This is a genomic window from Pseudomonas sp. NCIMB 10586 (genome assembly GCF_023127895.1).
GTDB classification, from domain to species: domain Bacteria; phylum Pseudomonadota; class Gammaproteobacteria; order Pseudomonadales; family Pseudomonadaceae; genus Aquipseudomonas; species Aquipseudomonas synxantha_A.
The window spans coordinates 1-57671 of record NZ_SPKQ01000037.1 but is presented as its reverse complement, the minus strand read 5'-3'; the positions used below and the strand labels follow the sequence as shown (position 1 = coordinate 57671).

The window sequence follows — 57671 nt, the reverse complement described above, 5'->3', positions numbered from 1 at the left end:
GCCAACGCATCCCTTAAGGGCACGCCGATGCATACCGCGGCCAGGGCCGTGGGCAGTATCCGCGAAGTGACGGTCACACGGGACTCATGGGGCTATGAACGGGTGCATACCCGTTCGTTGGGTACCGGCTCGCTGATCAACGATGGCAACAGCGTACTGACCAACCAACATGTGCGCGACGCGCTGGCCAAAGGCAGCAAGCTCGAACTGTGGCTGGGGTATGAACAAGACAGCACCGGCCGAATGAAGGTAGAGCGCAAAGTGCCGCTGGACCCCACGCCACTCAGTGGCGACGCCCGGTTGGACTATGCCGAGCTGCGTGTCGACTTGCCCGTCGGCGAGAAAAAAGCCTTGGCCGAGCAGTTCCGGCCGCTCAAGTTGGCCTCCGGCCCCCAGGTATCGCCTGGGCAGAAAGTCTTTATGCCCAACCATGGGCAAGAGGCCCTCGGCATTTCATTTCTAAATACCAAGGGCCAACCCACCACACTCAAAGGATACGACCAGCACAGCCCTTATCAGGGCACGGTCTACCATGATGCCTTCAAGAAGCCCGGCACTTCCGGTTCACCGCTGATCAGCGTCGACACCGGCGAGATCGTTGCCTTACACAACGGTTCCATCGGCGCCAGCGTAAACGGGCAGCGCGACTCCATGGGCACGGCCACCCGCATCGACTTGATCCAACAGCACCGTCGTCAAAGGTGACGCGGTTCAGTCCGTGCCGTACTTGGGATTACGCGGCCCGTACAGAAGCCCGGTGCGTTGCCCCGCCGACAGCAGGCGCGCACTGGTGATACCGGCAATCGGATGCGCCGCATCGGTAGAGCTGTTGATCACCTGCTTGACCGCGGCCGTGATCAACATGCCCACCAGGCCGCCACCGTTGTTATTGCCCTCCTCGCTCGACGCCCGCGCCGAACCGGTCCACAAGGTGGTGCCGGTGCGCAGGTCCACCAGTTTGGCCGAGGCCGTCACCGAGGTGTCGCTGGAGATCAGCATGTACTGGGTGCCGTACTCGCTGATGGTGATGTACAGCGCCGCGTCCGCACCAAAGATGTCATGCAGCTTGGCCGGTTGTACGGCCTGGATATCGTTGGCGGTGGTCAGGCCGTTCTGGCGGAAGGTTTCGTCCACCAGGGCAATCGGCAACACGTAGTAGCCGGCTTCGGCCAGTGGGTAGGTGACTTGCGACACCAGGCTGTAAGACGCCTGCACTTCCGGCGATTCATTGATTGGCGGCAGTACCAGGATCGACTTGGGCCGCGCCTGTTTGTACGCCGAATAATCAACTGTCTTGGGCGCGGCGCAACCGCCGAGCAACGCCAGGGCCAGCAAGGCGCCGGTGAGTTTTAACAGGCTCATTTGGTGGCGACTCCGGCTTTGGCGTTTTTCAACAGAAAGTCCATGTACGCAGCGGACTCAGGGAACAGCGCCTTCTCGGTGCGAAACTCCTGCACCATCTGGTCATCCTTGCCCATGTTCATGTACAGCATGCCCAGGTGCGCGTGGTAACCCGGCGGGGCCTTGCGGCCACTGGCATTGATCTTCTGCAGATCGCGCTCCAGTGCTTCCACCTGCGCTTCCTTGGGCTCACCCTTGAAGTACTCGTAAACCTGCGGCTGGTAGCTCTCCCATTGATACAGGGGCTGGGGCGCCGTCTGGCACCCGGCTACCGTTGCGATTGCTGCCAGCGTCAGCGCCAACTTCACTGCCTTGCTCATCCGTGTACTGCTCCTTGTGGTGTGGCTGATCAGTTACGCGGGTTCCAGGCGCCGGCGTTGATGCCGTCGACCAGGCGGTTGATCGCTTCGCGCATGGCCAGGTCCAGCACCTTGCCATTGAGGGTGGAGTCATAGCTGGCGGTGCCGCCGAAGCCGATCACTTCACGGTTGGACAGCGCGTACTCACCGGCGCCCTGGGTGGAATACACCACTTCGGAGGTGTTGATGTTGACGATATTCAACGCGACTTTGGCGTAGGCCACTTGGGTCTTGCCACGGCCGAGGATGCCGAACAGCTGGCGGTCGCCGGTTTCCTTGCGGCCGAATTCGGTCACATCGCCAGTCACCACATAGTCAGCGCCCTTGAGCTTCTGCACGGTGCCTTTGATTTTGGCTTCCTGGGAGATTTCGCCCATGTTGTCGCGGTCCAGCACGCTGAAGCGGTTGGTCTGCTGCAAGTGGGTGATGAGGATGGTCTTGGCCTGGCCGCCGAGACGGTCGACGCCATCGGAGAAGATGCCGCGCATGTAGCTGGAGCGGTTGTCGAACTTGCCCACGGCAATCGGCACACGCACGCCGGAATAGGCGACGTGGGCGCTGGCGACTTGCTCCACCGGCATCGCGCGGTTGCTCTCGGTGGCGCAACCGGCCACGGTCAACAGCGCCGCGGCGGTGAGGCCCGACAGCAGGATTTTGGACAGTGTCTTCACAGGGTGCTCCTTGGGTGAGGAAATCAGCGTTGCCGGGTTTTCCAAGGAGTTAGGCAGCCTGAAAACGCGCTGGCCTGAATTCTTCCCTGAAAGACGGTGATGCAACGGCTGCGGCATTTTACGGGGTTGAGAGCGGTTCTCAAGTTGTTTCGGCCGTATGACTGCCGACCGCAATACTCAAAGCAACGAAGATCCAATGTGGGAGCTGGCTTGCCTGCGAAAGCGATAGTGCAGCAACAGATGCAGCGACTGACACACAGCCTTCGCGGGCAAGCCCGCTCCCACAGGGGAACTGCGCTTAACCCTGACTGGCATTAGCCCAAGCCCGCCCACCAACAGCCGCCAGCCTTCGCACAGCCCTACTTGAGCTCCTTCACCAGGTACTGCGCAGAAATCTGCGTAATCCCGGTCAACGCCCGGCGCAAAGCTTCAGGGTCCGTGCGGTAGGTTAACGGCGTATAGCCATAAACGTTCTGACCATTAAACGGCGTAACCGCTTCAAAGGTGCGCCAGATCATCTCATCGCCGCGATCCATCTGCGCTAACACGTTAAGGGTCGGATAAATCACACTGCTGAAACCCTGGGTCAGGCGAAAGCCCCACTCGGACACGGTCAGCTGAATCTGCGCATCGGCGGGCTCATCGTCGCCGACCACCTTGAGCGTCGAAGTCTTACCCAACTCATCGACAAAGCCCTGCTTGAGCAACACGCCTACATCGAGTTTTTCCGCCTCCATCACCGTCAGAATAGCCACCGGCGTCGGCATCTCGGCCAACTGCCCGAGCTTCATGCCCGCGGCAAACCCGGCGCCACTCAACGCCGCAGTACCCAGCTTGGACGCCCCGCTGGCCATGCCAACACCGGCGCCAACCCCGGCACCCAGGGCCGCGCCCCAGGCTTGTTCACGGCCGAAGTACACCATGTTCTTTTCCCACTTCACGGGCAGGACTTTGACGGTGTTGATCTGCGCGCGGTTTTCGGGGGTGAGGGGGTGGCTGACGCAACCGGCGAGGATGAGGGTGGCGAAGAGAATGAGGAGGAGGTTTTTCACATTGGTCCTTTAATGTTTGGGGTGAGGCTTTCGGATTTGCGTGGTCGTAGTGCGTTTGTTCGTGGGCAGTATGTAGGCAATAGGTGGCAAGACGTTAGCGGCTGCGGGCACGCTCCGAAGCAGCGGCATTTTGATGCCTTGCGCGGGCTTGGTGGTGCGGCTTATAGTCCGGCCGTCGCTCAAAAAGCGACCGGGTTTGGCGACCCGAAGAACGAGCCCTCAATAATCAATAGAGAGCTTAATGATGAATCGATACATCCCCCTCACCGGCCACGACTGCACCGTCCCAGCCCTGATCATCGACACCCAGGCACCTCTCGACGTCCTTCACGACGCCGCCGTGCACCGCATTCGGGCCGTCACCCAACTGCTGGAAAACCTGGCCTTTCGCGAACAACTCAGCAGCGATGCCGTAGTACTTTCAGACTTCGCCCATTTGCTGGCCATTCCGCTGCGCGATGGGTGTGACTTGCTGGATGTCATCAGTCGCAGGCTGAATGCCGATCCGTCCTGAGTGAAAATCGGGCGGCCTTTGTGTCGCCCGCTTTGTGCGTGAGCAATCCACCAAATAAACCGGTCCCCTTATCTGCTTCCTCCTAATTTAAATAAACCTGTCCCCTTTTCTGCTAAAAATCATTCACGGCCTTCTGACAAGAACGGTCGGCATTCATGGCCTGGGCCAGAAACATCGACAGCGTTTCAGTCGGCGGGAACAAGCGTTGACGATGCTTGGGAATCACTGACTCGACACGCTGTAGCAGCGCCGGATCGGCTAGCAGCTTAAAGAATGCATGGGCGTTGCTGTTTTTGGCGTGCTGCTGAATGCGCTGCTGTTGATACCTGACGATTTGACGTCTACGATTCACGCGGGCTGTCCTTGTTCGAGTGGTGTGTGTTCGCAACTATCACCGTAGACCAAGGACGGCCTTTTTTCATTTTTCTTTATTCATATCAGCTGGTTAGCTGTTAAGGAAGTGCCATTCAGGGCGAACTTATTAAATTTGCTTTTTTCTACTATCTTTACAAATTCAAATAAACCCACCCCTTTTATATAACCCTCCTTGACACAAATCAAATGGACAATCAATCACACTCAAAAATTAATTTCACACTTTTACTCACGGATAAACGAAATTCGTCTTTACTTGCCCACCAACATCGTAACTCATCACAAAAGAACTCCAGTTCTCACCCCGCGATGCTGCGCTAGCCTTCAACTCCTTAATTAATCGATACAAAACAGCACCATTGAAATCAGTTTGCGGCTGCTCATTTACCACGCCATTTTTCTCAATGGAGATTTCTTCAACCATGTATCCATCGCACACCTCAGTCTCATACCTGAAGGCATCATAATCTTCAACAATTCCTGACTGAAGCAATTCAAATATACTTTTAACAATTTCTATATCTTTGGTAATCATTCTTTATGCTCCGGTATTCTGCGAGCTTCATTTTCAAATCGAACAGTTTGACGCTTTCCATCGATTATATAAGTAACATCCAACGTATCTGGGCGCAACGATCGAGGATCTTCGCGATTAAATTTTATAGTTGTCGGTCCTACTACTTTATTTGGATCGTTCAAAGCGCTCTTGATTTTGTGTTCGTAAAATACCTTATACGCTGAGCTATTGAAATTCTGATCTTGGGCGAACAAGTTGTAACCATCGCATGTCCCACCCTGACTACACGCTTGTGCGTGTCCGCCTACATCAGTTTCTCTACCGGTCTTCCCAGCAGCAGTTTGCCTCGCGTCCCGTGGAACCTTGATATCAACCGGGGTGAACGTGAGCTCTTCGACTAGACCTCTACTGTCGGTTACAAAAGTAGTGCCGTTGTCCAGCTCATAACGCTGGTTGGGCATACGTGCTTCTGGATTGTTGAGCATTTCGTACTCAGGCGATCCTTTGACTGGCTTACTGCTGTCGACTTTGATTGTTTCAGCCGTTGGTGTGTCTTGACGATTCTAACAAAAGGGGACAGATTTATTTAATAGCTCCCAGCGCAAATTTAAATAAATCAGCACCCCCTTTTCTCGCGTCATTTAACACAGCACACCTGATCATCAGAAAGATAATAAAGTCCCTCCAGCTTTCCGCAAATGGAAGGAAGACCGAAAACCGGTTCTGAGGCATAAGAAATAGGCAACTCGGATCTAATCAAACCGGCGAACTCCGAACTTTCCCACGCGGGAGTTACTATACCGCTCCAAAAATTTACTGTGCCCCCCTTATCAGACAATATAAAAGGCTTTACGTATTCAATTACGGCATTGGAGTCCCAATATAAATAACCGCGATACACAGCGCCACTTTCACCAAGAAAATCATTTCGAACGATAATCTGAAAATCTGAGCACGTTTCCTGTTCGGCGAGGGGGCGTACAGTTGATTCATCCTCCACGGTGTCGTCCATCGGAAAAAACCAAACGCTATAGCTATCAAGATCATCAATCGTTAGCTCATATACTTGTTTGTCCGACACAAATCGCCCCTATGTAATTAAATACAACAAAAGGGGGGCAGATTTAATCAATGGTCTTTGCACTACCACCACGAATTAAACAAATTCGCCGCCTTCCCCAAACTACCTGAACAACTAGGTAACGGTTTCTTGATCACCATTAACAGAATCAAACAGTACGCCGACAACACCAGCCGCCATAAATCGCCGTTTCACTTCTTCACTTACTATGACCGCACCCAAATATTTTTTAAGTCTAAATATATGACTTGATCCGACCCTGCCCGGGTCAACTACCAAATTGTAGAAAGCACGATAGTTGCCGGCCATATCTGGCCTAACAGGATCATCTACCTCAAACTTTTTATAGCGAGAGCGCTTTTCATCCACGCAATCGATTTGCGTTTCTATAATCATCAAAAAATAGCTCTGGCAAACCACTTTATGGTTTATCTTAACCGGCTCAAAAACGACATGCTGATAAAGTTCGTCTATCTCTGGCAAACCGGCGAGCGAATTTTTTGCCCTCTCGCTTAAAACAGGAACACTGGCGTATCCAGCGAGGGAATAATCAACTTCTTTACCGTCGAACCTTACATCGAGGGTATATGTGCCTGGCTCCGTAAAATTAACTGCAGGATCACTGAAATGCCAGTTATCTACATGATGTACATCTCCGAGCACCCACCTATCGCAGACAGTTACATCTTGTCGCATTAAGTAATATCTCATTTCAGTCCCTCGTAAGCCATTTATCAACTTCACTACCCACGATTACTGCTTCTGACTTAATCCCTTCCAATATTTTTGTCACGAATCAACGAAAAAAGGGGACTGTCTAGTCCTGAAATAGGTTTACACCTGCTTCAGGACTAAACAGCCTTTAAACTCTAGTCTAGATAAATCTGCCCTCTTTTCTTGTCCCTTTTCTTCAGTCCCCTTTTCTTAAACTTATTCATCATCCCAAAACTGCCCCGGCGGCGCATAGTTGCCATCTTCCAAGATGCTGCACCATCCAAAAAGCCTATAAAACATTTCAAGATCCAATATTTGGTAGATATCAATATCAACTTTTTTTAACGACACCCGACCGTGTGCATAGTGAGAGTATTGCCCACCTACCCCACCTATCGCTCTTTTTTCAAGTTCTGCACGATCCCACTCCAGAACGGTTCCTGCAGCTTCTGGCAAAGGGTCCAAAAATTCAATTTCAAACTCCGTTGCAATTTTGCAAATGCAAGGAATCAGCCTTTGCTCGAGCAGGCTGTGGGTTAACAAATTCTCGGGAAACTTAATGCTTAATTTCATTTCAGAGCATCCTTTGGAACAACAACATAACCTGAAAAATTCTTTTCAAAAGTAGTCGCGGGGCTAAAATACTGCTTACCATGAGGATCACGAATTGCTACGACAGAAATGCCATTTCTGGTCGTAATGCCGTCGACCACAACAAAATGGGAAAATCCAAGAATAAAGGGGACAGATTTATTTAATAGGCTTTATTACCGCTATCTCGAATTAAAATAAATCCGCCCCCATTTCTCCGAAATTTTATCCCGCAGGAACCGCATCGATATCAAACTCACCTTGCTCGTCAATTTCGACGTCCGCTCTCAACACCTCAAAATCGCAGCCCCCTAAATTCAAATGGACATTTATTTCATACACTGCACTTGAGGAGGGTCTTATAAATTCGACCTGAAGAGAATAATCTCCTTCAGGCAGTTCTAGAGGAACCGTACTCGAAATACTACCAACCTCAATATTTCTATCTATTACCGAGAAGGGAACTTTAAAGGCCCGAACCACGTCTGCGCTTATAGCGGGCACTTGTTCGTTAATGAAAAAGCTAATTATATGATCCCCTTCGTCAATCAAAGCTCTAAAAGAGACACTCCCTAACCTCCACGCAAATCCTTGCGCATAACTACGATCACTCCAATCATTATACGGCTGATCAAGCGAACTCAAAAACACGCAAAATTGCGAATAAGACAAATATATACTTTCTCTAAACCTAGCCATTAGTCCACCACCTTAATTCTGACTTTCTCGCCATCGGGCAGTCCGCGACATGCATTACCTATACATGCGCCAGCCCCCATATTATCTTTCGGGCTTATGGGTCTAACACTCGCTCCAGTCCCACCCTCTTTAAACATTGCCGGTGGATACTCATCTAACTGTTTCCCAGGGACCTTAGGAAGACCACCAATAGAGTCCTTTCTGTTTCCGGGAGCACCAGGCCTATCAATTGTTAATACATCAGGATGACCGGCATTTTGCGCATCTGAAATATGCTCTGCCGCTTCCCCATATTTCCCACGGGATATTAATATTTCCTTTGACACTAACGGTACGTCAGGAGACGCAGTTTCACCCTGAGTAGCTTTCCCTTTCCCAGAGCGAGACGGCAATGCTACTCCGACTCCAGCCTTTATAGCCTCTGCACCCAGTTTAACCAATGCTCCGCCACCTGCAGAGCTGATATCTGCTGCAATTTTGCTAGAAGCGTCGAGGTTGTTCCCTATCACAAAACCTACAGCGGAGGCAGCGCCACCCTGCTTTTCGGATCGAAGCCTACCTACCAGATCGACAAGTTTCTGGTCATCGTTCGCCAAGGAAGTAGCAATACCTCGGCAGCGTTGCGGATCGCGTGCGCAAAGCGCATCCAACTCGTCATTTCTCCGCTGATCAAGTTCCGCATAACGCTGCCTGACCTCACGCTTCTCTTGCTCGGTAGTCTTGCTATCTACCTCCCGAAGCATTTCCTCGACTTCTTCGTGGTAAAGATAGTTAAACGTCGTTGCCTTCTGAGCAATCTGAGAGCCCTTGTCCAAATCTCCGTCGACAGCCGCTGCCGCTAGCAAGCCTGTTAGTTGTGAAAGCATCAGCGTGATGTCGTCATTGCCTTGAGCAGCCCACACCAACTGATTGATGAGTGCCTCATTCAGCCCGGCAGCGGCAGCACCGGTTTTGAAATCGCTACCTGTGGCTTCAGCCAGCAATCCCCCCATCAAAGCGTGCGCAATAATCTTTTGAGGGCTGCCATTGGGGAACGTGACGTAATCACCCACCCAATTAAAACCGGTAGCCATTGCAACGTTGCCAGCCTCTCCCAACAAGGCCGCATTGAAGTTGTCGCCAAAGCTTCCCCCTTGAATGGCCGTCGATATTCCGCTAGAGATCACCGCCCGGCCACCGGTACGCAGCGCGATATCGCCCGCTGACGTCCAGGTGAAAATATCTTTGGAGGAGTTCGTAACCGCCAAGGTTGAACCCGTACTCGGGGTAACACCTTGGACTGTGCTTGTACTTGTGCCTGCACCTGCGCCGTCAGCACCAGCGAACCAATTGGTGTCGGCATACTCAAGAGCCCCCGCCGTGAACCCGGCGACTGCTGCGCTTTTCAGGCTATTGGCGCTGACCGTTTCCTTAAGCGCTGCACCCAAATTGCCTTTGTTGTTGATGGTGCTGGTGACTGCCGTCGTACTCAGGCTGGTGCTCACCGCAAGGGTGGCTCCCTGCAACCCGAATCCTACCGGCCCCATAATCGCCGCCATCATGATCGCAATCGCAATCTTGGCACCGGCACCCAGCCCCGAGTTGTCGTACTTGAAGCTCTCGTGAATCTCTTTCACCTGGCGCCAATCAATGTCGCCACGTGCCTCAGCTTGCTTGAGCCAGGCCAAATTAGGATCAGCCTTGACCATCGCATCAACGGTCTGGCTTACAGTCTGCTGATCGACCTGTTTGACGTCGATACGAATGCCTTCGGCGGCCTTGATGACAAGCTGTCCTTGGGCAACCAACTCGCTCTGACGCAAGGTTTCGTCTGTATTACCTTTGCCCTTAGCGCTGAACCACGAGAGGTCGCTTTTGCTCTTAGTGTGGCTCTCATCGTGCAGGTCCTTGACGCCTTCAAAGACAATTGCACCACCGCTATCAAGGATGATGTCCTTGCCGCTATTAAGCTTCGCAACTTGATACAGCTGGTCGCCGTCGCTTTTAAGGACTAGGTTGCCACCTGTCTTGATCTCGGTCCCTACCTGGGTGGTGCGGGTCACTTCATCCATCTGCGCCTTTTTAGCGCCCCAGCTTCCCTTCTCCTTCATGTCATACAACGTATGCGTACTGTTCTCAGCCGCCAACAAACTCAACTTATCCCCGCTATACAGATAAGCCTCATTCCCCGCACTGATCCTGCTCGCCACAATCGTGGTGTCACGCCCAGCCTGGCTGACAAAATCCCCCCCCGCCGTCAGCACGCTCGCCACTTGAGTGGTCTGGTCGTCCGAGGTCTTGATGCGTTTTTTGCCGTCCTTTTCCTTGCCCTCGACGTTGTGCATGTCGCTGACCGAGGCGACGTTGAGGTCGCGGCCGGCGGCGATGTTGAGGTCTTTGCCGGCGGTGGCATTGCTGCCGATGATGTTGACGTCTTGCCCGGCCTGCATGTTGAGGTTGCCGCCCGCCGTGACGCTGGCGGCGAGGTTTTTGACGTCGGTGGTGATGCTGGATTTCTCGCCGCCGTCGCGGCTCTCGTGTTTGACGCTGGTGTCGCTGGCGGCGATGAGGTTGAGGTCGCGGCCGGCGGTTAAGTTCGCGTCGTTGCCCGCTACCAGGGCACCGCGGTTGGTGAGGTCGCGGCCGGCGTCGATGGCGAGGTTTTCGCGGGCGACGATGGTGCCGGCGCTGGTGTCGGTGAGGGTGCGCATACCGGCGCCGTCACGCACCTGGATGGCGGTGGTTTCGTTGGTGATATCACCTTTGAGCGCCGTGAGGCTGACTTGCTTGCCGCGGATTTCGCCGGCCATGGCGTTGCGGATGCTGTCCTGGGCCAGCAGGCTGAGGTTGTTGCCGGCTTCGACCAGGCCACCGGTGTAGATACTGCCGCTGCTGATGGCGGAGAGGTTGTTGCTGGCGCGCAGGGTGCCGACGTTGATCAGGTCGCCGCCGGTGACCAGGTTGAGGTCGCGGCCTTGGATGAGGCTGTTGCCGCGCACGTTGCGCGAGTCGGCCTGGGCCAGGTACAGCACCGGTACGAGCACGGTCTGGCCGTCGATGACGCGGTTTTCCATCCACACGATGTCGTGGGTCAGGGCGCCGACTTGCTGGTCGGTGAGCGCCACGCCCAGGCTAAGGCGCAGGGCGTCTTTGCTGGCAAGGCCGTTGTCCATCAGGTAGCGGAACTGGTCGGCGTCGCTGTACAGGCCGCCGGCGAGGAAGCGTTGGCCGGTTTGCGCGAGGACGGCGTCGCGGATCAGGCGGGTTTCGTACTGGCCGTCACCGAGGCGGCGCCAGGCATTGTCGGCATTGAAACCGAGTTTGCCGAGCATGTAGTCGGAGCTGAAGAAGCCCGACGCCGAGGTGAATTCGGGGTTGGTCTCGATCAGGTAGTGGCTGGTGGGGTCGGCGTTTTTGACGAACAGGCCGTACTCGCCCTTGGGCAGTTGGAAGGTCGGCGAGCTGGTGGGGTCGACCGGCGCGAAGGCGGTGCCGGTGTAGTCCACCGGTACGAAGCCGCCACCAGGGGCCACGCCCACCACGGGTAATACGCTGCCGGGCGCCTGGGCGCTCGGGTCGTTGGCGTGTTTGCTCAGGTTGATGTTGATGCCACCGACGGGGATGCCGGTCTGGTCGTCGCCGAGGGTGCCGGTCAACTGCGCCAGGGTGTTGTTGTGCAGCGTGCCGTTTTGCAGGGTGCGGGCGACGTTGAGGTTGACCGTGCCGCCGGCTTGCAGGGTGGCGTCGTAGCCGGGGCCGCTGTTGTTGGTCCAGGTGGTGACGTCACTCGCGTAGGCGAACGGCAGGCTATTGGGTGAGCGGCTTTTGAGTTCTTCGAAGCGCGCCTTATCGAAATTCCCGGCCGCCGTGGCCGCATTGAACGCGGGCACGTCGACATATTGCATGCGTTCAAACAAATCGTCGGAGACGTGGCCTGGCGTGCCGATGACAAGCTTGCGCTGGCCCGTGCGCGTGGCGGCGCCCTGATTGAGCAGGTCACCGGCAGTGATGCTCAGGTCGCCATTGGCGGCCATCAGGCTGTAGCGGTTCTGCACATTGTCGCCTTGCAGCAGCATGTTTTTGCCCGCCACCAGGCGCGCCGCTACCGAGTCCTTGGTCGCCGCCTCAAGGTACGTTTCGTAGATGGTGATCTCGCCACGTTCCCAGTTGTCGCTCTCGCCGCAGTGCTGGCCACAGATCCAACTCAAGCTGCCGGTGGTCAGTGTCTGCCCGAGTTCGAATTCGTCTTTGGCGTTTTCGATAAAGCCCGCATTGATGCCGATCGAACCTTCGCTTTCCACGGTGCCGGAGCGGTTGCTGAACAGCACGGCACGCCCGCCATCCCGTGCGGCGAAACTCAGGTTGCCTTTGCTGTAGACATCGCCATAGAGGTTGCTGAAGCCATTGCTGCGCAAGGTCATGTCGCCGCCGCTGAACAGCAGCGTATCGGCAGCATTGGTGATGCCGTTGACGGCGGTGAGGTTCACTGCGCCCTGGGCGCCGAGGGTGCCACGGTTGTTGATTTGCGCGGCGGCGATGTCCAGTTGCTGGCGGGCGGTGAGGAAGCCGAGGTTGTCCAGGGTGCCGCCCAGGGTCAGGCGGGCATTGGTTGCGGCCAGGCGGCCGCCGTTCTGGCTGAGGTTGTTGGCGGCGACGGTGAGTGTTTGCAGGGCCGAGACGCGGCCGCTGTTGGTGATATCGCCGGTGGTGATGCTGATGTCACCGTCGCTGAGCAGTTCACCGCCGTTGTCCAGGCTGGCCACGTTGAGGATCAAGCCCTTGGCGCTGGCCATGCGGTCGCCGGCCTTGAGGGCCAGCCCCTGGTCGCTCTTGTAGGTGAGCACGTCGTTGAGTTGCACGCGGCCCAGGCCGTCGACGTTGCCGAAGGCCCAGTCGGCGCTGCCCATGCCCTGGATATTGCCCTGGCTGCCTTCGATGCTGGCGGTGTTGAGGTGGAACAGGCCGGTGCCGGCGTGTTGCAGCATCCCGTTCTGGTTGTTGACGCTGGCGGCGTCAAGGCTGAAGGCCTGGCTGCCGAATTCGAGGGTGCCGTTCTGGTTGTTCAACGCACCGCTGAGGTTGACGCGGCTGCTGGCGCCGCCCAGGGCACGCAGTTGGCCGTTGGCGCTGTTATCGAGGTTGCCGCCAGTGAGGGCCAGGCCCTGGTTGGCTTCGACCAAACCGCCCTGGTTGGTGAGGGTGTCGCGTGAGGTCAGGTTGATCTGATTGCCGCTGACCTGGCCGCCCGCGCTGTTGTCGAGGGTGGCGCCGCTGACGGTCACTTGTTCTTTGCCGAACAGTTTGCCGCCACGGTTGGCCAGGGCTTCGACGGTGAGTTGCAGGTTGCCGACCAGGCTTGCCATCAGGCCGCCGCTGGCGTTGTCGACGTTGTTGGCGGTGACGGTCAGGCTGTCGCCCTGCACGGTGCCGCCCTGGTTATCCAGGCGGGTGGTGTTCAGTTCGGTGAGGGCGCCGCCGCTGAGGATCAGGCCCTTGCGGTTGCTCACATCCTGGCCGCTGTAGCTCAGGCCTTCGGCGCCGGCCAACAGTTGGCCGTTGTCGTTGTTCAGGTGCTGGGCGGCGATGTCCAGGCGCTTGCCGCGCAGGGTGCCACCGTCGTTGTTGAGGGTGGTGAGCTGCTTGACCAGCACGCTGCGTTCGCCCGCGTCGATCTGGCCGCCGACGTTGGTCAGCAGGCCGCTGACCTTGAGCACCACGTCGCCGCCATCGCTGACCAGCGCGCCTTTGTTGCTGTTGTTGAAGGTCTGCGCGGTCACGTCGACGGTCTGCCCCAGCAGGATGCCGGCGCTGTTGTCGAAGCGCTCGCCTTGCAGCTGCAGCAGGCCCTCGCTCTGAATGCGGCCCTGGGCGTTGAGCAACTGACCCGGGCCCTTGAGCAGCAGGCTTACGCCCTGGGCGCCACCGGCCAGCAGGCCGGCGTTGCGGTTGTCGAGGCCGGAAGCGCGCACGTCGAGGTGGTCGCCCAACACGCGCCCGGCGCGGTTGTCGATATCGCCGCCAGCCACGTCGAGCAGCAGTTGTTTGCCGACGATCGTACCGCTCTGGTTATCCAGGTGGGCGGCGTGCAGTTCGATATCGCCCTGCCCGGCCTGCAAGCGGCCCTGGGCGTTGTTGAGCTGTTGCGCGGCGGTGAGGGTGAGCTTGCCGGTGTCGGCGCTCAGTACGCCGCCTGCGTTGCTGCTGAGGGTACCGGCAGTAACGTTCAGATCGGTGCTGGCCTGGGCGAAACCCTGGTTGTTGTTGAAGGTGTTGGAAATGGCTAGGTTGAGTGCGCCACCGTCGGCCTGGATCAAGCCCTTGAGGCTGTTGTCGAGGTTGCTGGCAGTGACGGTCGCGGTTTTGGCCACCAGCACGCCGTTCTGGTTATTGAGCTTGCCAGCGTTGACCGTCAGGTCGTTGGCAATGACTTGCCCGCCGCTGTTGTTCAGATCGGCACTGGCGAGCACCAGGCTGCCGCCGGCCATTTCGATACGGCCCTGGCGGTTGTCCAGCGAGGCGCTGTTGAGCGTGGCGGCCTGGCCTTCGCCGAAGCGGATCAAGCCGCCGAGGTTGACGATGGCCGGAGAGTTGATCGCCAGGCTCTGCTCGCCGAACAGGCGGGCGCTGGCGCCCTGGTTGGTGAGTTTGGCGCTGCTGACCTCGACGGTCTTGGCCTGGATGATCGCGCCCTGGTTGGTCAGCGCCTGCGCGGCGGTGATCGCCAGTGCACGGCTGGCCAGCAGGTTGCCGCTGGTGGTGACGGTTTGCGCGTTCACCACCAGATCGCCCGTGGTGTTACGGCTGTTATCGGCGGCGACGCCGGCTTCGATGATGCCGGGGTTGTTCACGCTGGCCGCGTTGATCTCGATGCGCTGGCCGGCGGCGATGCTCTTGCGGTTGACCAGGGCCTGGGCGCTGGTGACCTGCACATTGCCGTTGGCGTAGACCTTGTCGGTGAGGTCGACGTTTTGCGCGGTGACTTTGACGTTACCGGTGGCCGCCGCCTGCGCCATGCTCAGGCGCCCGTTGGCGTCGAGCTGAATATCGCCACCACTGGCGGCCAGGGTGCCGTCGAGCTTCACGCCCACACCGGCCTCGGTACCTACCAGTTTGATCGCGCCGGCATACATGCCGCCCAGGGCCGAGGAGTCGATCGCCAGCTCGGGCTTGGCGCTGCCGTCGTCGGCACGGGCGGTGGTTTTCAGACTTTGCGCATCGACGTCGTTGCGCCCGGCAATCACGTTGAGTTCGCGGGCGTTGATTTGTGCGTTGATCTTGGCCGAGCGGGTGATGATGTCGAAGCGTTCGACGTTGCTGGCGTTCAAGCCCTGGCCGTCGATGGTCACGGCGCCGCCGTCCACTTCATAGCGCTGCAACTGGCCGCTTGCGTCGAGCACTGGTTTGCCGGTGGTGAGGGTGACGTTGGGGGTGTTGATAAAGCCGCAACCGCTGCACGTCACGCCGTACGGGTTGGCCACGATGACCTTGGCCGACTGCCCCGCCACTTCGGTGTAGCCGCGCAACTGGCTGGGGCTGCCGCCGTTGACTTCGTTGAGGATGACGTTCGCCGCGCCGCCCTTGAGGTTGGGGTTGCCGACAATGATCCCGCCCAGTTGGGTGTTGACCATGGCGCCGTTGCCGTTGTTGAGGATCACGCCGTTGGGCCCGACGTTGTAGTCCTTGAACTGGTTATGAGACAAGCCCGCGCCATTGGGGGTGGCGATGTTCACCACCGGCACGCCATTGCCCGCCGCGCCTACGGTGGTGCCCGGCGCACTGACCACAATGCCCTCGGCCTGGGCCAGCAGCGGCTGCCAGAACAATGCGTTGGCAAGGATCAACGCCAGCCCGCGCTTGGGCAGGCCGAAGAACGCGTCCCGGCGCTTCAGGGCGGCAGAAGGTTGGCGGGCCAGGAAGGCGAATTGGCGAACATCCATTGTCAGGCTCTCATGCAGCGGGGCGTTGAATTACAGGAAAAAATCCATGCGGAAGTAGATCGGCGCTTCGCGCTCGGTGACTACACCGGGTCTTTCTAACGAATGAGCAAAGGTCACGCTGGTGCTGACGTGTTTGCCACGGGCGAACAGCTCCAGGGAGTTGCTGGACACCCGGCCATGAACGTTGTCGTTATAGCGGTCGTTGCGGATCACGCCCTGGTCGTAACCGACGCTGGCGCCGTATTCGAAGAAGGCCGGGCGCATCCAGTCGAGGGTCACCGGGCGTGCCCAGCGCACTTCGTTGCGCCAGTAGCCGCCGCTGTCGCCGGTCAGCAATTGGTCCTTGAAACCGCGCACCGAGGCCGAGCCGCCGAGGCTCATGCGCTGCGGCGAAAACAGCGGGTCTTCACTGCGCTGCCCGGTGGCCAGGCTGCTGAAGCTGAACGACTCGCCCCACAGGCTGAACGGTTGCAGGTAGCTGACCGTGGCGGTGTATTTGCGGTAGCGCGAGTTCGGTTGGCGACGGCCCGCAGGGTCACGCTCGTCTTGCGCCTGGGCGTCGAGCAGGCCGATGCCGCTTTGCATGCCCAGGTCCAGGTTGACGAAGGCACTGCCGATGCGCCGCCCGTGGTTGACGCCCAGTTGCAGTTCGCTGAGGCGGTTGCTGCTGGGTGCGGTGCGCACGTCGAGGATGTAGTTGTTGGTGCGCAGGTGCGCCAGGCCGACGTTGACCGAGGTCTTGCTGACGTCATCGCGGTGGATCACACGCTCGGCGCGCAGTTGGTGGTTCTGGTTGTCGCCGTCCTGCTTGTATTTGAAGCCGTCGGCGATGCCGTAGGTGCGGTAGTCGCTCTCGCTGTAGGTGTAGCTGAAGTTCCACCAGCCCCAGGGCACGTTGTAGTAGAGCATGGTGTTTTTCGAGGTTTTCTGGTGGTCACTGATGGCGTCGTGGCCGCCGCGCAGCATCAGTTGGTCGCCCAGGCCGAGTGGGCTGTCCCACTCCAGGCCAGCGCCCCATTGCTGTTCGCCGGTGCTTTTCTGCCCGTCGTTGTTGCGCGACAGGCTGGCGCGCCAGGGCTTTTGCGCGGTGTTCTTGACCACCACGTCGCTACCGCCGATCTGCTTGCCGGGGGTGAGCTCCATCTGTGCTTGTTTGGACGGCAGGCGATTGAGCTGGTCCACCAATTGCTCGATTTCACGCAGGTTCAGCGCTTCACCGACCTTGCCGGGAAAGGCCATGGCCAGTTCGCGGTCGGTCACTGTGCTGCCTTCGGCGCTGCGCAAGGCTTCGAGTTTGCCTTCCACCACCAGCACTTGCAGGTGGCCGGTGGAAAGGTCCTGTTGCGGCAGGTAGGCACGGCTGGTAACGCGGCCTTTGCCGAGGTAGTAGTCGGTGATGGTTTTGAGCAAATCGTTAAGCTGCGACACGCCCAGGCATTGGCCGATGTAGGGCTTGAGCAGGCGCTCGCGCTCGGGCGCCGGCAGGCTGTCGGCACCTTTGAGTTCGATGGTTTTGATCGGGAAGCACCGAGTGTCGGCAGGGCTTGCCGGGGCTTGGGGCTTTTCCGCTTTGCCGGGCAGGTCCTGGAGTTCCTGCAGACGCCGCTGCTGCTCTTCGAGCAGGCGATTCTGCCGGTCGCGGATCAAGTCCTGATCGCCAGGCGTGGGGGCGGCGGATGCACTGTTCAGGCTCAGGCAGGTGAGCAGGAACGTGCAGAGAAGAAACCGAGTCCGTGGCAATAACGAAGACATGTTCGATCCATCGAAAATCAAGGGCCGCGAAACTAACATTGAACTTCCAGCTAGCCTAGAAACGGGCGAAGTTGGGCCGTTCGCTGAAATAGTCTTCAAGCTATTGATTAATAAATATAAATTTTCATCAAAAGGGCCAAGCCTTTTCACCGGAAGTGATTATTCCGACAAGTGGCAGCGATTTTGATGGCAATTCGACGAAGGGTTTTTTGATTGCCATTATTTAGCCATCAAGTTTCGTCGAGTTAGGTTAGTACCGAGGAAAGGAGAAAAGTTCGCGGGGGTTTTGTGAATTGGATCCCATTTATCGGAATTCCAAGGAGAGGGTTGGACCACTGCAATCTAAACGGTGGGAAATAACCAATGTGGGAGGGGGCTTGCTCCCGATAGCGGTGTGTCAGTCATATATCTGGTGACTGACACTCTGCTATCGGGAGCAAGCCCCCTCCCACATTGTGTACTCGCAGCATTGAGGATGTCAGCCAATGCCCTTGTCTTTGTCGGCCCCGGGCACCAGGGTCAGACCGGGGCGCTCGACGTCGCGGGAGACATGGGACTTCACGTCTTCCACTCCGCCCTCCTCGTCGTTGTGGATCACCAGCACGCCGGGTTTGCGAAACTGCTCCAGGTGGCCATCGCCCAGGTTGAAGCTTTCACTCAGGTGCTTGTCGCTCAGGGCATTGGCCTCTGCGCGGCGCTGGGCAAACTGGCGGCCGCGGCGCTGTTGATAGCGCGCCCAGCCGATCAGGATCAACGCGTTGAACAAGGCGATCCACAGGTAGATCTGCAAGGTGTTGAGCGCGGCAAAGATCGGCGCCTCGATGCGTGGGCCGCCATGGGTTTCGAGCATGGCGCCGATGCCACGTGCCAGCAGCCAGACCAGCCCGCCCCAGGCCAGCAGGGTCAGCAACACATCGATGATCCACATCACAGGGCTTTGGCGAGTTCTGACCAGTTTCATAGTCACGCCTCCTCTTGGGCAGGTTTGATACCACGGTCCGGGCTGACCCAGCGTGCGCGTTTTTGATGCTGGTTGAACAACACCTTGGGAAAGCTGACCAGGGTGGTAAACAGGCTCACCAGCCAGAACACCATCGGGTACCACACGGTCCAGAACAGGGTTTTCCACAGGTCTTTTTCGTAGCGCCGGTCGATCAGGATGCTGACCGCAAACTGCAGCAGGCACACCATCGCCAGCACCAGGCCGGTAAACGCGGGTGGCACCAACGAGTCCACGGTAATCGCCGCCGGCAGCGTGACGAATTTACCCACGGCCCAGAAGATCACCGACAGCAGGAAGGTGAAGGCCCAACCGGTGGACAGGCAGTATTCGAACAGCAGCGGCCACAGGTAGCGATGGCGCCATTGCCAGATGCCGCGAATATTCTTGAACAGCACTTCGGCGCCGCCCTGGGCCCAGCGCAGGCGCTGTTTCCACAGGCCGCCGACGGTCTCGGGCATGAGGATCCAGCACAGCGCACGCGGCTCGTAGAAGATCGACCAGTGATCCAGTTGCAGCTTCCAACTGACATCGATGTCTTCGGTGATCATGTCGGTGCTCCAGTAGTCGATGCGGTCCAGCGCCTTCTTGCGAAACGCCACCACCACACCCGAGACCGTGAAGATCCGTCCGAACACCCGCTGGGTGCGCTTGATCAAGCCGATGATCGAGGAGAACTCGCCGACCTGAACCCGCCCGATCAGGGTGGAGCGGGTACGGATGCGCGGGTTGCCGGTGACGGCGCCCAGGCGCGGGTTGTCGAGCATCGGCGCGACCATGTAGGCCGCCGCGTTCTTGTCGAGCAACGCATCGCCGTCTATGCACACCAGGTATTCGCTGCGGGCGGCCACCGCCCCCATGCGCAGGGCCACGGCCTTGCCCTGGTTCTGCGCCAGGTGCAGCACGCGCAGACGTGGGTGTTGCAGTGCCAGGGCATCGAGTACCGCTGCGGTGTTGTCGCTGGAGCCGTCGTTGACCGCGATCACTTCGATGTTTGTGTACACCTGGGCCAACGCGGCCGCCATGGTGTCAGCGACGTTATCGCCTTCGTTGTAGCAAGGGATGATGATCGAAATCAGCGGGTTACCGGCCAGGGTCGGCGCCGGGGTGTCTTCCTCCCACGGCCAATGGCGCTCCCAGTGCAGCCAGAAGTACAGGCCGCCGGCGATCCACAGCGCCGACATGAACAGCGGGTAGAAGAACACGAAGTCCATCAGGAACTGCCCGGTGATCAGGAAGATCAGGCCCAGAGGCAGGCCCAATACCAGCGCCAACACGAATAGAGCCAGGATTCTGTCGAACATGATCAAGGATTCCATTGGTTGGAGAGGGCCGGACGTATCGTCTTCAAGTCCGGGGAGTTTTCCAGGAAGTTGTCCGGGTAGTAGCCGAAACTGGTGACGCCCTGGCGTTTGAGTACACCCATCCACTCTGCCAATTGCTCAGCGCTGATATCCGGCGCGGCTTGGGTGCGCCAGTCTTTGGCTTGCAGTTCGAAGACGGTCTTTTCCAGTGCGCCGGGGCGTGCCTTGACCGTGGCCACCAGCTTTTCCAGCCAGGCATTGGAGTCTTTCAGCGACTGGCCTTCCATCAGCGGCATGGCCATGGGCGCCGTCCAGTCGTAGGTCTTGAGGAAGTCATCAAGGTTCTGCGCAAACCAGGCTTCGCTGCCGGGGTTGAGCATCGGCTCGGCGAAGATATTGCGAGCGGTGAGGATCTGCGGGCCGCGAATGGCGCGCACCTTCACGGTCAGCTCGTTGGTGAAATCGGTCAGGTAGCGGCTCTTGAAGCGAGTCCAACGCTGCATCACTGCAGGGTCGGCACGCAGCGCAGCGATATTGTCCGGCAAGCCCTGGGCAGCATAGGCCTTGAGTGCGGCGGGGCTGGCGTCTTCAAAGTCGCTTAGCAGCGCATCGTCGTGATACAGCACGCCGTCGATGGCACTGTTGCTGGTACGCGCCAGGTCTTCGTAGATCTCACCGATGAGCTGCCGTACTTTCGGATCAAAGGGCGACAGGCGCTTGTATTGATCCGGATCGGTAGCAACCTTGCCGGTCTGCGGGTCCCAGCGGGTCACGCGTGGCAGCTTGGCGTCGAGGGCAAAGCTGAGCACCGGCATCCACGCAAACACGCTGGCGTGGGCACGGGTATGCAACTGCCAGGAAACGCGGTTGAACAGGTCGGCGCGCATCGGCAGGTGGCGGTTGGGGAAGTACACCGAATGCACCAGGCCATCACCCTTGGGGTCGGCGTAGGCTTGCAGGAACACCGTGACGGCCCCCATGTCCACCACGCGCTGCACCAGCACATCAAGGTTGTGCGCCTGTTGAACCGGGTCGGGGTCATAGACGTGATCCAGGTCTACATGCAAGACGCGCAACGGTGCCTTGGCCTGAACCGAAACCATGCTGCTGGCGAAGTGTTCCCCATCCGGGTCGGAGGCCACCAAAAAGCGCGGGCTGTTCATCAGCTTGTTGGAATCATCCAAACCGTCATCCAGCGTAAGCGCCATCTCATAGCCGTGTTCACCGACCACGGCCAGGGTGGTGCCATCGGCCGCGCCATACGGCCACACCCATACCCGTGGAGCCTTGCCAGTGACGGTACGGATTTTATTGGAGATGGCTGCTACGTCAGTACGCATCCGCGCCTGGAACTGCGCTTCGGTTTCATAGCGACCGGTCGCCGGATCATAGCGGCGCGTGGTGGCCGCGGGTTCAAGGTTGCCCTGGGGATTGGCGAGTATGCCTTTGTGATTGGCGTCGGTATGGGCGGCGATTTCCACCAGGCCCGATCGGGACACTTCACGAATCTGCTGCCAGGTCAGGAAGTCGCCCCGTGCCCGTGGCGTACCGGCGAAGTCCACCGGCTGGTTCAGCGGCGTGTCGATCCAACTGCCCACCGGCGCCAGCACGGCCGGCCAATTGTAGGCCCGCAGGATCGGCATCACGCGGGTGTAGAAGCTGGAATAGCCGTCATCGAAGCTGAGCGTCACCGCTTTGGGTGGCAGCGTCGGCCCGCCACGGCGTGCAGCGAGCACCTGGTCGACGCTGACCGCCTGGTAACCGTTCTCGCGCAGCCAGGCCAATTGCTCGATCAAGCGCTCGGTACGCACCGCCACCACGGCCTGGTCAGGGTCGTTGTCCGAGACGTCGTGGTAGGCAATGCCCAGGAAATGGTTCTTCGGCCATGGTGCTTCGCTGGCCAGTGTCGGGCGCTCGGCAGGTGGAACGAATGGCGCGGGTTGCTGGGCGCATGCGGCGGCCAGCATTACACCCAGGACCAGAAAAAAACGACTGAGGAGGGTCATGGTCAGGCTCTTCTAGAAACGGTAAGTGAGGTCCAGGAGCAGGCGCAAATCGCGTTCGCGCTCGCCGTCGTAAGGTCGGCTGACCAGGCTCAGGTTGGCGCCGGCTTCCAGCACGTCATTCCAGCGAAAGCGTTGGCCGTACCCGATCAAGCCGACGCCGCCGGTGGAGTAATCCTTTTGGCTATAGGTACCCGCACCGAGCTGGAACTGCTGACTCCACTGGGTTTCGTAGCGGTGATAAAGCACATGGTTGACGTTGACGGTGGGCAACACACTGAAGTCGGACTTGGGGTTGAAGTAGATCGTGTCTTCCTTGCTGTTGCGGCTGGCACCGACTTCCAGGCCCAGCTCTACTTGCACTTTTGGCGAGCTGTAGATGCCTTCGCGACCGGTGAGCAAGGCTTCGACGCGGTCGTTGCCATCGCTGAAATGCGACGGGCTGACGGCCAGTTTCCACTCGCGGCTTTCGTTGGCGCGCCAGCGGATAAAACCGCTGCCGCCGTTGGCCGTGACACCTTCATTCAACGCCCGCAACGGTGTGGTATTAAGCAGGTAGCCAAGGCTGCCGCCGTACTGCCAGTGGTCGTTGATGTCGCGGGCGATCGACACGCTCGCGCCTTGTTTGGCGCCATCGCCATAGGAATGGTTGGACACTTCGGCTTCGATGGTCATGTCGCGGGTGCGCCGCTCCACGCCCACACGCTGCCAACGGTGATGGCCGGTACCTTCGGCGAAATCGGCAGTGCCATAACCGACACCGGCGAACAGGCGCCAGTCCTCGTCGATGGGTGGGGTGTAGATCACGCTTTCTATGCCCCAGTCACGGCTACCCGACACGGCGCCGGCCTCTTGGTTGTTGCCGCCTCCGAAGCTTTTACCGGTGTAGGCTTCCACCCGCACTTCGGCCATGTCGTGCACGTCGCGCAGGCGTTTGAGGCGCTGTACCTGGCGGTTGTCCGGGTTACGGGCGACGACGTCATCGGTGAGCAGGTCGAGTTGCCGCCATTCCTGCAAGTCCAAGGCCGTGAAGCCTTGGGACATTTCCACCCCGATGTCACGGGGGCTCTGGTTTTCGGTCTCCTTGAGGGAGTCTTCAGCGCGTCTTGGCCAATCACGGGCACGGTACATTTCTGCCTGGGCCAAACGTACACCGATGCTGCCGGGAGCTTTGCTCCCCAGGTCTTCCAGCGCTTGTTCGCTGGCATTCAGGTCGGCGCCATAGGTACCGGCCTGGGCCGCCAATTGCTGGGCGTCCATCCATTCGTCGTTAGGGTTGCCGATAGGCAAACCCTTGAGTTCAACCCGAGGTTTCTCGGTGCTGGCCAGCTGCGTGGCGACCGCACGCGCCTCATCCACCTGATCGTTTTCCAACAAGGCGTAGAACAGGGCGGTGCTGTCTTTGACATGATCACCGACGTCGGCATCCGCTGCAGTCAGCGCCTGGCGATACAGCGGCGCGGCTTTTTCCGGCAGGCGCTGGTCGAGGTAGGATGCGGCGACCCAGCGCACGGCGTAGGTCGGCAACTGCACGCCTTGGGCGGTGAGCACTTCGTATTCGCGAATCACCTCAGCGGTGCGTGCACGGGCCTTGAGTGCCCCAAGCCGGTCGATACGCCAGCGCACGACGTCGTCGTGGGCAGTGGCGTCCGGAGCCCAGCGGCTGATCAGCTTGTCGTAATCCTGCAGGGCGCGATCGGCGATGACGTAGCGTTCTTTTTCGGTACGCGTAGCGAACTCGGCCATGCGCACGCGCTCGGCGGCAAGGTCGCCTTCCAGGCGGCGCTGGGTGACCGCGTCCACCAGGCCCGGGCGCTTGGCCGACAGACGCAGGGCGGCTTCGGGCAAGCGAGCCTTTTGCAGGGCGACGATGTATTCACGGGCCACTTCCGGTTTGTCGCCGGCACGGATAAAGGCTTGGTCGAACTCGAACAAGGCGTCGTAATTCAAGCCGGCGCGTGTCAGCGCATAACCCAGGGCCATGCGGCGGTTCGGGTCATTGGGTTGCGCCGCCACCATCGTGCGCAAGCGTTGCACCGCTTCGTTGGCCTTGCCGCCATCGGCCTGGGTCAGGGCCTGGCCCAGTTGCAAGTCGACGTTATTCGGTTCACGCAGCAGAGCCTGGCGATAGACCGCTTCGGCCTGAGCCCATTGTTTTTGATTGCGATAGGTGCGCGCCACCGTGGCAAGTGCCTGGGTGGTGAGGTTGCGGTGCTTGCCTTGTGCTTCGTACACCTTGAGCACTTCGTCGTCTTGCCCGGCCCAACCGGCAATCACCAGGTGGTCACTGACCTGGCCTGGGGTTTGGCGTTCGGCAGACAGTTGGCGCAGTTGCGTCAACGCCGGCGTGAAGTGACCGTTGCGGGCCTGGATGATCAGGGCATCGTAGGCGGGATCGGCAAATGCGAGGCCAGGAACCAGCAATTGGCTGCACAGGGCGGCCCCGATAAGCAGACGCAACCGGCCTGAAGCACTGTAGGGGAGGTTTCGCAGCATATCGTGAGCTTCCTTACACACGGAAAGCCCTAACGATAGATGGTCCTGAGCAAAACGCATCAGGGTGTCGGCGTCTCGGGACCCGACCTAGCTTTCCTGTAAGAACTATCTCTTAGCAAAGTAGGGGGAAGTACAATTCAGAACAATTGTTCAGAATTGTGCGGTCGCGATTTTTTGCCCTCACACAAAACGAATGTGGGAGCCGGGTTTGTGTGGGAGCCGGGCTTGCCCGCGATGCAGGCACCGCGGTCGTTCAGCCAGACCGGGGCGATGCTATCGCAGGCAAGCCAGCTCCCACACAAGCCTGCTCCCACATTTTTTTACTGCATTTTCAGCGCTTACTGGGCGCCGCTCACCGCACCGACTTTCGACATCACAAAGCCAATGAACTGCTCAACGGTCATCTTCTGGCCGTTGAAGGTCACTTCGTTGTTGGCGTAGTGCAGCTTGGAAACCACATCGGTGCCCACCAGGGTTGCCAGTTGCGTGCCGACTGCCATGCCGCTGACCATCTCGGCCGCCATCTGCGATTGCTGCTCGATGGCTTTGGGGTCAGTCACTCCACCGACCTGGGCTTGCAGGGCGGCTACGTCGCTGATCATTGGCTTGGACAGGGTCAGGTTGGCATCCAGCAGCGCAATCATCTGCTTGCCCAGTTCAACCGGCGGCAGCTCCATGGACGTCGGCTTGGCCAGGTCCACAACCAGGTTGAACTTGCTTTCGCCGTGGGTGGTTTTAAGCGACAGGTTTTCCACCGCCAGTTGCGGCTTGGCAGCCAGTACCTGGTTGACGTTGGCTTCGGCCAGGGCCTGCTCGGCTTCGGTCAATTGCAGTTCCGGCACGGGTTGGCCAGCGGCGGCCGCGGCTTGCACCGGTTGCATCTTGTCCTGGTAGAGCTTGGTCAGCACCAGCATCGCCGGGATATCGACGTTCTTCATGCTCACGGCCATGGCAGCCGAGCCGACTGGTTTGCCCTGATAACCGATCTCGTCGATCTTGTAGTCGACGCGGCCGGCCAGGTTGTTGTCCTTGGCTTGGGTAGAGTCTTTCTGCTCGAAGCCCTTGAGGGTCAGCACGGCTTTCTGCGGGCCGAAGGTGACCTTGGTATCGGTCAGTTCCACGGTGTTCTGGCCGGTGTAGAAGCCAAAGGTGGATTTCTCCAGGTTGCTGGCAACAGTCAGGCCAGCCAGTTCCGCTTCGAACGGTGCGCCATTGGCATCGATCGCCGCGACCTTGAGGCTGTTCATGAAGCCATCAGCCTTGACCTTCTGGCCTTCGGCGCTGCTGTCGAATTCCAGGTTGGCGCCGGAGAAGCTCACCGAGGAGGTGTCGTCCTTGAACTCAAGCGGCAGCAATTCGATGTTGCCGCTGACCGAACGGCTGTAGCCGATGTTCGCCACGCCTTTGAGCGGCGACACGTCTTTGCTGGCGGCGAACCATTTTTCAGTGGTGGGGTTCTTTTCCAGTTCGTAGTGACTGGTGGCCATGACCGGCAACCACTTGAGGGTCACCAGGCGCGAGAACGGCAGCGGGCCGTGCTCGATATGGTCGACGAACAGCAACTCAGGGTTCGGGTTGTCTTCACCGAACACGCTGCCCTGGCCCTTGAGGCGATAGTGCGCCGTGCTGCTGAACACGCCACGGTCCAGAGACACCAGCTCCAGAGCCACGCTGCCGTCGACGCCGGCCATGGAGGTCTGCAACTCTTTGTTGGCGTTCTGGATGGCGGTTTGCAGGACCGGCTCCAGTTGTTTACCGGTGTACCAGGCGCCGCCCGCACTGACGGCGCCGATGGCGACAACAAAACCCAAGAAAACAACTGCTGGCTTATTCATGAAGTGACCTGATCAAATCCTGTGAGAAGTGGGCTGTCTTCCTTGAACCCCGAAGGGGTTGGCTCAAGCCCGCCGAAAACGGGGGAAGATTAGCACTGGCGAGCGCAAACGGCCCAGCCTTTCAGAGGGATCAGTTCAGCAGGAGTTCAGGAGTACTCCTGTTCGACTTCATCCAACTGGTGATCAAAACTCTTCAAGCGGGCGGTCCAGGTGTACACCAGCACCTCGAACTCGCGGTGGATCACGGCATTGCCGGGGGTGTCGGTCTTGGGGTCGCAAAAATCCAGTTGGTAGCGCTCGCGGGCCATTTGCGTGGCGACATCGGACAATTCCCGCGCGTTATCGAGCCAGTGCCTACCGTCTGCGACCTGTCGATCCAGCAGCACGCATTGTTTTTTCAGGACTTCGAGGCTTTTTTCCAGCGGCGTGCCGGTGAGGTCGCCCATCACTTCCTGGAAGGTGCGCCCGGGCTGCCAGTAGCTGCCCCAGAAATAGCGGTCGAATACGGTTTCGACGCGGCGCAGGGCAACCTTGGTGTCCCAGATCGCCACGCGGGTCTTGCCTTGCTCGAGGAGCTTTTTCTTCACTCGCTGGTTTTGATAAGACGCCCAGGCCACCACGCCGATGGACAGGGTGCCGATCACCAGGCAGGCGCTGTCCAGGAACACCATGGCCTTGTCGAGTTGATGGGCGAGCATGACACCGTAGAAATACGCGGCCGATAACAATACCAGTGCGAAGAGCACGCACCAGAAAGCGGGAGCATAAGGGTTTTTCATTATTGGAATCCCCATGAGCAAACGCGAGCTTTGTCGGGTGAGACGTCACGGCGCCTCACCTGACAAAGCATAGCAATCACCTCACGGTTTGCCGGGTTTTACCCCTTGCGTTCGTCCGCTTTCCCAGCCGCCGCCCAGGGCCAGGAACAGATCGATCTGGCTCATGGCAACCTGGGTGTTGGCCGTCGCCAATTGCGCGCGCATATCGGTGTAGGTGCGCGTGGCTTGCAGGTCGGCCAGGAACGATTCGCGGCCGGCCTGGAAGAAGCGATGGGTCTGGCCTGCGGCTTCTCGCGCCGACTGTTCGGCTTCGGCCAGGGCGTCGCGGCGCTGCAACACCGCAGTGTATTGCGCCAGGCCGGTCTGGGTTTCGCGGATGGCATTGAGCACCACGCCGTCGAAGTGTGCCAAAGCGCCCTGGGTCGCGGCTTCGGCTTCATGGATACGCGCACGGGCGCCGTTGGTCGGCACGGTCCAGCTGATCATCGGGCCAAAGCCCCAGCGGTTGGTGGCCGGTGTGCCGAGGTTTTCCAGCAGGCCCACGGTGCCTACCGTGGCGCCGATGCTGATATCCGGATACAGCGCGCCGGTGGCCACGCCGATTCGTGCGGTCGCGGCAGCCAACTGGCGCTCAGCCTGGCGCACATCAGGGCGACGTTTGAGCAGCGTGGCACCGTCGCCCACCGGCAGCAACTGGGCGATGTGTGGCAGCTCGGCGCAGGTGCCAGTGCCGGCCGGCAGTTGGTCTACGGGCTTGGCCAGCAGCATCGACAGGCGGAACAGTGCGGCCTGGCGCGAGGCTTCATAGCGCGGAATGTCGGCGCGCAGGGATTTGTATTGGGTTTGCGAGCGGGTCACCTGGGTTTCGTCGCCGCGCCCGGCATCCCGCAGGCGCTGGGTCAGCTTGGTGCTCTGCGCTTGCAGGTCGAGGGATTCGTTGGCAATCGCCAACTCTTCGTTGGCCGCGCACACTTGGGTGTAGGAACGCACCACATCGGCCACCAGGGTGATGCGAGCGATATCCGCCGCCGCCTGGGTTGCATCGGCGCTGGCCTTGGCGCTTTCGATGCCGCGCTGCAAGGTGCCGAACAGGTCGAACTGATAGGACGTGGTGATGCCGACGCTGCCGATGTTGCCGACCGGGACTTTGTCCGGCAGCAAAAATGCTTCGCCAGATTCCTGCAAGCGCTGGGCCTCGGCCTTGGCGCCGGCACTCCAGCCGCCGGCGGATTCAGCCTGCTGCACCTGGTAACGCGAACGCTGCAAGTTGGCGGCGGCCACGCGCAGATCGGTGTTGGAGGCCATGGCCTGCTGCACCAGCTGGTCCAGGCGCGGGTCGTTATACAGCTTCCACCAATCGGCCGGAACCGGCGCCGAGACCACGTTGCTGCCCTCGCCCATGATCGGTCCTTGCAGGTCGCCACGGTTGACTGCGGCCTGCTCCGGCAGTTTGTAATCCGGGCCCACTACTTGGCAGGCCGACAGCAACAATCCCAGGGAAGCGGTTGCCAGAAGCCGCTTCATGGTTTGTCCCCGTCTTTAACCTTGTCGTCGATGATCGACACCGTCGCCGTGCGCCCGGCGATCATGCGAAAGTCCGCCGGCACATCGTCAAAGGCAATGCGCACGGGGATCCGCTGGGCCAGGCGCACCCAGCTGAACGCCGGGTTGACGTTGGGCAGCAGGTTCGAGCCGCTGCTGCGGTCGCGGTCTTCGATACCGGCGACGATGCTCTGCACATGCCCGTGCAGTCGAGCGTTGTCGCCGATCACGCGGATGTCCACGCCCATACCGACGTGGATGCCGTCGAGCTTGGTTTCTTCGAAGTAGCCGTCGATGTGGAAGGAATTGCTGTCCACCACCGACAGCACCGGGCGCCCGGCAGTGACGAACTCCTGGGTGCGCGGTGCGCGGTCGTTGACGTAGCCGTCCACGGGGCTGCGGATCACCGAGCGGTCGAGGTTGAGTTGGGCAGAGTCCACCGTCACCTGGGCTTCGGCCAGGGCCGATTGGGCGCGGGCCACGCGGGACTGGCTTTCTTCCAACTGCTCGCTGGGCACCAGGTTGCCGAGGCCACGGTTACGCTTGTACTCGCGCTGGGCCTGGGCCAGGGTTTCCTGGCGGTCGGCCACGGCGGCCTGGGCTTGGCGCAGGGCCAGCTTGAAGCGGTCCTGGTCGACGGCAAAGAGCACCTGGCCCTTGGTCACCAATTGGTTGTCGCGCACGTCGACGCGTTGGATCAGCCCGGACACGTCCGGGGCGATCTGCACGATGTCGGCGCGGATGTGGCCGTCACGAGTCCAGGGGGCAAACATGTAGTACATGACCATGCGCCACACAACGACGACCGCGAAACTCACGATCAACAACGTCAGGACGACACGGCCGATAGTCAAAAAAGGTTTTTTCATGTCATCAAATATCGACTGAGTGAGTCCACCGCGCCCAGCAACAGCGCGTAAAGCCCCACATTGAACAATGCCCGGTGCCAGACCAGGCGATAGAAGTGCATGCGCGTCAACAGCCCGTGCACCACCAGAAACAACACATAAGTAATGCCCATCAGCACCAGCAGCGTGGGCAGGAACACCCCGCTGATATCCAGGTCACCGATCATAAAGGCGCTCCATCAGGTAACGGCGCTTCCATCTCTGTACCGCCAATGAACTCCACCCCGGGCAAAAGCGCCAGGCGCAGGCCGGCCAAGGCGTGCAGCAGGTGCAGACGGGTGTCGTCTTCGTCTTGCAGGCCCTGGCCGTTGAGGGCGCGGCGCGTGCGGTCCAGGGTCATCAGCAGACCGCTGGGCGCAGGCAAGCGTTCACCGGCTTTCAGGCACGCCTTGAAGTAACCGCCCACCCCTTCCACCACCTGGTTGAGCAACACCCGTGGCACACCGAGGATGCGCGGCGAGTAGGCCAGCAGGTCGAGCAGGTTCAGCGCTACGCGCAGGTCGCGCAAGGCGCTGCCGGTGTCTTGGCCGGTAAGGGCCAGGCGCGGCAGGTGTTGCATCAGGCGGTCGAGCATTTGTGCGGCCATGTGCCGGTGTTCGTTCAGGGTTGCGGGCTCGGTCAGGCCAACGATGTCACGCCAGCTGAAACGGGTCAGGCGCTTGGCCGCCAGTTCGGCGCCGAAGGGCCGGGCGATCAAGGTCCACACAAATGCGAACAGCAGGCCCACGGGCCCAGCCAGGTTGACGTTGGCGAAGTTGAGAAAATCCGCGTCATAGGCGCCCTGGATGCTGATGAACGACGAGGTGTTGACCAGCGTCAGCAACATGCCCAGGTAGAATCGTGGCTGTACCGTGAGGGTGCCGATGCAGATAAACGGCACGGCAAAAGCCAGCACCAGCATGGGGAAATCGTGCAGATTGGGCAGCACCAGAAACAGATACAGGCTGGCGAACAGCACCGACATGGCGGTCCAGAAAAAGAACCGGTAGATCTGCGGCGCCGGGTCGTCCATCGAAGCGAAGAAGCTGCAGGCGACGGCGGCCAGGATCACGGCGCTGCCGCCATCGGTCCAGCCCAGCAGGATCCACAGCACCGAGGCGACGATGATCGCGGTCACGGTGGAAAACGCCGAGTAGAACATCAGCCCACGGTCGAGAAATGGCGTGAGCCGGCCCAGGCGCCAGTGGCGGTAGACGGCGCGCCAGGTGTCCTGGCTTTCGCACTGAATGGCGGCTTGCAGGCTGCGACAGTCTTGCCACAGGTCGACCCATTCGCCCAGGCGGTACAGGGCGTTGGAGAACAGCAACGTGTGGCGGTCATCCAGCGCTTCGCCCTGGGGTTGGGCGGCGTCGATCTGGTCACGCAGCACACGCCAGCGTTCCAGGGGCGCTTGTTCAGTGGTGCTTTGCAGCCAGGCGTTGGCTTCCTCCAGCAACGGTTTGAGCCGGTCGAGAAACTCCGGTGCGCGATGCTCGATGGCGTACACCGCGTCATCCAGCGCGTCGATTACCGGCAGCAGATGAATCATGCGCCCGCGCAGTTCTTTGGTGTTGCGCACCGTTTGCGGCCGCGCGCCTTCGTGGGGCAACTGGCCGATCATCAACTCAAGGGTGTTGAAGGTGGCAACCATGCCGCCGCGCAGGTTGCTGACCGCTTCAGGGTCAATCTGGCGGGTGAGGAAGCGTTGGCTATAGACCTGAGCATCGCTGAACCACTTGGCCACCGAGCCATCGAACACCGGCATCAGGCGCCGTGGCCAGAACATTGCGCCCACCACCGCTGCGACCGCGATGCCAAGGAAGATTTCTTCGGTACGCGCTTCAGCCACGTCCCACACCGCCAGGGGGTTATCCACCACTGGCAGGGCGATCAGCGGCAAGGTATAGCCGGCCAGCATCAGGGCGTAATTATTGGCCGTGCGCAGGTGCATGGAGAGGAACAGCAAGGTGCCCGTCCATAACGCGATCACCACCACCAACAGGTAAGGCGACTGCACGAACATCGGCACAAACAGCACCGCCGCCGCTGCCCCCATAAAGGTGCCAATGGCGCGGTACAAAGCCTTGGAACTGGTGGGCCCGACAAACGGGCTGGAGACGATATACACGGTAGCCATCGCCCAGTACGGACGCGGCATTTGCATCAGCATGGCGATGTACAGCGCAATCATCGACGCGGCGAACGTGCGGACCCCGTAGAACCAGTCGCGGGCGGGCGGGAAGCCGGTAAAAAATCCGTTCAAGGCGCCACAGCCTCGGCCGCTTCGAAGGCGCGCAGCACGCGCAGTGCGGCTTCCAGGTCGGTGGGCGCGATATCCACAAGGACTTCCTTGCGCAGGCGAACCAGTTGGGCTTCTACCGCCTGCACCAGTTCACGGCCGCGCTCGGTGAGGCTCAGGGCCTTGGCGCGGCGGTCGTGGATGTCTTCGGTGCGGCACACATAGCCGTCGCCGCACAGACGATCGAGCAGGCGCACCAATGACGGGCTTTCCATGCCGGAGGCCTGGGCTACTTTGACCTGGTGCACACCGTCACCCAAGCGACCGATCATCAACAACGGCACGGCGCAGGCTTCGGAGATGCCATAGCTGACCAGCGTGGTCTGGCAGATTTTGCGCCAGTTACGGGCGCCCACCACCATGCTGCTGCTCAGGTTCATCTGAAGTTGTTCGAGGGATTGGGACACTGGATAGTTCGCATACAGTTAGTTTGCTAACTATTAATATGATGGAGGGAGGAAGAGCCGTCAAGTTTTGAAACAATTTCTCGATGGATGGAGCGATTCAGCGGCCACACCGCCGGGCGAATGTGGGAGGGGGCTTGCTCCCGATGGCGAGGGGTCAGCCACTGATGCATTTACTGACACGCCCTCATCGGGAGCAAGCCCCCTCCCACATTTGGATCAGCGTCGGATGCCCGGGCTATTTTTCAGCCTGACCATCGAGGCGACGCTGGATCTCGCCCAGCATGTCCAGGCCATCGCGCAGTGAAACCAATGCGGCAGTGACCAAGTGATGGAGGTTTGGGTTGTCGCTTGATGAGGCGAGGGTCTCCAACAGCTCAGTGCCGATACGCACGCGACTGCGAGCTGTTTCGTGGAGCAAATGCGAGGGGGCAAAGGTGTTGAAGGCGAGGACGGGAACGCTGGTGGGGTTGGACTTGAAAGCAGAAAATTGTTCCATGAGTTAAATCTCGAAGATTGAGTTCAAAATCACCATTGCTCGTCGCCAAACGAGAAAGGGTGGCAGCTGTACGCAGGTTGGCGAACCGGTAATCTACGAAACCCGGCAGATCCGAAGATCTCCCGCGCACAGCCGCCATAAAACTGCGTGCCTTCACCCACGGGGGAAAGCACGGAATTTGAATACGCTCCAGACCTTAACGCCTTCAGAGCCAGCCACTAGCACAGCCATCAACACCACATTGTCGTCAGGAACAAGCTGAGCACCTACCAGCAACAGCGAAACAGAAGGCACAATAAAAGCCAATCGCAAGGGTGTTTGAAAGTAAGTAACCCACCTCACCTGTTCACGACCAAGAAAGAACAGCAGACACGAGAGAACGATGGAAACTTGCAGCAGCATGGCAAAACCGAACATGTACAACTGCACAACACTATGCTCACGCAGCATCCGGGCAGGTCGAGGTGTACAAGAATGCTACACAAGGCCAAGCTTAATTACCGCTGCAAGACTAAGCATTACCAATAGAAGCGCAATGACGGACCACTGTAACACTGCCAATTTTCGCTTAAGCGCGACGGGGAAATTGCTTAAATCTTCGACGCTCATACCGCCTCTTTTGAGGTAAAAACCGGGGAATGTAACAATCCCCGAAATGCCACCGACCAACAGCAATTTGCCCCAAGGCCCCCCATGTCGGAGTGGCGCTCTAATCATGATGGCAGAGCAGTTTTTCAGGTGTGTCAACATCAGGTCCATTTTGGTATAGGCCATGTGCAGCGCGATCCCGATCCAAACAAACATGCCGACAATCACCACGACGCACAACCAACCGAGAGCGAACTGGGCGGTAGTCATTTAACAACCTCGTAAATGACTTCACCGCCTAGTTCGCCGATTACACCACCAAGAGCACCACCGGTAAAAGATCCAACTCCGACTACCACGATGCCACAAGCTAGCGTGGCCATACCGCCAGTCGGAACGCCCAAACCGACACAGAGAGCCCCAACGGTAGAACCCGTCAGAAATGCGCCGGTTGCGGCTCCACCACCAACCCCACCGAAAAAGCTACCCGTCTCGGTGAATTTAATTTTCTCGCAGGCCTCAGCATTGCCGGCTGTGCAAACGTCTTGAACCTTAAAATACGAGGCACCACCCCCTAGGGCCGTCCCAATCCAACCACCATACTTAACGACTTTGGCCGCCCTGGACACACCTTCGATGTGTGTGGCGTAGCCTGGAATTTGTCCAGCTGCACCGGCCTTGGTCCACTGGTGAACCAAGCTGCGACTGGAAATACCCAGCGCACTTTTCAAATTCGGATGATCAGGAAAACCAATGCCCTTGCGAGTCATGGCAGTCAGGTTGGTGTTGAGCTGCGAGAGCAGCCGTCTACGTTCAGCAAAAAACTCCGGTGAGCGCAGGTGCCCATTGGCTTCGAACGTGCGTTTGTGCAGCGCTTCGATCTCACTCAAAACATCTTTCACGTTCGCCAGATTTCGGGAAAAAGTGGCCTCACCGATACCAATCGCGGTCGAGCCCTGAGCCAGAAAGGTTTCGATTTCGTCACGGTGGCGAACCATGAAATCCGCCTCTTCCGGGCTAAGCGGTTTGAGGGCCTCATTGGTCTTGGCTGCGGCTTCCATCAACAGCGCTTCTTCACGGGTACACTGAAAGTTGTTTGGGTCACTAAGGACAACCATTGAGCCGGCTTTAACGTCGCCCAGATTAGGGTTGAGCACTTGGAACTTGCTCATCACCGCCGGATCGCGCATGGGGAAAAGCGTGGCCTCCAGCGCCTCGCGAGTCATGCTTTTGGGCACTACATAGAAGCCCGGTTCCTGGGCTCCTACACTGTTGAATACTGCCGGAGCTGGATTGCTCGACGGGGAGAAAGCGGACTGAGGCGCTGCTACCGAGGGGCTGGTTACCGTTGAAGAGGCTGGCTGAGCAGCTCGCCCGGCTGATTGCGGTATAACTCTGTGGCTCATGGGTGCGATCAGGCGGTTGCGCCCCGCAGGACAGCCGCAGTGGATTCCTGCGCCGTCCAGTACCGTCGCAATCCCCATCCATCTCATGGCAGGTAGGCTGTCGACGATTACCCCGACTTTTCCACATTGCGGGCAAGGTGTAGTTTTACCCCCGAGCCGTAAGACGGCCCGTCCGCCTCCTTGTGTAGCATTTGGCAAGCTACTGATGCACACCGCGCCGGTGGTGGTGAGATCACCGTGCAGACCTTGTCCTATACCGTTAACACTTCCTCGCCGCATGACTCAACCCTCAATCGATGGCAGAAAATCATCGGGCATCGGTACCCCCTCACGTGCCACGAATAAGCCCAGACCTTGCGGAGTATCAATAATTTCATCGCCATTACTGAGTCGGCTACCGACCAGCGCCCAATGGCTATCGCCTTGTCCCGCGTCCGTTACAATTTGTGCGGTACTGCCATCTGCATACACCGCGATATCACCGATCTGGGCTACCCGAACCTGCTGTCCGTTATCCAGAGTGATCTCACACTCTATCGTCGCCTGTTGGATTACACCGCCGCTACGGGTTTGGCTACCCCCGGTTGCCGCTCGGTAAATAGCGATAGGGGGATGGGATTTAGTGTAAGCCTGCTGTTGATTGACAATCGCCAAGGCTTGTTCGTTGAAACCGGCAAGCTGCTGCTCCGTGAAGGGGGCTTTGTCCAGAGTGCGGAGAACTTCAGCGGAGAGTTCGTTGGTATACAGCGGGGGCAATGCTGCATTCATTTGTATGATCCTAGTCCGTGAGGGTTTTGGGCTGCTGTCCTCTTGTCACCTGAGCGAGAGCGATATGCCTGGTGCATCTCGGCCGATGACAATAAGAAGTGGAGGATGTAACCCACAGGCAGCACCCTGGAACGGTGGTTGTCGAAAGTAAGTAGGAAATTTCCCTCAAATACTCTTTCGAAAGTGCCTGATTGCCGAGCAGCATCAGCACATGTAAGTTGGATCGCTTCTGGAAAAATCTCCAGCACGGGTGACTCACAACCACCGGAATGGCAGTTCACTATCGTTGGAACGAGTGGTCGTATTTTTCAACTTCGTCGAGGGAAATCAGGTGTTTCATGTTGTGTCCAGAGCAGGGAGCCAGCGCCTATTAATACCGAGCCCTTCACGCCGACCACTATCGTCCACTTCCGTTTAGTCGATAGGAAATTTCCCGATTTCGCGCAGAGCATGCCCCACCTCCTCCTCAATAAACCCAAACACCTCCTCCGCCAAGCTGTACTGAAACTGCTTGCGCCGATGCTTGGAAAGCTTGCCCTCGTAATCCAGGCACATCATCACCAGCCTCGACAAATCACTGCCACGCACGTCGTAGCGTTGGTTTACGGCCTTGATCACACGGTCGTAGCGGTCGAGGAATTCGGTTTCTTCGCGCAGTTCGACTTCCAGTGCGCGGCGGGCCATCTGAAGGGTGAATTCGACACAGCGGGTGGCGTCCCAGTAGCGGTAGATCGAGGGGTGGCCGATGAAGTCGAACGCCATGTGGTCGCCGTCCAGCCAGGTGACGTTCCAGAGTTACCGCGTGGGCTGGGAGAAGGTCCTGTGCGCCTTCAGGCAGGCTTGTTCTTCGGTTTCGTGCAGATACGCCCACTGAATGGCGCGGTCCATCATTTCGGATGGGGGGGGTGGCCATGAAGGATTTGGCGCCCAAAAACATCGCGCAACCTCAGAAAAAGCTCACTGAAGCGATTAAAGCCTAGATTTTTTCAAGTTTCAGCGTAACGGCTAAGTTTTTTACACCCCTCGCCTACCGCGCAACATCAAGTTCAGTTCATCCACCACCTCCGCCCAATCCGCATCTTCGAGAATCTCCTCACGCAAAAACGCTTTTTGGCTGGCCGTCCAGAAAAACGCATCCGCCAGTTCCAATTCGGGCTTGAGCGGCGAATGAGTGGCTACAAATTTTTCAATACTGGCCGGGTCATCGTCCAGCCCAAGCTGTTTGAACAACGACGGCAAGCTATGCACTGGCGATTCCATGATGAGCTCCTGATAGAGAAGGGTTAATCGAGTCTAGCGGCAACCCTCAGGTTGCGGCGCCGGCACCTTGCACAGCACGAACAGACGCGCCCGTGCGCCACCGCCGTCCTGGCGACTGAGCTCGCGCCAACCTTCGGGGAGCGGGGCGAAGTCGTCCGGTGCTTCATTGCTGCTGATCAGCCATACGCGCCGGGTGGTGGCCGGCAACGCCGATAGACGGTCGAGATAGATTCGCCCGCCATCCTGATCCACCAGCGTGCCGAAGCCATAGGCATTCGGTCGTGTCGAGGTGCCGTCGGGTTTGGGCGGTGTGTAGAGCTGAAGTTGCGCGTCGGTCTGGTCGTAGTACACGTAGCTCAGATACCACATCATATCGCTGAGGACGATGCGGTCGTCTTCCTGGTAATTGCGATTGACGAACTCCACCGGCACGTTGAATTGGTCGTGCTCATCCACCTCGAAGTTGTTCTTCAGGCCCAGCAGTTCCATGCCCACAAACAGCACCCACAGCGCTGCGCCCAGCCATGACAAGCGTGACGGCAAGCGGTCGATGGCAAGCGCCAGGACGATCGGCAAACCCAGGGCATACACCGTGAGGTAGCGCTCGATAAAGACCGGCGAGATAAACGACACGCCATACACCAACAGCAACGGCAACAAGAAAAACAACGCCGGCAAACGCGCTCCCGGGTGGCGCCAGGCCGTCATCCACACCACCGTAATCAGCAGCAGCGGAAATATCCAGAACAGCGGCGTCCACAAATCATCGCCTTCATCCTGCAACACGAACTGCCAGATCATCGAGGGCACAGATAGCAGGTTGACCGGCTCTTCCCAGCCGATGTCGCCGCCCACCTTCAGCTGGTCGACATGCTGCACCAGGTCCAACAGGTTCGGCAGCCAAGGCAGGTACAACAACACGATCACCACGTTGGCCGCCCACCATGCAGGCCGCGTTATCAAACGTTGGCCTGGCGCCTGCATCCCCAGATAAGCCCAATGCACCAGCACGCACAGCGCGGTGAAGTAATGCGTGTAGAAACCGGCACTCATCAACAGCACATACGCGGCCAAATAGCGCGTGCGTTCGGGCTGACGCATCCAGTACACCAGCGCCAGCGTGGCGCCCAGCAGCCACACGCCCAGCAGCGAATACATGCGCACTTCCTGGCTGTAGCGCACCGCCGTCGGCAACAGCGCCAGCAGGATGCCCGCCAGCACCGCCGCGCGCCGAGTAGACAGTTGCCGCGTCAGCCAGATGCCCAAGCCAACCACGGCTACGCCCGGCAGCGCGCTCATGCTGCGAATGGACCCGATGCTGTCGCCGAACACTTCGATCCAGCCGCGCAGCAGGAAGAAATACAGCGGCGGATGCACATCATGGGCCGCGTGAAACCACAGGTCGGCCACGGCGTATTCACTGAGCAACAGGCTCGACCCTTCATCGCCCCAGATCGCCGCCGAGGTGAGGTGGTAAAACCGCAGGGCCATGGCCAGCGCCAGGATCGGTACCCACCAGAGACGGCTGAGTCGACCAGCACCTTGCCAGGTCAGGCGCTGCAAGGCTGGCAGCGCTCCGGCTTTTTCGTTTTGCTCAACCACAGACCGACGCACTTCAATACCCCTGGCATTAGCTCGCTTGCCTGAGCGCAAACACCGCCACTCTAGGACAAAAGCCCAGGCTTCGCCGCTGGAATCGGACAAATCGGTATTTTGCGTAGGACCTCACCGAAGCACAGCTCAGAACAGGCTATTATTGGGGCCCTCCAAGGACTCAGGATCAAGGACACGTCATGCGCATCGTTTTTTTGTCACCTCTGGCACTGGCTCTCCTGGCCGGTATTTCCCTACAGGCTCAGGCCAGCTCCGACGATTCATGCTACCCCGACTGGCGTGTCTCGCGTGACAGCCTCGAACCTTGCAGCAACCAGCCCTTTCTCAGCCCGGGCAACGACAGCCGGGTCAACCTGCGCCTGTTGCTGGCCGACAAAAAAGCCGCGCCGCTGACGCCCAATGCCTTGGGCGAAGACGATTTGGCCCAGGGTTTCGGACCGGTGCCGTTTCCGGTGTATCGCCTGGTGCCGGTGCCGGCCGCGAATGATGAGCCCGATAACAAAGCGGACGATTCACGCACGGTCGAACTCGACACCCTGCTCCAACCGCTGGGCATCAAGCGCGAGGAATACAAGACTGCCGGTGAAGCGTTCCTGAATGGCGAAGGCAGCCGCTGCCGCAGCAACAGCGATGACAGCGCCACGGCGTTTATCAGTCAGGTGATCAAAGCCGATATGCCGCCAGCCGAGCGCGACGTGCTGGTGAAAGCGCGGTTGCAGTTGCTGACCACCTGTGACTTCACAGGCCAGGTGGTGGACGCGCAGTTGACGCCCTCGGCCAATGCCCAGCTGTTTCGCACCTACCTGCAGGCCGCCGCCGATTTCTACGGCGGTCGCTTCGTTTACGCCGAGCGCGGTTTCGCCGCCGCCGCGACCAGCGATCTGCCTTGGCTGAAAGAGACCGCGCTGTACATGACCGCACGTACCTCGTTGAACCGGGCCCAGGCCGAGGCCTTCGATGAGTACGGTATGCCGCAACGCGAGCATGTGGATAAGTCTGCCTTGAGCGACGCTGAAGAAGGCTTTCTCGGTTACCTGAAACATTATCCACAAGGCGATTACGTTGCGTCCGCCCGTGGCCTGTTGCGCCGCGTGCATTGGCTGGCGAACGACGACGCCAAGCTCGCCGAAGACTTCACCTGGCAATTCACCGAGGCCACTGACGCCCAGCGTAACGTGAGCGTCGACGAGTTGGTCGAAGAAGCCGACCTCAAGTTGCTCATGGTCGGCAACAACTCGGCGAACAGCCCGATGCTGCAAGTGGTCAGCGACCTGATGGCGATGCGCGCCCATACGCCGCCCCTGTTGAGCCGCGAAGACCTCGACAAGCAAAAGAGCACATTCGCCAACGAACCGGCGTTGTTCGACTACCTGCAAGCGGCGTATGCCCTGTACGTCGAGCATCAACCTGATGCTGCCCTCAAGCATCTGCCTGCGGATATGCCGTCGAACCTCGACTACTTTGCCTTCAGCCAGCAGACCTTGCGCGCCTTGGCACTGGAGGCCAAGCAAGATTGGAAGGGCGCCGAGAGCCTGTGGCTGCAAATGCTACCGCTGGCCAAGCAACCGCTGCAACGCGACCAACTGGAGTTAGCCTTGGCGATGAACTATGAGCGCAGCGGCCAACTGGCCAAGGTGTTCGCAACCGATTCGCCGATCAGCGCCAAGCAAGTGCGTTACATCCTGCTGCGCAACGTCGCCGGGCCCGACCTGCTGCGCCAGCAGATCGCCAACGCCAGCGACCCGACCGAACGCCAGAGCGCGCAATTCGTGCTGCTCTACAAAGACCTGCTGCACCGCCAGTTCGCGACCTTTGCCGATGACCTCAAGCAGGCCTCGCTCTCTGATGACAAGCTCGGCACCAGCCTGGGCTACACCTACACCAGCGGCCAGACCTTGAAGCTGTTCCAGTGGAATGGTGACAAGGCCGAATCCGGCTACGCCTGCCCAAGCATCGCGCAAACCGCCGCGACCTTGCAGGATGAGGCCAAAAACCCCCACGCCTTGAACTGCTTCGGTGAGTTCATCCTGCGCAACGGCCTGGACGGCATGCCCCTGGAACAACCCCGCGCCGCCGGCAGCCTGGGCAGCACCGAATCGCAGTTCAAGGGTGAAACCTTCTCGCGGCTGGACGGCTACAAACAGGTGATCGCCAACGCCAAAGCACCGAAAACCGACAAGGCGTACGCGTTGTTCCGCGCCATCAACTGCTACGCGCCGGCCGGTTACAACAGCTGCGGGGGTGAAGACGTTGCGCCAGCGGTGCGCAAAGCCTGGTTCCGCCAACTCAAAACCGGTTTTGCCGATACCCAGTGGGGCAAGTCGCTGCAGTACTACTGGTGAAGTCGCTGTGGCTGGGCTTGTTGTTGCTGGCAAGCCCGGCTTTCGGCGCCGTCGACGCCCGCGACTATGACGCTTTCTGGCTGTGGAGTGGTGTCACGCCGCAGCCGGTGATCAAGCAGGCAAAAACCCTGTACATCCTGCAAGGCCAAATCAACTCCACCCGCCGCGCGCCCCAGCGCGGCGTGCAATTGATCGCCCAAGGCATCAGCGTGCCACGCATTAGCCAAGGCGAAATCTGGGTGGTCTATCGCGCCCACACCTTGCACTGGCCGGAACAGGTCTACACCCAACTGCTCGGCCAGGTGCAACGCTGGCGCGACGCGGGTAACCCTGTGATCGGCATCCAGATCGACTTCGACGCCCGCACCCAGTACCTGCACGAATACGCTGATTTTCTGCGCGACCTGCGCCGGCGTCTGCCTGCCGACCTGCGGTTAAGCATCACCGGCCTGATGGACTGGAGCAGCAACGCCGACCCGGCCGCCATCGCCCAGCTCAAAGGCGTGGTGGATGAAGTGGTGGTGCAGACGTATCAAGGGCGGCACAGCATCCCGGATTACGCGGCGTACCTGCCACGGATGAACCGAATGGGAGTTCCGTTCAAGATCGGTTTGATTCAAGGCGGCGAGTGGAAGGCGCCAGGGTATTTGCAAGGGAATGAGTGGTTTCGGGGGTATGTGGTGTTTTTGCAGAACCCTTGAATCTTCCAAACATGGAAAAAAACCGTCTATCAAACCGGTTTTTTTGCGTGTGGCCTTAGCAACTTGAATGATATAAGTTGCCCTTACTGCCTTAAGGGGTGATATATCATGCATGAAACAGGCAAGCCATACCCCCACAAAGGGTATATCTCAGAGAGAAGCGCTGAACTGATGAGAGGTATCGGGAACGGTATCGAAATAGCCCGTATTCGTCGCCGTTTGAAAATCTCGACCATATGCAGCCGGGCGGGCATTACACGACAGACGTATCAGCGGCTGAGACAGGGAGAAGCAGGCGTATCCCTCGGCGTGCTGATGAATGTGCTTAGCGCGATGGACCTGGAAGAAGGTATGGCGAGCATTGCGTCACCAGAACTTGACCAGGTTGGGATTACCATGAGCCTCGCCCGTGAGCCCGACCGAATTCGCACAGAAGGGGAACCTGATGTCTTGGAAGCCGATTGGTAACGCATTCGTTTTTTCAGCTCACTCAGTCGGTGATCCGGTCCCTGTTGGTGAGGTGGCCATGCACGCAAGCGGATTCGTTTTTCGCTACGCCAACAGCTGGCTTGCGCGCCCCAACGCATTTGCGATTGACCCGCTTAGCCTGCCACTGACCCCTAACCAGTATTCCTCGACACGCATGTTTGGTGTGCTCGACGACGCAACGCCCGACAATTGGGGTCGGCGTGTTCTACTGGCGACCCACAAACAGCATCCACAAAACGAAGTTGAATGGCTCCTTGCTTCGCGGGGTGCGGGAGTGGGCTGCCTGCTGTTCAGTGCGTCAAGAAACCTGTTGCCGACTCTGCACCAACCTCCGCGATTTGAAGACCTTGAGAAAATCATGGTGGGCCTTGATCAGGTCGAAAAAGGTAATGTCGACCTGCCTGCGGAAATCGCACGACTATTCGAATTCGGCAGTTCCATGGGCGGCGCCAGGCCGAAGGTCACCGTGACTCACGAAGGTAAGGAATGGATTGCTAAATTCGGCCGTAGCGACGATGTTTTCGATCAACCACGTGCTGAATTCGCCAGCCTTCAAATGGCGGATGCGGCAGGTCTACCCGCAGCCGGGCACAAGTTGGTAGAGGTCGCCGGCAAACCGGTTTTGATGGTCGAACGTTTTGACCGGCATGAGGGGGCTGGACGCGAGCACTATGTCAGCTGCAGCCGCGAATGCGAGTTGACGCGGTTGAGAGTGCCGTTTCCTATTCCAGGATCGCCGACGTGTTGAAGAAGGTCTGCGACGATGCCACCTTTGACATGCGTGAGCTTTACAAGCGTATGGCCTTCAATGTGCTGATCGGCAATAGCGACGACCACCTGAAACAAACCGGGCTTCTGCTGACCAGCGCCTCGGGCTATTCCCTTGCGCCAGTATTTGACGTGTTGCCCCACCCCACGCAACTAGGCTTGCAGGCGTTGATCATCGGGAATGAGGGCAGGGTATCGTCTGTCAGCAATTTGCTGAGTACGCCTGAACGCTTTGGGTTGGGGGCGGATGAAGCAAGGTCCATCGTCACGGATATGTATGCCGTCGTGCGAGAAGCCTCCGGCTTTTTCGAAGCGGCAGGCTGTAGCGGTGCCGATGTGCGCATGCTTTCCAATGTGTGTACCCGGTTTGCAGCAGACCTCGCTTAGGATCAAGGATCTCGGGCTGCAACAAAGCGCACCCTCATTACTGAGCGACTGGCAACGGATACACCGACTCCCACCCTCCTCCCAGCGCCTTGTACAACCCGACCATGGCCAATGACACGCCGGTGGAGCTTTCAACCCACTGCTCTTGAGTTGCCAGCAATGCGCTTTGCACGGTGAGTACATTGACGAAATCCGCCACACCTTCGACGTACTGGTGTTGCGCGGTGGTCAGCGCGATCTGGTTCTGGCGCACCGCTTCGGCCAGGCTGTCGCGACGCAATTGGCTGGCGTTGTAGCGGGTCAGTTGGTCGTCGATTTCATGCCAGGCGCGCAGCACGGTTTGCTGGTAGGCAAGGGCCGCTTCCTGTTGCTGGGCTTCGCGCAAATCCACCATGCCTTGCAGGCGCCCACCGTTGAACAGTGGCAGGCTTAATTGCGGGCCGAGGGCAAATGCGCGGGAGCCCCAGGAGCCGAAGTCCGACAGTTGCATGGCTTGAGAGCCGAGGCTGCCGGACAGGGTGATGCGCGGGTAAAAGTCGCCCTTGGCCACGCCGATGCTGGCAGTGGCGGCGTGCAAGCGCGCTTCTGCCTGGCGGATGTCGGGACGGCGTTCGGCCAGCTCCGAGGGCAGGCCAATGGCGACCTGACGCTGGGTTTGCGGCACGGCGGCGTCCTTGGACAGCTGCGCGTGCAAGGCCTGGGGCGGTTCGCCCATCAGCAGGCTCAGGGCGTTGATCAGTTGGTCCTGGCGTTGCTGCAAATCCGGCAGACGCGCTTCGATGGCCGCGACCTGGGCGGCGGCTTCGGCCACGTCGAGGTCGGTCGCTACGCCATCAGCCAGACGCAGTTGCGAGAGCTTGAGGCTGTGGCGGGCGACGTCGAGGTTTTGCTCGGTGACGGCGCGGGTATTTTGTACGCCGCGCAGTTGGATATAGTCCTGGGCGGTCTCGGCCAACACCGACAACAGCACGGCACGACGGTCGTTTTCGGCGACTTCCAGCGTGGCGTCGGCTGCTTCGGTTTCACGCTTGACCCGGCCCCAGAAATCCAGCTCCCAAGAGGCCGAGAAGCCCATGTCCCATTGGTTGAAGGCCGAACGGCCGTTCTCGCCGGAAGGGTCGTTCAAGCCTTTGCCACTGTTACGTTTGCGCTGGTAGCCGCCACCCGCATCGACATTGGGGTAACGCTCGGCGGTGGTCACCTGGCGTACGGCGCGGCTCTGTTGCAGGCGGCTGCTGGCCAGTTTCAAGTCGAGGTTATCGCTGAGGGCCCGGCGTGTCAGGGCGGAAAGCTGCGCGTCGTGGAACACGTCCCACCAGCGCTCCTGCAAGGGATCGCTAACGGCACGGCTGGCAGCTTGTCGGCCCTGGGGTTCGCTCCACTGATTGATCTGCGGGCTCTCGGGCCGCTGGAAGTCGGGACCGACCGTGCAGGCACTCAGGCTGATCAGGCTTAAGGTGAGCCAGGCGACGTGTTTCATTGCTGGGCCACCTCACGCTGTTGCGCGACCGGCCGCGTATCGACGCTGGCTTCCACCGACATGCCGACGCGCAGGCGCTCGGTCAATGGCTGGTTCGGCTCAAGCACGATCTTCACCGGAATACGCTGCACCACCTTGGTGAAGTTGCCGGTGGCGTTGTCCGGTTTGACCGAGGCAAAGGTCACCCCCGTGGCCGGCGCCAGGCTTTCCAGATGGCCTTTGAGCAGTTCGCCGTCAAGGCTGTCGACGCTGACCTGCACCGCTTGCCCCGCGTGCATATGCGACAGTTGCGTCTCCTGGAAGTTGGCTACCACATAGGCCTCGGCCAGCGGCACGACCGCGAGGATCTTGCTGCCCGGGGTCACATAGGCGCCGACCCGCACCGCTCGCTCGCCGACCATGCCATCGACCGGCGCGACAATGCGCGTGTAGGACAACTGATAACTAGCCATTTCCAACGCCGCCTGGGCGCGCTTGAGCCCACCTTCGGCGGCGTCACGCTGGGCGGTGAGGATTTCCACCTGCTTGCGTTCGGCGGCCAGCACTGCGGTGGATTTGGCCAGGCGTGCGGTGGCCTGGTCGATACGGGTCTTGGCTTGTTGGGCGTTCTGCACGGTACCTGCGCCGACGCCAGCGAGGTGGTTATAGCGGTTCAGTTCGTGTTCGGCGAAGGCGACTTCGGCGCGATCCGCCGCGACGGTGGCTTGGGCCTGGGCGATCACCGAGCTCTGGCGCTCCAGGGTCGCGCTGGCGTTTTTCAACTGGGCCTGGGCGACCAAGGTGTCGGCATCGGCGGCCTGGGCGGCGGCGCGAAAGTCGCGGTCGTCGATCAACGCCAACAGTTGGCCGGCCTTGACGCGCTGGTTGTCTTCTACCAGCACTTCCTTGATGAAGCCCGCCACCCGCGGCGCCACCAGGGTGAAGTCGGCGGCGACGAAGGCGTCGTTGGTGGTCTGGTGTTTGCTGCCCAGTACGCCCGGCGCAACCAGATAAACCAGTACGCCAACGGCAAATACAGCAATAACGGAGACGGCAATTTTGTCTTTGCGTTTCATGGAAAGTCCTTGTGGTCAGGCCGGAGCGCGAGGCGGATAGATCCGCGTGGGCATCCAGAAAATCAGCAGGATCAACGCCACCGCGACACCGGCCATGACGACGTAAAGATCCGAAGAGGTCAGCACCACGGTCTGCTCGTGCAAGCGGTGGGCGAGGCCCGGAGCCTCAGTGTCGGCCAGGGGCGAATTGCCCAGGCGGTCCACCAACATGGTTGAATGGAAATGCCCGCGCTGGGTGGTCAATGTATCCAGCACCGCAGTGGCGATCACAGCGGCCAGGCCCTTGACGGTATTGAACCAGGCCGAAGCGAACGGCCCTTCGATGGGTTGAATACTGCCGGTGGACAACATCAGCAGTGGCAACACGGCCATCGGCTGGCCGAAAATCTGCAACAGGTACCAGCCATAAAAATCGTCGCGGATCCACGCCGAAGTCAGGTGCGAACTGCCGATGCAGCACAGCACCAACATGCCAAGGCCAATCCCCAGCACCCAGCGGCAATCGACCCAGCGCAGGTTGCACAGCGCCGCCACCAACGGCAACGCGATCAATTGCGGCAACGCCATCAGCAGCATCACCGGCGCAGTTTGCAACGGCCGGTACCCCTGGACCTGGGCAAGGAAACTGGAGGGGATGATGATCACCGAGGTCAGCACCATCAGCACGCCTGCCAGCACGATCAGGGCGAAGGCCAGGTTGCGCAGGCCGAGCATCTGCAATTTGAAGAAGGGTATTGGCTGCGACCATTCGTTGAGCATGAACAACACCAGCAAGAGCGTGCCACCACACAACAGGAAGGTGATCAGGCCCGACTCGAACCAATCCAGGCGATTGCCCTGCAACAGCCCGATCACCAACATGCAGATCGCCGGAAAGCCCAGCAGCAGGCCGCGCCAGTTGAACTGTTTGAAACGCTCCAGGCGCAGCGGGTCCTGCGGTATGCCATAGGCCACGGCGACCATCGCCAGCAGGCACGGCGCGACGATTTGCCAGAACGCCCACTGCCAGCCGACGTATTCGGTCCACAACGCCGCCAGCGGAGTACCCAGGCTCGGGCCGAAGGTGGCGGTCAGGGCGTAGCCGGCCAGGCCATACAGCTTGACGTTGGCGGGCAGGAAACGCAGTGCCACGGTCATCAGCATCGGGGGCAGCGCGCCACCGGCCAGGCCTTGCACGGTACGCAGCAGCAGCAGGCTTTCGTAGTTGGGTGCGAACGGGCAGAGAATGCCCAACACGGTGAACAAGCCGATGGCGCACAGCGTGAAACGGCGCAGGGAAAACGTCACCGAACACCACGGCGCAAAGGCCATGGCCGCCACGGAAGTGGCCGTGTAGGCGGCGACCAGCCAGGTGCCTTCATCAAAGCCGATGTACAGCGCACCGCGGATATCGGCAAGCGCCACCTTGGTGACCATCTCGTTGAGACCGGACACCAGCACCGCCAACAACACGCCGACCAAGCCGATGATGATGCGCGGGCCGAACACGGGCGGGGCCGGGGCAACAGGTTTGGCTGCGGCCTGAAAAGCGGGGGCAGCGAGGGATGTCATGAACAGGTAACTCGGAATGAGAAATACCTGAGCAGTTTAATCAGGCTATAGCATGACAAAAAGTTACTTATCGGAAGTTTATAAGTGCGCCAGGCGCAATCCATAGGTGGGAGGGGGCTTGCTCCCGATGGCGGTATGACAGCCACCTGATGTGAAGCTGATACACCTCTATCGGGAGCAAGCCCCCTCCCACATTTGATTGTGCATGGCTTGAGGTTTTTAGTTGGGTTGGGCTTCCAGCCAGGTGGCGTGGCAACTCTCGCGCATGGTTTCACGCAGCCATTTGTGCGCGGGGTCTTTGTCGAAGCGCGGGTGCCAGGATTGGGCCAATACCAGGGTCGGCAAGGAGATCGGCAGCGGGAATGCACGCAATGGCAAGTTCAGGCGTTTGGCGCTCAGGAGCGCTTCCTTGGGCACCGGCATGATCAGGTCGGATTCCGGCAACATGAACATGGCACCGTGGAAGCCCGGCGCGATCATCGCCACGCGGCGCTCCAGGCCCTGCTCGTTCAGCGCGGTGTCGATCGGCCCGCGGGCGATGCCGCGGCGCGAGATGCTGATATGGGAATAGCTGGCAAAGCGTGCGGCGGTGATCTCTTCGTCGAACAGTGGGTGATCTTGTCGCGCCAGGCCGACGAAGGTGGTGGAGAACAGGTTCTGCACCTTCACTTCGGGGCTGACCGGCATGGTGTTGCTCACACGCAGATCCAGGCGCCCTTCGCGCAGAGCTTCGTCGTCGGTGTCGCCTTCAGGCACAAAGCGCAGCTCGCACAGCGGGGCCACACGCTCCATGGTGTCGAACAAGCGACCGCCATATACGCCAATAAAAAAGTCATTGGCGCGTACGCTGAAACGGCGGCGCAAGGTACTCAAATCGACTTGATCCGCCGAGCGAAACAGCAACGCCGCCTGCTCCACCACGTTGCGTACCTGGCCTTGCAGCTCAAGCGCCTTGGGCGTCGGCACCAGGCCGCGACCGGCACGTACCAGGATCGGGTCACCGACAGCTTCACGGATACGCGTGAGGGTACGGCTCATGGCCGCCGGGCTGAGGTTCATCCGCCGTGCGGCGCCGACCACACTGCCCTCATCGAGCAACGCGTCGAGGGCGACCAGCAGGTTCATGTCTGGTAATTGCATGCCAAGCACTCGTGATCTGTGGGGAGTGAACTGGGCGCAATCGTAGCAGGCTTTACCGGTTCAGAAAGGCGCATCGCCCTGGATGGTGGTGCGGTACAACTTGCGGCGCAGGTGGCTTGGGCAACCGGCGGCCAGGTGGATCAGCGAACGGTTGTCCCAGAACACCAGGTCGTGGGGCTGCCACTGGTGGCGGTAGATGTTTTCCGGCAGCACACTGTGGGCATAGAGCTGGGCCAGCAAGTCACGGCTTTCGTCATCGGGCAGGCCGACGATACGGGTGGTGAAGCCTTCGCTGACGAACAACGCCTGGCGGCCGTTTTCAGGGTGGGTTCGTACGATGGGATGCACTACTTCGGCGACCTGGGCGAGTTGTTCGGGGGTGAGGGTCGGGCGCCAGTTACCTTCGAATTTGGTTTCGCTGTAGCGCGCCGTGTAGGAGTGCGCGGCACTGCGGCCTTCTACGGCTTTGCGCAGGTGCTCGGGCAGTTGCTCCCAGGCTTTGTGCATATCGGCGAACAGGGTGTCACCGCCTTCGGCAGGCAGTTCCTGAGCGTGCAGCATCGAGCCGAGGCTGGGCAGTTCCTTGTACGACAGGTCCGAGTGCCAGAACTTGCCCGCGTCCCCCAGGCCGATGGATTGGCCGTTCTCGATGATGTTGGAGACGATCAGGATTTCCGGGTGATTGGCCAGCAGGAATTGTTTGAGCACGTGGATCTGCAGCACACCGAAACGGCGGCTGAAAGCGATCTGTTGTTCGGGGGTGATGCGTTGGTCGCGGAACACCACGACGTGGTGGTCCAGATGTGCGCGGTGGATACGGGCAAAGTCCTGGTCATTGACCGGGCGGGATAAGTCCAGGCCGATGATCTCGGCGCCTACACTGCCGGGGAAGGGCCGGACATCGAAGGTTTGGGCAGTGGTGGGGGCAGCAGCGGTGGCGGACATTGGATTCACTCCCGGCGGACAGGGAAGTGAATTTATAGGTATAAGAATGGAAGTTTAAATACTGTTAGGGCATATCGATATGGCGTTTGGTTTGAGGTGCTGGGGGATGCTGAGGGCCTCATCGGGGGCAAGCCCACTCCCACATTTTGATTTGTGAACACATTCAAATGTGGGAGTGGGCTTGCCTGCGATGAGGTCGGTACAGGCGCTGAAGATCAACGCTCGTGCAACGCCTCGGCCCGCGCCTTGATGATCGGTTTGAGCAGGTAGCTGAGGATGCTTTTCTTGCCGGTGATGATGTCCACCGAGGCAACCATGCCCGGGATGATCAGCAACGGCTTCTCATCGGTGCCCAAGTGGCTGCGGTCGGTACGCAGGGTGATCATGTAGTAAGTGGTTTTCTTGTCTTCATCGGTGATGGTGTCGGCACCGATGCGTTCGAGCTTGGCCTTCAGCCCACCGTAGACGGTGTAGTCGTAGGCGGTGAATTTGACCACGGCTTCTTGCCCTGGGTGCAGGAAAGCGATGTCTTGCGGGCGGATCTTGGCTTCCACCAGCAGGGTGTCGTCCAGCGGCACGATTTCGACCATGTCGCTGCCCGGCTGGATCACGCCGCCGACCGTGTTGACCAACAATTGCTTGACGACCCCGCGCACCGGCGAGGTGACCAGGGTACGGCTGACGCGGTCTTCCAACGCACGGCCGGTGGACTCGGCCTTGTTCAACTCAGTACGAGCCTCGTTGAGCTGGGTCAGGGCTTCGCTGCGGAATTTGCCACGGGTTTCGTCGATCTTGCGCTGCACTTCCTTGATCGCCGATTCGGCACGGGGGATTGCCAGGGTGGTGGCATCCAGTTGGCCACGGGTTTCCATTTCGGCACGCTTGAGGCGCAGCACTTCCACCGGCGATACCGCGCCCTGAGCCACCAGCGGCTCGGACATGTTGATTTCCTGGCGTTGCAGGGACAACTGGCTGCGGTACTGGCCTTGCTTGGAGGTGAATTCACGCAGTTCCTGCTGGCGCTGTACCAGTTGCTCTTGCAGGCCGCCGACTTCGTCTTTCAGTTGCTGGCGTCGGCTCTCATACAATGAGCGCTCGTTGGCAGCCTGGCTCGGCGCGGCCTTGAGTACGTCGTCGGGGATGTTCAGCGGGCGATCATCCACCTGCGCACTCAGGCGCTCGACGCGCAGTTGCATGGCCAGGCGCAAGGCTTCGGTTTCCCCGGCGTTGGAAACGAACCGGGTGTCGTCGAGGCGAATCAACGGCGCACCGGCCTCTACGATCTGGCCTTCCTTGACGTACAGCTCGGCGACGATACCGCCTTCCAGGTTCTGGATTTTCTGCAATTTGGACGACGGAATCGCCTTGCCGTCGCCACGGGTCACTTCGTCGATCTCGGAGAAACCCGCCCAAACCACCAGGAACACGAAAAACCCGATGATCGCCCAGATGGTCAGGCGAATGACGCGCGGGGCATCTTCGATCAGCGCTTTGTTGACCTCGGGCAGGGGCTGGCCCTGCAGCGAGTCGGTGCCTTTGAAATAGCGGCCGACCGCACTCTTGATGGACTTAAGCAACACTGATCTGCCCCTTTTTCAACGCTTCCATGACCACGGCTTTCGGGCCGTCCGCGAGAATCTGCCCACGGTCGACCACCAGCAGGCGGTCCACCAGCGAGAGCAGTGAGGCTCGGTGCGTGACCAGCACCACGGTCTTGTTTTGCACCACGGCTTGCAGGCGTTGTTTCAAGCGTTCTTCACCGGTGTTGTCCATGGCGCTGGTGGGTTCGTCCAGCAGCAGGATGGGCGGGTTGAGCAACAACGCGCGGGCCAGGGCGACGTTCTGACGCTGGCCGCCGGAGAGGTTCTGACCACGCTCGCCCACTTGCAGCTCGTAGCCCTGGGGGTGCAGACGGGCGAATTCGTGTACACCGGCCAGCTCGGCGGCTTGCAGGACCATTTCGTCTTCGACGTAGCGCGCACCGCTGACCAGATTGTCGCGCAGGGTGCCGGCGAGCAACTGGATGTCCTGGGCGACGTAGCCAATGTTGTGGCGCAGCTCGCTGACGTCGATCTGGCGCACGTCCACGCCGTCCACCAGCAGGGCGCCGGAGTCGGGCTGGTACAGGCCAACGATCAGTTTGGCCAGGGAGCTTTTGCCCGAGCCGCTACGACCAATGATGCCGATTTTTTCCCCGGGCTTGATCACCAGGTTGATGTTCTTCAGCGCCAGGTTCTGCTGGTTGGGATAGGTGAAATTCAGGCCCCGGCATTCGATGGCGCCTTGCAGAGTACGGCGGCTCATGGGGCGCTCTTCGAAATTGCGCTCTTGAGGCAGCTCCATCATTTGGTCCACCGAGGTCATGGTGACCTTGGCTTGCTGGTAGCGCGTGAGCAGGCCCGACAGCGAAGCCAGCGGGCTCAAGGCGCGGCCACTGAGCATGTAGCAGGCAATCAGGCCGCCCATGCTCAGGTTGCCGTCGATGATCTGGTACACGCCGAACACGATCATGATCACACCGGCCAATTGCTGGATCAGCAGGGTCATGTTCATCGACAGGCCCGACAGCAACTTTACCCGCAGCTCAAGCCGGCTCAGGGTGCCGATGGTCTGTTCCCAGCCATACTGGCGCTCGCTCTCGGCATTGTTGACCTTGACCGCATCGAGCCCGGCGAGGGTTTCGATCAGGCTCGACTGGCGTTCAGCGGCCAGGGCCATGGTGCGTTCCATGGTAGCCACCAAGGGCTTTTGCAGGGCGTAGCCGATGCCCAGGGCAAGCGGAAACGCCAGCACCGGGATCCACACCAGGTGCCCGCCGAGGATGGCGATCACCATAAAGATCAGCAGCGTGAACGGCAGGTCGATCAGGCTGGTGAGGGTCAGCGACGCGAGAAAATCGCGCAGGCTTTGAAACTCATGGATGTTCTGGGCGAAGCTGCCGACCCGCGCCGGGCGGTACTTCATGGACATGCCGACGATGCGTTCGAACAGCGTGGCCGAGATGATCAGGTCGGTTTTTTTACCGGCCAGGTCCAGGCACAGGCTGCGCAGGCTTTTGAGGATCAGGTCGAACAGGTATGCACCACAGATGCCCACGGCCAACACCCACAGGGTGGCGGTGGCCTGGTTCGGTACGACGCGGTCGTACACGTTCATCACGAACAGCGGCGCGGCCATGGCGATGATGTTGATCAGGAAGCTGGCGGCGATGGCGTCGGTGTAGAGCCAGCGCGAACGCATGAGGGTGTCACGGAACCACGAACGCGCCCGTGGAATCAGGCTGCCGTGGTTGACGTCGAATTTGTGTTGCGGCTGGGCGAAGAAGACCTTGCCGATGTAATCGTCGGCCAATGCTTCGCGCTTGATCAGCACTTCGCCGCCGTCGCTTTCGCTGAGCAGCACCCGCGCCTCATCGTCGCCCTGCCAACCCACCAGCACGGTGCTGCGCCCGTCCTTGAGCAACAGCAGGGCCGGCAATGCAATCGTCGGGATCTGTTCCAGCTTGCGTTGCAGCAGCCGGCCTTGCAGCCCGGCCCGCGCAGCAGCACGCGGCAGCAGTTCAGCACTCAAGCGTTGCGAGGGCAGCGGCAGGCCAGTGGTGAGCATGGCCGCGCTGGCAGGCTTCTGGTGCAGTGCGCAGAGCGCCAGCAACCCGTCGAGCAACGGGTCGTCGTGCAAAGCGCGTGGATCATGACTGAGATGAACTCGACCGATTTCAGATTCCACGCGGTGCACTCTCGACTAACAGATGGGGCTATTGGGGGTGGCTCAATTCATCCCAGGCAGTTGGACTTTAGGTTTCACGTCATTCTGCACGACGGAGGCCATCGGTGCGACCACTCCCTGGCTCTTGAGCAATTCGCCCATGGTCGCCTTGATTCGGTACTGAGTAAATAACTGAATGTTCTTGATTTCTTCCAGGCGGCGGGAAGCGGTGAACAATTCATTCTCGCTGTCGAGCAAATCCAACAGGGTACGTTGGCCAAGGCTGAACTGCTGCTGGTAGGACGTGCGTACGCGGGTGCTGTGATCCACATACTGCTGGGCGACCGGCAATTGCGCGTTGGCGTTACTCAAGGCGTTCCAGGCCAAGCCTAGCTCTTCGTTGAGTTGGCGCAAGGCGTTGTTGCGAATATCCAGGGCCTGGTTGGCCTGGTAGGACTTCGATTGCAGGTCAGCCTTGTTGCTGCCACCGGCAAACAGGTTGAAGCGCATGCGCACCATGGCTTCCCAGCCGTTGCTGTGGTTGGGATCACCGGAGACGTTGTTGTCGGCGTTGGTGCCAAGCTCGGCATCAAAGCGCGGGTAGAAGGTGGACTTGGCGGCTTCGTACTGCTTCTCGGCGGCGGAGATATCCGACTCGGCCGAGCGCAGGACCGGGCTGTTGTCGAGCATCTGGCGACGGGCTTCATTCAGGTCTGCCGGCAGCATGGCCATGAACGGGGCCGGGCGCTCGAGTTGGTCCGGCATCTGGCCTACGGCGCTGAGGTAGTTGACCTGCGCGTCGGCCAGGTTGGTTTGCTCGGTGATCAAGTTGTTGCGGGCCTGGGCCAGACGCGCTTCGGCCTGGTCCTGGTCGGCACCGTTGCCGACGCCGCGCTCCGTGCGCAACTTGATCTGATCGTAGATGCGCTCGTGGTTGCGCAGGTTGTCTTCGGCCAGGCGCACAAACTCACGACGGGTCAGCACTTCCAGGTAAACCTGAGCAACGGTCAGCGCTGTGCGCTCGGAAGTACCCAGCAAGGAGTAGGCACGGGAATTAACGTTGGCTTGTTGACGCCCGACTTCGCTGGAGGTAGCGAAACCGTCAAAAATCATTTGCTGCAGACGCAGGCTGGATTCACCGCGGTTGAGCGTGTCCCAGTGGTTGCCGCTGGGGTTGTTGGCGCGGGTGGTGGCGTTGTCAGTCCCTTGACGACCGTAACCGGCGTTCAGGTCGACACGCGGCAGGTAACCACCTTGGGCGGCGCGCAATTGGTAATCGGCGGCGATACGGCTGTTTACACCCGCCTGGATTTCCGGGTGTACATCCAATGCCTGCTGCATGGCTTGGGGCAGTGTCTGGGCTTGTACGAAACTGGCGGCGAGAACGAACGGTATTGCCTTGAACAGGTGCAGACGCATTAAAAAATTCCCCAGGACTTCTTGTCTCAAATCACAGCGATGAGTACCGCTGCGTCGGATAATGGCTACCGTAATGACCGTACGTCGGAAAGTTCAAAAAGCGGAACTGCTTCACACATGTAGGACGGTTCGCCGCATAAATATCAATGTGACATTACAGAGGCGATTGTTTAGGATGGCGACCATAAGGTCAATACTTTGGCACAAACTAGATCACTAAAAAATCTAGCCAAATATTTGACGTCAATACATATATAGACTACGCCCTCCCAATTGGCAGCGCTAATACCGCGCTGCGAAATGGAATTTGTCGAAACGGATCACCGGAGAAAATTTTAATGAGCAGTGTTGTTGCCATCGTCAAAAGCATTGTTGGTCAAGTTTTCGTTGTTTCTCCGGAAGGAATACGTCGCGTCCTTGTAGAAGGTGATCGCCTGTTTGCGGGCGACCAGATCGATACGGGCATGTCGGGCGCGGTGAGCCTGGAGTTGGCCGACGGCCGCATTCTGGACCTGGGCCGGGAAACCCAGTGGAGCGCCGATCTGCCGGACTCCAGCGCCGACTTGGCCGCCGCTGCCGAGCAAGCCGCACCATCGGTTGCCGAGCTGCAACAAGCCATCGCCGCCGGCGCCGACCCGACCACCGACCTGGAAGCCACCGCCGCAGGCGCAAACGCTGCCGGTAATGGTGCCGCCGGGGGTGGCCACAGCTTCGTGGTGCTGGACGCGACCGCCGGCCGTGTCGACCCGACCATTGGCTTCCCGACTGCACCTATCGGCCAAGGCACTTCGGCACTCAACGCCCTGAGCGGAGCGCCAGGCTCGGCGGACTCGGGCAACCAGGTGCTGCAGCCTTCGACCCTGACCCTGAGCGCGACGCCGACCATCACCGAAGCGGGCGGCGTGCTGACCTACACCGCTACCGTGACGCGGCCCTCCACCAGCGACCTGACCGTCACCTTGACCAATGGCGCGGTGATTACCATCCCGTCGGGCCAGTTGACCGGCACCGTCAATGTACCTCTGGCCCCTAACGACAGCCCGTACATCGACCCGGGCCAGATCAGCGTCGGCGTTACCGGTACCACTGGCGGCGGCAACCTGGTATTGACCATCGACCCTAACCCGGCCGTAACGCAGATCACCGACACAATCGACACCACCACCGTCACGCTGACGGCGAGCAATACCGTGACCGAAGGCGGCCAGATCACCTACACCGCCACCTTGACCAACCCGGCGCAAACCCCGGTAAACGTTACCTTGAGCAATGGCTCGGTGATCACCATCAAGGCCGGCGAGTCGACAGGCACCGTTGTGGTCGATACTCCGGCTAACGACGTCTATAACAACGGTTCGAACGTCAGCACCACCATTACCGGTGCAACCGGCGGCAACTTCGAAAACCTGGTACCGAGCACTACGCCTGCGGTCACCACCATTACCGATTCGGTCGACACCACCACCGTTACCCTCACAGCCAACAACAACGTGACCGAAGGCGGCCAGATCACCTACACCGCCACCTTGACCAACCCGGCGCAGACCCCGGTGAATGTCACCTTGAGCAATGGCTCGGTGATCACCATCAAGGCTGGCGAGTCAACCGGCACCGTTGTGGTCGATACTCCGGCTAACGACGTCTACAACAACGGCTCTACCGTCAGCACCACCATTACCGGTGCAACCGGCGGCAACTTCGAAAACCTGGTACCGAGCATTACGCCTGCGGTCACCACCATTACTGATTCGATCGATGCCACCACCGTTACCCTGACAGCCGACGGCAACGTGACCGAAGGCGGCCAGATCACCTACACCGCGACCCTGACCAACCCGGCGCAGACCCCGGTGAATGTCACCTTGAGCAATGGCTCGGTGATCACCATCAAGGCGGGTGAGTCGACCGGCACTGTCGTGGTCGATACTGCGGCCAACGACGTCTACAACAACGGCTCTACCGTCAGCACCACCATTACCGGTGCAACCGGCGGCAACTTCGAAAACCTGGTACCGAGCACTACGCCTGCGGTCACCACCATTACCGATTCGGTCGACACCACCACCGTCACCCTGACCGCAAGCTCGACCGTGACCGAAGGTGGCCAGATCACCTACACCGCCACCTTGACCAACCCGGCGCAAACCCCGGTAAACGTTACCTTGAGCAATGGCTCGGTAATCACCATCAAGGCTGGCGAGTCTGTCGGCAGCGTGGTCGTGGACACCGCGCCCAATGATGTCTACGTCAACGGCAGCACGGTCAGCACCACCATTACCGGCGCGACTGGCGGCAACTTTGAAAGCCTGGTACCGAGCACAACTGCGGCAGTCACCACGATCACCGATTCGATCGACACAACTACCGTTACGCTGACTGCGCCGACCGAAGCGAATGAGGGCGGGCAGATTACGTACACCGCTACGCTTTCCAACAAGGCGGGCACTGACGTTACGTTGAAGTTGGATAACGGCTCGTCGATCACCATCAAGGCTGGGGACACTGTCGGCACTGTGACCGTCCCGGCGCCGACTGATGACGTGTTCATCGACAAGAGCACGCAGACCGTTCAAATCACCGAGACCACGGGTGGCAACTTCGAGAAGTTGGAAGTTGCGGGCAATGGTGCGACCACCACGATCAATGACACCATCGATAAAGTCGATGTAGTGCTGACCGCTACCACCACCGTCGGTGAAGGCGGCAATATCGTTTACACCGCAAGCCTTGTGGATAAAAACGGCGCGCCGGTGACTAACATCACTAATCCGTTGACTGTCACCCTGGATAACGGTCAGACCATCACCATTGGTGTGAATCAATCCAGCGGTACTGTTACTACCGTAGCGCCGGATGATGTCTACAAAGGCGATCAGACCGTTACCACCGCCATCAGCGGCGTTACGGGCGGCGAGCACTTTGAAAACCTGGTGCCGGGCACTACGGCGGTGAACACCACCGTCACCGATACCCCAGGTACCGATAACCCCACGACTGTTACGTTGACTGCGCCGAGTGCCGTTAACGAAGGTGGCCAGATCACTTATACCGCCACCTTGAGCAACAAGGCCGGTACTGACGTCACGTTGAAGTTGGATAACGGTTCTTCGATCACCATCAAGGCTGGGGACACTGTCGGCACTGTGACTGTGCCGGCGCCTACCGATGACGTGTTCATCGATAAGAGTACCCAGACGGTCCAGATCACCGAAACCACGGGCGGCAACTTCGAGAAGTTGGAAGTTGCAGGCAATGGTGCGACCACCACGATCAACGACACCATCGACAAAGTTGATGTGGTCCTGACCGCTACCACCACCGTCGGTGAAGGCGGCAATATCGTTTACACCGCCAGCCTTGTGG

At 59.6% G+C, this 57671-nt stretch carries 46 protein-coding genes and 2 pseudogenes (1 of these 48 running past the window's edge); 8 read left to right on the top strand and 40 right to left on the bottom strand.

Annotation, left to right across the window (positions count from 1 at the left end):
* A protein-coding gene (locus E4P01_RS13475; RefSeq protein ID WP_216090550.1) for a M10 family metallopeptidase C-terminal domain-containing protein crosses the window boundary here: on the top strand, positions 1–705 show its end. 1515 nt of this gene lie to the left of the window's left edge; 705 of the gene's 2220 nt are visible here — the last part of the coding sequence; the start codon falls outside the window, past its left edge; the stop codon is at positions 703–705.
* A gap of 6 nt (positions 706–711) precedes the next feature.
* Here E4P01_RS13475 and E4P01_RS13470 read toward each other — a convergent pair whose 3' ends face one another.
* The 4 genes from E4P01_RS13470 to E4P01_RS13455 form a co-directional block, all read right to left on the bottom strand.
* Positions 712–1362 (bottom strand): DUF799 domain-containing protein, encoded by a 651-nt coding sequence (locus tag E4P01_RS13470; RefSeq protein ID WP_043049149.1) that lies wholly within the window; start codon positions 1360–1362, stop codon positions 712–714.
* Complete coding sequence (locus E4P01_RS13465; RefSeq protein WP_005783622.1) at positions 1359–1721, bottom strand: DUF4810 domain-containing protein; 363 nt, start codon at positions 1719–1721, stop codon at positions 1359–1361. Before E4P01_RS13465 ends, E4P01_RS13470 begins: the two co-directional genes overlap by 4 nt.
* Before the next feature lie 29 nt (positions 1722–1750).
* Positions 1751–2431: a CsgG/HfaB family protein gene (locus E4P01_RS13460; RefSeq protein ID WP_005783620.1), complete on the bottom strand. Its 681-nt coding sequence runs from the start codon at positions 2429–2431 to the stop codon at positions 1751–1753.
* 359 nt (positions 2432–2790) lie between these two features.
* A complete protein-coding gene (locus E4P01_RS13455; protein WP_216090549.1) occupies positions 2791–3483 on the bottom strand; it encodes a hypothetical protein in 693 nt (230 codons plus the stop codon).
* 256 nt (positions 3484–3739) lie between these two features.
* On the opposite strand from E4P01_RS13455, the gene E4P01_RS13450 reads away from it, so the two are divergent.
* Positions 3740–3997 carry a hypothetical protein gene (locus tag E4P01_RS13450; protein ID WP_005783616.1) on the top strand — a complete coding sequence of 86 codons (258 nt, stop codon included), beginning with the start codon at positions 3740–3742 and terminating at the stop codon, positions 3995–3997.
* A gap of 115 nt (positions 3998–4112) precedes the next feature.
* Here E4P01_RS13450 and E4P01_RS13445 read toward each other — a convergent pair.
* The 28 genes and pseudogenes from E4P01_RS13445 to E4P01_RS13310 form a co-directional block, all read right to left on the bottom strand.
* A pseudogene (locus E4P01_RS13445) lies at positions 4113–4349 on the bottom strand (IS4 family transposase); the annotation flags it as partial.
* Between the two features lie 252 nt (positions 4350–4601).
* Positions 4602–4907 (bottom strand): hypothetical protein, encoded by a 306-nt coding sequence (locus E4P01_RS13440; RefSeq protein WP_122482199.1) that lies wholly within the window; start codon positions 4905–4907, stop codon positions 4602–4604.
* A complete protein-coding gene (locus E4P01_RS13435; protein ID WP_128876260.1) occupies positions 4904–5374 on the bottom strand; it encodes a DNA/RNA non-specific endonuclease in 471 nt (156 codons plus the stop codon). Before E4P01_RS13435 ends, E4P01_RS13440 begins: the two co-directional genes overlap by 4 nt.
* Before the next feature lie 152 nt (positions 5375–5526).
* Complete coding sequence (locus tag E4P01_RS13430; protein ID WP_216090548.1) at positions 5527–5970, bottom strand: hypothetical protein; 444 nt, start codon at positions 5968–5970, stop codon at positions 5527–5529.
* Between the two features lie 114 nt (positions 5971–6084).
* Positions 6085–6666 (bottom strand): DUF1629 domain-containing protein, encoded by a 582-nt coding sequence (locus E4P01_RS13425; protein WP_248130070.1) that lies wholly within the window; start codon positions 6664–6666, stop codon positions 6085–6087.
* Between the two features lie 234 nt (positions 6667–6900).
* A complete protein-coding gene (locus tag E4P01_RS13420; RefSeq protein ID WP_003187492.1) occupies positions 6901–7257 on the bottom strand; it encodes a hypothetical protein in 357 nt (118 codons plus the stop codon).
* Between the two features lie 243 nt (positions 7258–7500).
* Positions 7501–7974 carry a competence protein ComJ gene (comJ, locus tag E4P01_RS13415; RefSeq protein ID WP_116666376.1) on the bottom strand — a complete coding sequence of 158 codons (474 nt, stop codon included), beginning with the start codon at positions 7972–7974 and terminating at the stop codon, positions 7501–7503.
* Positions 7974–15890, bottom strand: coding sequence for a DUF637 domain-containing protein (locus E4P01_RS13410; protein WP_216090545.1), 7917 nt, complete (start codon positions 15888–15890; stop codon positions 7974–7976). The genes comJ and E4P01_RS13410 overlap by 1 nt, the downstream gene beginning before the upstream one ends.
* Before the next feature lie 30 nt (positions 15891–15920).
* On the bottom strand, positions 15921–17642 hold the full coding sequence (locus E4P01_RS13405; RefSeq protein WP_005783598.1) for a ShlB/FhaC/HecB family hemolysin secretion/activation protein: 1722 nt from the start codon (positions 17640–17642) through the stop codon (positions 15921–15923).
* Between the two features lie 478 nt (positions 17643–18120).
* Positions 18121–18603: a poly-beta-1,6-N-acetyl-D-glucosamine biosynthesis protein PgaD gene (pgaD, locus tag E4P01_RS13400; protein WP_078819978.1), complete on the bottom strand. Its 483-nt coding sequence runs from the start codon at positions 18601–18603 to the stop codon at positions 18121–18123.
* Positions 18604–18605: 2 nt separating this feature from the next.
* Complete coding sequence (gene pgaC, locus E4P01_RS13395; RefSeq protein WP_216090544.1) at positions 18606–19946, bottom strand: poly-beta-1,6-N-acetyl-D-glucosamine synthase; 1341 nt, start codon at positions 19944–19946, stop codon at positions 18606–18608.
* Between the two features lie 2 nt (positions 19947–19948).
* On the bottom strand, positions 19949–21952 hold the full coding sequence (gene pgaB, locus E4P01_RS13390) for a poly-beta-1,6-N-acetyl-D-glucosamine N-deacetylase PgaB (protein ID WP_216090543.1): 2004 nt from the start codon (positions 21950–21952) through the stop codon (positions 19949–19951).
* Between the two features lie 12 nt (positions 21953–21964).
* The gene (pgaA, locus tag E4P01_RS13385; protein WP_216090542.1) at positions 21965–24445 is read right to left on the bottom strand and encodes a poly-beta-1,6 N-acetyl-D-glucosamine export porin PgaA; all 2481 of its coding nucleotides are present in this window, start codon (positions 24443–24445) and stop codon (positions 21965–21967) included.
* 338 nt (positions 24446–24783) lie between these two features.
* Entirely contained in the window at positions 24784–26280 is a 1497-nt protein-coding gene (locus tag E4P01_RS13380) for a YdgA family protein (RefSeq protein WP_032878495.1), read from the bottom strand.
* A gap of 146 nt (positions 26281–26426) precedes the next feature.
* Positions 26427–27059: an NADH:ubiquinone oxidoreductase subunit N gene (locus E4P01_RS13375; protein ID WP_116666385.1), complete on the bottom strand. Its 633-nt coding sequence runs from the start codon at positions 27057–27059 to the stop codon at positions 26427–26429.
* A gap of 81 nt (positions 27060–27140) precedes the next feature.
* The gene (locus E4P01_RS13370) at positions 27141–28583 is read right to left on the bottom strand and encodes an efflux transporter outer membrane subunit (protein ID WP_032878497.1); all 1443 of its coding nucleotides are present in this window, start codon (positions 28581–28583) and stop codon (positions 27141–27143) included.
* Positions 28580–29470 (bottom strand): efflux RND transporter periplasmic adaptor subunit, encoded by an 891-nt coding sequence (locus tag E4P01_RS13365; RefSeq protein ID WP_032878498.1) that lies wholly within the window; start codon positions 29468–29470, stop codon positions 28580–28582. Before E4P01_RS13365 ends, E4P01_RS13370 begins: the two co-directional genes overlap by 4 nt.
* A complete protein-coding gene (locus E4P01_RS13360; RefSeq protein ID WP_003187469.1) occupies positions 29467–29676 on the bottom strand; it encodes a DUF1656 domain-containing protein in 210 nt (69 codons plus the stop codon). Before E4P01_RS13360 ends, E4P01_RS13365 begins: the two co-directional genes overlap by 4 nt.
* Entirely contained in the window at positions 29673–31751 is a 2079-nt protein-coding gene (locus E4P01_RS13355; RefSeq protein ID WP_005783581.1) for an FUSC family protein, read from the bottom strand. The genes E4P01_RS13360 and E4P01_RS13355 overlap by 4 nt, the downstream gene beginning before the upstream one ends.
* On the bottom strand, positions 31748–32167 hold the full coding sequence (locus E4P01_RS13350; protein ID WP_005783580.1) for a MarR family transcriptional regulator: 420 nt from the start codon (positions 32165–32167) through the stop codon (positions 31748–31750). Before E4P01_RS13350 ends, E4P01_RS13355 begins: the two co-directional genes overlap by 4 nt.
* Positions 32168–32429: 262 nt before the next feature.
* Complete coding sequence (locus E4P01_RS13345) at positions 32430–32690, bottom strand: hypothetical protein (protein ID WP_078819975.1); 261 nt, start codon at positions 32688–32690, stop codon at positions 32430–32432.
* Between the two features lie 153 nt (positions 32691–32843).
* The gene (locus tag E4P01_RS13340) at positions 32844–33140 is read right to left on the bottom strand and encodes a hypothetical protein (RefSeq protein ID WP_216090541.1); all 297 of its coding nucleotides are present in this window, start codon (positions 33138–33140) and stop codon (positions 32844–32846) included.
* Positions 33141–33167: 27 nt separating this feature from the next.
* Complete coding sequence (locus tag E4P01_RS13335) at positions 33168–33548, bottom strand: hypothetical protein (RefSeq protein WP_216090540.1); 381 nt, start codon at positions 33546–33548, stop codon at positions 33168–33170.
* A complete protein-coding gene (locus E4P01_RS13330; protein WP_248130078.1) occupies positions 33545–34684 on the bottom strand; it encodes a hypothetical protein in 1140 nt (379 codons plus the stop codon). Before E4P01_RS13330 ends, E4P01_RS13335 begins: the two co-directional genes overlap by 4 nt.
* A gap of 282 nt (positions 34685–34966) precedes the next feature.
* Positions 34967–35452 carry a hypothetical protein gene (locus E4P01_RS13325; protein ID WP_216090539.1) on the bottom strand — a complete coding sequence of 162 codons (486 nt, stop codon included), beginning with the start codon at positions 35450–35452 and terminating at the stop codon, positions 34967–34969.
* 414 nt (positions 35453–35866) lie between these two features.
* Positions 35867–36301 (bottom strand): annotated as a pseudogene (locus E4P01_RS13320) (cell filamentation protein Fic); the annotation flags it as partial.
* Positions 36302–36466: 165 nt separating this feature from the next.
* Positions 36467–36712, bottom strand: coding sequence for a DUF2789 domain-containing protein (locus tag E4P01_RS13315; RefSeq protein WP_216090538.1), 246 nt, complete (start codon positions 36710–36712; stop codon positions 36467–36469).
* Between the two features lie 33 nt (positions 36713–36745).
* On the bottom strand, positions 36746–38326 hold the full coding sequence (locus E4P01_RS13310) for a glycosyltransferase family 39 protein (RefSeq protein ID WP_216090537.1): 1581 nt from the start codon (positions 38324–38326) through the stop codon (positions 36746–36748).
* A gap of 179 nt (positions 38327–38505) precedes the next feature.
* On the opposite strand from E4P01_RS13310, the gene E4P01_RS13305 reads away from it, so the two are divergent.
* From E4P01_RS13305 to E4P01_RS28225, 5 genes are all read left to right on the top strand, one after another.
* Positions 38506–40668: an outer membrane assembly lipoprotein YfiO gene (locus tag E4P01_RS13305; RefSeq protein WP_216090536.1), complete on the top strand. Its 2163-nt coding sequence runs from the start codon at positions 38506–38508 to the stop codon at positions 40666–40668.
* Positions 40665–41369, top strand: a complete 705-nt coding sequence (locus E4P01_RS13300; RefSeq protein ID WP_216090535.1) for a DUF3142 domain-containing protein — start codon at positions 40665–40667, stop codon at positions 41367–41369. Before E4P01_RS13305 ends, E4P01_RS13300 begins: the two co-directional genes overlap by 4 nt.
* 108 nt (positions 41370–41477) lie before the next feature.
* Positions 41478–41837: a helix-turn-helix transcriptional regulator gene (locus E4P01_RS13295; RefSeq protein ID WP_032878508.1), complete on the top strand. Its 360-nt coding sequence runs from the start codon at positions 41478–41480 to the stop codon at positions 41835–41837.
* Complete coding sequence (locus E4P01_RS28230; RefSeq protein ID WP_253201659.1) at positions 41815–42606, top strand: HipA domain-containing protein; 792 nt, start codon at positions 41815–41817, stop codon at positions 42604–42606. The genes E4P01_RS13295 and E4P01_RS28230 overlap by 23 nt, the downstream gene beginning before the upstream one ends.
* Complete coding sequence (locus tag E4P01_RS28225) at positions 42549–43013, top strand: HipA domain-containing protein (RefSeq protein WP_348983564.1); 465 nt, start codon at positions 42549–42551, stop codon at positions 43011–43013. Before E4P01_RS28230 ends, E4P01_RS28225 begins: the two co-directional genes overlap by 58 nt.
* Positions 43014–43050: 37 nt before the next feature.
* Here E4P01_RS28225 and E4P01_RS13285 read toward each other — a convergent pair whose 3' ends face one another.
* The 8 genes from E4P01_RS13285 to E4P01_RS13250 form a co-directional block, all read right to left on the bottom strand.
* Positions 43051–44493 (bottom strand): efflux transporter outer membrane subunit, encoded by a 1443-nt coding sequence (locus tag E4P01_RS13285; RefSeq protein WP_032878510.1) that lies wholly within the window; start codon positions 44491–44493, stop codon positions 43051–43053.
* The gene (locus E4P01_RS13280) at positions 44490–45548 is read right to left on the bottom strand and encodes an HlyD family secretion protein (RefSeq protein WP_032878511.1); all 1059 of its coding nucleotides are present in this window, start codon (positions 45546–45548) and stop codon (positions 44490–44492) included. Before E4P01_RS13280 ends, E4P01_RS13285 begins: the two co-directional genes overlap by 4 nt.
* A 15-nt stretch (positions 45549–45563) precedes the next feature.
* Positions 45564–47099 carry an MFS transporter gene (locus E4P01_RS13275; protein ID WP_032878512.1) on the bottom strand — a complete coding sequence of 512 codons (1536 nt, stop codon included), beginning with the start codon at positions 47097–47099 and terminating at the stop codon, positions 45564–45566.
* Positions 47100–47318: 219 nt separating this feature from the next.
* Positions 47319–48239: a LysR family transcriptional regulator gene (locus E4P01_RS13270; RefSeq protein ID WP_078819966.1), complete on the bottom strand. Its 921-nt coding sequence runs from the start codon at positions 48237–48239 to the stop codon at positions 47319–47321.
* 60 nt (positions 48240–48299) lie between these two features.
* Positions 48300–49184, bottom strand: coding sequence for a TauD/TfdA family dioxygenase (locus E4P01_RS13265; RefSeq protein ID WP_216090534.1), 885 nt, complete (start codon positions 49182–49184; stop codon positions 48300–48302).
* A gap of 215 nt (positions 49185–49399) precedes the next feature.
* A complete protein-coding gene (locus E4P01_RS13260; protein WP_216090533.1) occupies positions 49400–50764 on the bottom strand; it encodes an HlyD family type I secretion periplasmic adaptor subunit in 1365 nt (454 codons plus the stop codon).
* A complete protein-coding gene (locus E4P01_RS13255; protein ID WP_005783538.1) occupies positions 50754–52910 on the bottom strand; it encodes a type I secretion system permease/ATPase in 2157 nt (718 codons plus the stop codon). Before E4P01_RS13255 ends, E4P01_RS13260 begins: the two co-directional genes overlap by 11 nt.
* A 42-nt stretch (positions 52911–52952) precedes the next feature.
* The gene (locus E4P01_RS13250; RefSeq protein WP_032878517.1) at positions 52953–54308 is read right to left on the bottom strand and encodes a TolC family outer membrane protein; all 1356 of its coding nucleotides are present in this window, start codon (positions 54306–54308) and stop codon (positions 52953–52955) included.
* 338 nt (positions 54309–54646) lie between these two features.
* On the opposite strand from E4P01_RS13250, the gene E4P01_RS13245 reads away from it, so the two are divergent.
* On the top strand, positions 54647–57671 hold a 3025-nt coding region (locus E4P01_RS13245; RefSeq protein ID WP_248130069.1), incomplete at its 3' end, for a retention module-containing protein.

Excerpts from the sequence above, each read along its gene's own strand:
- E4P01_RS13470 (WP_043049149.1), bottom strand. The coding sequence starts at position 1,362 with ATGAGCCTGTTAAAACTCACCGGCGCCTTGCTGGCCCTGGCGTTGCTC.
- E4P01_RS13465 (WP_005783622.1), bottom strand. The coding sequence starts at position 1,721 with ATGAGCAAGGCAGTGAAGTTGGCGCTGACGCTGGCAGCAATCGCAACG.
- E4P01_RS13440 (WP_122482199.1), bottom strand. The coding sequence starts at position 4,907 with ATGATTACCAAAGATATAGAAATTGTTAAAAGTATATTTGAATTGCTT.
- E4P01_RS13435 (WP_128876260.1), bottom strand. The coding sequence starts at position 5,374 with ATGCTCAACAATCCAGAAGCACGTATGCCCAACCAGCGTTATGAGCTG.
- E4P01_RS13425 (WP_248130070.1), bottom strand. The coding sequence starts at position 6,666 with ATGCGACAAGATGTAACTGTCTGCGATAGGTGGGTGCTCGGAGATGTA.
- E4P01_RS13420 (WP_003187492.1), bottom strand. The coding sequence starts at position 7,257 with ATGAAATTAAGCATTAAGTTTCCCGAGAATTTGTTAACCCACAGCCTG.
- comJ (WP_116666376.1), bottom strand. The coding sequence starts at position 7,974 with ATGGCTAGGTTTAGAGAAAGTATATATTTGTCTTATTCGCAATTTTGC.
- E4P01_RS13410 (WP_216090545.1), bottom strand. The coding sequence starts at position 15,890 with ATGGATGTTCGCCAATTCGCCTTCCTGGCCCGCCAACCTTCTGCCGCC.
- E4P01_RS13405 (WP_005783598.1), bottom strand. The coding sequence starts at position 17,642 with ATGTCTTCGTTATTGCCACGGACTCGGTTTCTTCTCTGCACGTTCCTG.
- pgaD (WP_078819978.1), bottom strand. The coding sequence starts at position 18,603 with ATGAAACTGGTCAGAACTCGCCAAAGCCCTGTGATGTGGATCATCGAT.
- pgaC (WP_216090544.1), bottom strand. The coding sequence starts at position 19,946 with ATGTTCGACAGAATCCTGGCTCTATTCGTGTTGGCGCTGGTATTGGGC.
- pgaB (WP_216090543.1), bottom strand. The coding sequence starts at position 21,952 with ATGACCCTCCTCAGTCGTTTTTTTCTGGTCCTGGGTGTAATGCTGGCC.
- pgaA (WP_216090542.1), bottom strand. The coding sequence starts at position 24,445 with ATGCTGCGAAACCTCCCCTACAGTGCTTCAGGCCGGTTGCGTCTGCTT.
- E4P01_RS13380 (WP_032878495.1), bottom strand. The coding sequence starts at position 26,280 with ATGAATAAGCCAGCAGTTGTTTTCTTGGGTTTTGTTGTCGCCATCGGC.
- E4P01_RS13375 (WP_116666385.1), bottom strand. The coding sequence starts at position 27,059 with ATGAAAAACCCTTATGCTCCCGCTTTCTGGTGCGTGCTCTTCGCACTG.
- E4P01_RS13370 (WP_032878497.1), bottom strand. The coding sequence starts at position 28,583 with ATGAAGCGGCTTCTGGCAACCGCTTCCCTGGGATTGTTGCTGTCGGCC.
- E4P01_RS13365 (WP_032878498.1), bottom strand. The coding sequence starts at position 29,470 with ATGAAAAAACCTTTTTTGACTATCGGCCGTGTCGTCCTGACGTTGTTG.
- E4P01_RS13360 (WP_003187469.1), bottom strand. The coding sequence starts at position 29,676 with ATGATCGGTGACCTGGATATCAGCGGGGTGTTCCTGCCCACGCTGCTG.
- E4P01_RS13350 (WP_005783580.1), bottom strand. The coding sequence starts at position 32,167 with ATGAACCTGAGCAGCAGCATGGTGGTGGGCGCCCGTAACTGGCGCAAA.
- E4P01_RS13345 (WP_078819975.1), bottom strand. The coding sequence starts at position 32,690 with ATGGAACAATTTTCTGCTTTCAAGTCCAACCCCACCAGCGTTCCCGTC.
- E4P01_RS13340 (WP_216090541.1), bottom strand. The coding sequence starts at position 33,140 with ATGCTGCGTGAGCATAGTGTTGTGCAGTTGTACATGTTCGGTTTTGCC.
- E4P01_RS13335 (WP_216090540.1), bottom strand. The coding sequence starts at position 33,548 with ATGACTACCGCCCAGTTCGCTCTCGGTTGGTTGTGCGTCGTGGTGATT.
- E4P01_RS13330 (WP_248130078.1), bottom strand. The coding sequence starts at position 34,684 with ATGAGCCACAGAGTTATACCGCAATCAGCCGGGCGAGCTGCTCAGCCA.
- E4P01_RS13325 (WP_216090539.1), bottom strand. The coding sequence starts at position 35,452 with ATGAATGCAGCATTGCCCCCGCTGTATACCAACGAACTCTCCGCTGAA.
- E4P01_RS13315 (WP_216090538.1), bottom strand. The coding sequence starts at position 36,712 with ATGGAATCGCCAGTGCATAGCTTGCCGTCGTTGTTCAAACAGCTTGGG.
- E4P01_RS13305 (WP_216090536.1), top strand. The coding sequence starts at position 38,506 with ATGCGCATCGTTTTTTTGTCACCTCTGGCACTGGCTCTCCTGGCCGGT.
- E4P01_RS13295 (WP_032878508.1), top strand. The coding sequence starts at position 41,478 with ATGCATGAAACAGGCAAGCCATACCCCCACAAAGGGTATATCTCAGAG.
- E4P01_RS28230 (WP_253201659.1), top strand. The coding sequence starts at position 41,815 with ATGTCTTGGAAGCCGATTGGTAACGCATTCGTTTTTTCAGCTCACTCA.
- E4P01_RS28225 (WP_348983564.1), top strand. The coding sequence starts at position 42,549 with ATGCGAGTTGACGCGGTTGAGAGTGCCGTTTCCTATTCCAGGATCGCC.
- E4P01_RS13285 (WP_032878510.1), bottom strand. The coding sequence starts at position 44,493 with ATGAAACACGTCGCCTGGCTCACCTTAAGCCTGATCAGCCTGAGTGCC.
- E4P01_RS13280 (WP_032878511.1), bottom strand. The coding sequence starts at position 45,548 with ATGAAACGCAAAGACAAAATTGCCGTCTCCGTTATTGCTGTATTTGCC.
- E4P01_RS13275 (WP_032878512.1), bottom strand. The coding sequence starts at position 47,099 with ATGACATCCCTCGCTGCCCCCGCTTTTCAGGCCGCAGCCAAACCTGTT.
- E4P01_RS13270 (WP_078819966.1), bottom strand. The coding sequence starts at position 48,239 with ATGCAATTACCAGACATGAACCTGCTGGTCGCCCTCGACGCGTTGCTC.
- E4P01_RS13265 (WP_216090534.1), bottom strand. The coding sequence starts at position 49,184 with ATGTCCGCCACCGCTGCTGCCCCCACCACTGCCCAAACCTTCGATGTC.
- E4P01_RS13250 (WP_032878517.1), bottom strand. The coding sequence starts at position 54,308 with ATGCGTCTGCACCTGTTCAAGGCAATACCGTTCGTTCTCGCCGCCAGT.